Below are 41,815 nucleotides of genomic sequence, written 5' to 3' on the forward strand. Positions count from 1 at the left end.
TGGTCCACGTGGCCGATCGTGCCCACGTTCACGTGGGGCTTGGTACGCTCGAATTTTCCTTTTGCCATTTTTCCGACTCCGAAAAAAATCTATATCAATACAACAGGATCTCGGCGCAACCAGATCCGGACGCACCTGAAAGTGGTGCCCATGGCGGGAATCGGACCCGCGACCTCTCCCTTACCAAGGGAGTGCTCTACCACTGAGCCACATGGGCAACTTGACGCCGCTTGCGCGACCTCAAAATTTCTATCTCAACAAACCAGAACAAACTAGCAGTGGAGCGGGAGACGGGAATCGAACCCGCGTCATTAGCTTGGAAGGCTAGGGTTCTACCATTGAACTACTCCCGCATCGGCCAACGACCTTTGCGCACTCAACACCACACCAAGGCGGAATCAAGCACCACTCTCAACACTACCACTCACTGGTGGAGGGGACTGGATTCGAACCAGTGTAGGCGTAAGCCAACAGATTTACAGTCTGCCCCCTTTAGCCACTCGGGCACCCCTCCGGAGAATTTCGAATTATAGCACCAGTTTTTTGCAGTCCAGAAAAATTCCAGAAATTTGCACAGCCCCCCCCCATCAGCAGGACACACGGCGGCAAACATCACTGGCGCGGCTGGCGGGGATCGAACCCACGACCCTTGGCTTCGGAGGCCAATACTCTATCCACTGAGCTACAGCCGCTGGACTGAACCGGTACAGCCTTGAATTATCGCACGCAGCCGCTCCCAATTGGAAACAACCCAACAAACAACACAACACCACTGCCACCAGAACACCCCAAACCAGTCCACCACCCAGACACCATAAAACCGCTATCCAGCCACCCCAAGATCCGCAGCAACCGGCAGGGCCAAGCCCAACCCCACCAGGAACGCATCGGTACCGACCCGCCCCACACGCTCCAGATCAAACGCCCCGCCACCCAGAATCCAGTTGCGGATCAATCCATCGAACAAGGCATGCAACCCCACCGCAGCCTCCACCGGCGTCATCGGCAAAACCACGCGCTGCGCCTGGGCAGCCAACTCAAAGTCGCGCGCCAACTGGTTGGTAAAGCCATCCGAGGCCGCGATGTGCCGATCACGCACGCCAATCAGCTCTCCCACGTATTCGACCTTGTAGAGCGCAATCTCGAACACCCTGCGGGTTCGCTCGTCTGACGCCACCCCGTGCAACACCAGCGCCAGCACCGCACGCAGCCGCTCCACAGGATCCGGACAGGTGCTCCCCTCCAGCGCCCCAAACCCCTGCTCCAGCGGCAGCGTCACCCGGTCCATCATGGCGCCGAATAGATCCACCTTGTCCTTGAAGTGCCAGTAAATGGCCCCCCGGGTGGCACCCGCAGCCTGGGCAATGTCGCTCAGCGATGCCCGCGCCACCCCTTTTTCGCAAAAAACCCTCTCAGCCGCATCAATCAGGCTGTTGCGCGTAGCAATCGCATCTTCTTTGGTTCGACGCGCCATAACTTTGTGTCTCCTCTTTCGGGCACTCCATCCGCCAGCGGCATCACTCCGACATCCGCCCATGGTAATTATACATTCATGTTTGTATGTATAATTGAGCACTTGTTTTGTCGGGCTCTTGTTTTGGGTCGCCTGTGGCAGGCAACCCATCCCCTACAAACCCATTTCTTGACGCCGATCAAAAGGACTCTCATGCCCAAACTGCGTGACGCATCCGCCATCCCGCTCCTTTCCTTGGCCTACAGCCGCAAAACACTCACTCTTTTGGCGGTCAGTGCCGCTGCTGCGCTCCTGGTTGCCTGCGGCAAAGCCGATGGCCAGGCAGCTGCGGGTGGGCCGCAAATGCCTCCGGTGGAGGTCGGCGTGGTCACCGCAACGCCCGGCGATGTCGGGCTGGTGACGGAGCTGCCCGGCCGCGTCGAGGCCTCGCGCGTGGCACAGGTCCGTGCCCGCGCGGCCGGCATCCTGCAGCAGCGGCTGTTCAAGGAAGGCAGCGATGTCAAGGCAGGCCAGCCTCTGTTCCGCATTGACCCGGCGCCCTACGCCGCCGCAGCAGAAAGCGCCCGCGCCTCCCTCGCCAAGGCCCAGGCCAACCTCGCCCAGGCCAGCGCCCAGGTCGAGCGCTATCGCCCACTGGTGAGCGCGAACGCCATCAGCAAGCAAGACTTTGTGAACGCCGAAGCGGCGGAAAAGCAGGCACAGGCCGACGTGGCGGCCGCCAAGGCGGCGGTGCGCACGGCCGACATCAACCTGGGCTATGCCAGCGTGACCTCGCCCATTGCAGGCCGCATTGGCCGGGCGCTGGTAACCGAAGGCGCCCTGGTCGGGCAGGGCGAGGCCACCGCGTTGGCCGTGGTGCAACAGATCGACCCGGTGTACGTGAACTTCACCCAATCGGCCAGCGATGTCTTCCAGCTGCGCCGCGCGATGGAAAGCGGCCAGTTCAAACGCGCTGGCAACACCGAAGCCGCCAGCGTCAAACTGGTGCTCGGGGATGGAACGGAATACGCCCAGTCCGGCAAACTGCTGTTCACCGACCTGTCGGTCGATGCCACCACGGGCCAGGTCACACTGCGCGCCGAAGTGCCCAACCCCAAGGGCGAGCTGCTGCCCGGCCTGTACCTGCGGGTGCGCATCGAACAGGCGCAGGCCAGCAACGCCATCACCCTGCCCCAGCAGGCGGTCACCCGCACCCAGCAGGGCGACACGGTCAGCGTGGTGGGCGACGATGGCAAGGTGGCCGCGCGCACCGTCAAGATCAGCGCCGCGCAAAACAACCGCTGGGTCGTTCTTGACGGCCTCAAGGCGGGCGAAAAGGTAATGGTCGATGGCTTCCAGAAGCTGCAGATGCTGCCGCCCGGCACGCCGGTAAAACCCGTCCCATGGCAGGCACCTGGCGCGGCCGCAGCACCCGCCGCCCCGGCAGCGGCCCCCGCTTCCGCACCGGCCTCTGCCGCCAAGCCATAAGGGGCACCCCAGCATGGCCAAGTTTTTTATCGACCGCCCCATCTTTGCATGGGTGATCGCCCTGTTCATCATGGTGATGGGCGGCGTGGCGATCACGCAGTTGCCGATCGCCCAGTACCCGCCGGTGGCCCCGCCCGCCATCGTCATCAATGCCGCCTACCCCGGTGCCTCCGCGCAGACGCTGGAGGACAGCGTGCTATCCGTCATCGAACGCGAAATGAACGGCTCACCCGGCCTGATCTACATGGAGTCGGTGGCCCAGGCGGACGGCTCAGGCAGCATCACCCTGAGCTTCCAGCCCGGCACCAACGCCGACCTAGCGCAGGTGGATGTGCAGAACCGCCTGTCGCGTGCCACCCCCCGCCTGCCCTCGGCGGTGACCCAGCAGGGCGTGCGCGTGGACAAATCGCGCTCCAACTTCCTGCTGTTCACCATGCTGTCGTCTTCCAACCCAGCGACCGACACCGTGGCCCTGGGCGACTACGCCTCGCGCAACATCGTGCCCGAACTGCAGCGGCTGCAGGGCATTGGCCAGGCTCAGCTGTTTGGCACCGAGCGCGCCATGCGCATCTGGATCGACCCGGCCAAGATGATGAGCTTCAACCTCTCGACCGCCGAGATCACCGCTGCCATCCGCGCCCAGAACGCACAGGTGGCCAGCGGCACCATTGGCGACCTGCCCAACGTCGCAGGCCAGGGCATTGCTGCCACCGTGGTGGTCAATGGCCAGCTCAGCAGCGTGGAGCAGTTCGGCAACATCGTGCTGCGCGCCAACACCGATGGCTCCACCGTGCGCATCAAGGATGTGGCGCGCGTGGAGCTGGGCGGCCAGGCCTATGCCACGGCCGCACGCCTGAACGGCAAGCCCGCCGTGGGCATTGGCGTGCAGCTGTCGCCCAGTGGCAATGCGCTCGAAGCCGCCAAGGCTGTGCGCGCCAAGATGGATGAACTCTCGCGCTACTTCCCCGAGGGCATGGGCTGGAGCATTCCTTACGACAGCTCGCGCTTTGTGGACATCTCCATCAAGCAGGTCGCACAGACCCTGTTCGAGGCCGTGGCTCTGGTGTTTCTGGTGATGTTCCTGTTCCTGCAGAACTGGCGCTACACCATCATCCCCACCATCGTGGTACCGATTGCGCTGCTGGGCACGTTCGCCACGCTGCTCGCACTGGGCTTCTCAATCAACGTGCTGACGATGTTCGGCATGGTGCTGGTGATCGGCATCGTGGTGGACGACGCCATCGTGGTGGTGGAGAACGTCGAGCGCATCATGAGCGAAGAAGGCCTGTCGCCACTGGAGGCGACGCGCAAGGCCATGCGCCAGATCTCGGGCGCCATCATCGGCGTGACCGTGGTGCTGATCTCGGTGTTCGTGCCCCTGGCGTTCTTTGCGGGCTCCACCGGCAACATCTACCGCCAGTTCTCGGCCGTGATGGTGGCCTCCATCGGCTTCTCGGCCTTCATGGCGCTGTCGCTCACGCCTGCGCTGTGCGCCACGCTGCTCAAGCCCGTGGAAGCGGGCCACCACCACGAAAAGACCGGCTTCTTCGGCTGGTTCAACCGGGGCTTTTCACGCACCGCCAAGGGCTATGAAGGTTTTGTGGCCCGCATGCTCAAGCGCGCCGCGCGCTATCTGGTCATCTATGCCGCCATCGTAGGCGCCGTGGCCGTGGTCTACATGCGCCTGCCTACCTCGTTCCTCCCGAGCGAAGACCAGGGCAACATCATCGTCAACGTGCAACTGCCACCAGGGGCCACCCAGGAGCGCACGCTGGCCGTGATGGAGCAGGTCGAAGGCTTCATCCTCAAGCAGCCCGAAGTGCAAAGCATGGTCGGCGTGCTGGGCTTCAGCTTCTCTGGCCAGGGCCAGAATGCTGCACTGGCGTTTGTGACCCTCAAGGACTGGAGCGAACGCCATGGCCCAGGCCAATCGGCGCAGGATGTGGCCAACCGCGCCTTTGGTGGGCTGATGGGTATCCGCGATGCGTTCATCTTTCCATTGAGCCCGCCGCCCATCCCTGAACTTGGCAACGCCAGCGGCTTCACCTTCCGCCTCCAAGACCGTGGCGGCGCCGGGCACGCGGCCCTGGTGCAGGCGCGCAACCAGCTGCTGGGCATGGCCTCGCAAAGCAAGGTGCTCACGCAAGTGCGCCCGGACGGCCTGGAAGACGCGCCCCAGCTGCAGATCGACATCGACCGCGACAAAGCCAACGCGCTGGGTGTGCCGTTCGACGCGATCAACTCGGCGCTGTCCACCGCACTTGGCTCCAGCTACGTGAATGACTTCCCCAACCAGGGCCGTCTGCAACGGGTGGTGGTGCAGGCCGACGCACCGGCCCGCATGCAGCCGGACGATCTGCTCAAGATCAATGCCGCCAACAGCCAGGGCAAGCCCGTGCCGCTGTCGGCATTTGCCACCACCCGCTGGGTGAACGGCGCGCAGCAGACAGTGCGCTACAACGGTTATCCGGCCATGCGCATCTCGGGCGCACCTGCGCCCGGCTACAGCACCGGTGCCGCCATGGCCGAAATGGAGAAACTCGCCAAGCAGTTGCCCGCAGGCTTCGGCTTCGAATGGACCGGCCAGTCGCGCGAGGAAAAGCTCGCGGGCGCCCAGTCGCTGATCCTCTACAGCTTCGCCATCCTGGCCGTGTTCCTGTGCCTGGCAGCGCTGTATGAAAGCTGGTCCATCCCGCTGGCGGTGATCCTGGTCGTGCCCCTGGGCGTGCTGGGTGTGCTGCTGGCCACGCTGATGCGGGGCTATGCCAACGACGTGTACTTCCAGGTGGGCCTGATCACCATCATTGGTCTATCGGCGAAGAACGCCATTCTGATCATCGAATTTGCCAAAGACCTGCAGGCCCAGGGCAAGGGCGTGATCGAGTCGGCGCTGGCCGCCGCCCACCTGCGGTTCCGCCCCATCATCATGACCTCCATGGCCTTCGGGCTGGGCGTGCTGCCGCTGGCCATTGCCTCGGGCGCAGGCTCTGCCAGCCAGCGCGCCATCGGTACCGGCGTGCTGGGTGGCATGGTCACCGGCACGGTGCTGGCCGTGTTTTTTGTGCCCGTGTTCTTCGTGGTGGTGCGCAGCCTGTTCAAGGGCAGCGCACGCCAGGCAGAAATGAACCGCCGCCATGCAGAAGAAGCAGGAGTTGGAACCCATGATTGATCCCCGCAGCACCCCTCTCGCGCTCACGGCGGCAGCGGCTGCGCTGCTGCTCGCGGGCTGCTCGTACATCCCCACCTATGAGCGTCCCGCCGCGCCGGTGCCCACCACCTATGCCATGGCGCCTGCTGCTGCAGCGGGTGCCGCCCAGGGCCCGACCGCCACGGCGCCGTGGCAAGACTACTTTGCCGATCCCCGGCTGCAGCAACTGATAGAGACCGCGCTGGCCAACAACCGCGACCTGCGCGTGGCCATGCTCAACGTCGAACAGGCGCGCGCCACCTACCAGGTGCGCCGCGCCGACCAGTACCCGGGCGTGGGCCTGGCCGCCAATGCCAGCCGCGCGCCCGCCTCGGGCAGTGGCGACCTGACCAACTCGTTCAGCGTCGGGCTGGCCATCTCGGCCTGGGAGATCGACTTCTTCGGTCGCCTCGCCAGCCTCAAGGAACAGGCCCTGGCCCAATACCTCGCCACCGAAGAAGGCCGCAACGCCGCGCAGGTGAGCCTGGTGGCGGCGGTGGCCAACGGCTGGCTGGCGCTGCTGGCTGACGAGGAGCTGCTGGACCTGTCGCGCCAGACCCTGTCCTCGCGCGAAGAATCGGTGCGGCTGACCAAGATGCGGCTGGATGCCGGCGTGGCTTCGGAGCTGGACTTCCGCCAGGCCGAATCCCTCACCCAGGCTGCTCGCGCCACGCTGGCGCAGCAGCAGCGGCAGCGCGCACTCGACGAAAACGCCCTGGCCTTGCTGCTGGGCCAGCCTCTGCCCAGCGAAATCGCAGCCAGCCTGACCGGCAGCCGGCTCGTCAACGCACCCGCCATGGCCCCGCTGCCCGCAGGCCTGCCGTCGGAGCTGCTCACCCGCAGGCCCGACATCCGCCAGGCCGAGCAGCAACTGGTGGGCGCCAACGCCAACATTGGCGCCGCACGCGCCGCGTTTTTCCCGCGCATCTCGCTGACAGCGCAGGCGGGCACGGCCAGCGGCGAGCTGTCGGGGCTGTTCAAGAACGGATCCTGGGGCTTCACGATCGCGCCGTCGCTGCTGCTGCCGATCTTCGATGCGGGCCGCAACCAGGCCAACCTGGAAAGTGCACAGGCCAGCCGCAGCATTGCGGTCGCGCAGTATGAAAAAGCCATCCAGACCGCGTTCCGCGAAGTCTCGGACGCCCTTGCAGGGCAAGCCACCCTGGGCGAACAGGCCGTGGCCCAGCAGCGGCAGGCCGAGGCCGAAAGTGCGCGCCTGCAGCTGGCAGACCTGCGCTACCGCAATGGTGTGTCCAGCTACCTGGACCTGCTGGACGCCCAGCGCTCCCTGTTCACGGCCCAGCAGGCCGTGGTGCAGGTACGGCTGGCACAGCTGCAAAACCAGGTGGCGCTGTACAAGGCCCTGGGCGGCGGCGCCCCGGCGCCCGCGCAACCCAGCTCCTGAAGCGCTGCCCGTGCGCGTCCCTTGGCTCGAAGGCGGGTTGCGTGCGGGCGACACCGGCCCCCTCGGGCCGGGCGTGCAGCCGAAGTTCCCGGGGGCGTAGATATAATTTAAGGTTGATTTCATCAAAGCCCCCCGATAACCAGAGGACGTCATGAGCGACAACCACCACGAAGAAGCGCACACCGGCCCCATCAAGACCCCCAAGCAGCTGCTGCTGGCAGGTTTTTTCTCGTTCGTGATCCCGATCTTTGCCATCATCGGCCTGGTCCTTTATGTGACGTCTGCCGACAAGCCCGCTGCTGGCGCCGTCAACCCTGAGAAGGCCATCGCCGAGCGCATCCAGAAGGTGGGCATGGTGGAAGTGCGTGACGCAAACCGCCCCCTCAAAGGTGGCGAAGAAGTCTTCAAGGCCCAGTGCACCGCCTGCCACACGTCGGGTGCTGCGGGTGCCCCCAAGGTGGGTGATGCGGCTGCCTGGTCGGCCCGCATCAAGACCGGCTTCGAAACCCTGGTCCAGTCCGCACTGAAGGGCAAGGGCGCGATGGCCCCCCAAGGTGGTGGTGACTTCAACGATACCGAAATCGCCCGCGCTGTGGCCTACATGGCCAACGCCAGTGGCGGCAAGTTCGACGAACCCGCTGCCCCTGCGCCCGCCGGTGGCGATGCTGCTGCAGCGGCAGCAGCCCCCGCCGCTTCGCGCTGATCCGGCAACCCATCCCGGCCGTCGCTCAGCCACCGGTGTGGTGGCGAGCAGCTCCCAGCCGACTGTCAGCTACTCACAGAGCGGCGGTCAGGGGCCCCACAGGCGGTGATGGCTGGTGCCTCCCTCCAATCAAAAAGCCGACGCATGCGTCGGCTTTTTTGTGGGCGCGGCCCAGGGTCCCACCCCGGCGCTCACCGGCGTTCACCGGCTCTCACCCACCTCCAACCGCCCCGCACGCCACGCCTGCGGGCTGGGCACATAGCGGTACCGGGCTGGGAGGTCGCTGGCCAACACCTCCTGCAGCGGCCAGCGGCCAGACTCCACCGCATCGGCGGCCAGGGCCACATCCATGCTGTGCACCAGGCCCACGCCCAGGGCCGTGGCCAGGTACAGCCGCCCCTGCGCGTCCACCAGCGCATCGCTCCCTTCTGCCACCTGGCCCGTGTGGGACAGCAAGGTCAGATCGGGCTGAACACGCCAGATCCAGGGCGTTGCTTCCAGCTCCACATACACACGCTGGGGGCCGTTCTGGAAGAACCATCGCCCCTCGGCATCGGACTCGTAGTTGCGGGCGATGAAAGCAATGAGCTTGTCGTGCTCCAGCAACTGACCCCTGCTCTGCGGAAAGGGCCCTGCCGCCTGCGTGGCATCGTCGCGCAGGTACCAACGCCCCCGCGCGTCCAGCCCCAGCCAGCCATAGCAGTCCGGCACATTGGGCCATTTGGCCAGGGCCTGTTTGACGATGTCATCCATGGATCGATTGTCCTCCCTGGCAGCCCCCTGCCCCGGCCTGCTCGGCCAGCCAGCCGCCCACGGCCTCGGGCATGGCGCGCACATGGCCGGGCGGGCGCCCGCGCGGGAAGCCCACATGCCCGCCGTGCGCCGGTTGCCAGAGCGTGACGCAGCGGCCCACCTCGTGCGCCCCGGGCAGGCTCGCGGCGGGCACAAACGGGTCGTTGCGGGCGTTGACCACCAGTGCGGGGATGCGGATCTGGTGCAGCAGCGGTTTGGCCGAGGCGCGGAGCCAGTAATCCTCGGTGTTGCGGTAGCCATGCACCGGGGCGGTGAACACGTTGTCAAAGGCGTACAGGTCCCGCGCGGCCAGCAGCGCCTGGCGGTCGAACAGCCCCGGGTGCTGGGCCAGCTTCTGCAGCGCCTTGGGCACCAGGGTGCGCATGAACATGCGGGTGTAGACCTGCCGGTTGAAGCCGCGCCCGATGGCGTGCCCACCCGCTGCCAGATCGATGGGTGAACACACGGCGGCCACGGCGTCGGCGCTGCGCGCGGCGTCCGTGCCCACTTCAGCCGCCCAGCGCAGCAGCGCATTGCCGCCCAGCGACACCCCAGCCGCCATCAGCGGCCCGGTGTGGGCGGTGCGCAGCCGCTGCAGCATCCAGCCGATCTCGGCATGGTCGCCCGAGTGGTAGGCGCGCGGCGCGCGGTTGATCTCGCCGCTGCAGCCCCGGAAGTGCGGCAGCGCGCAGGCCCAGCCGCGCTGGCGCGCGAGGTCTGCAAAGGCCTCGCTGTAGTGGCTGCGCGAGGAGCCCTCCAGGCCGTGGAACACCACCAGCAACGGGCGCGGCACACGGCCGTCGATGCCGTCCTGCAGGAAGTCCACGTCCACAAAATCGCCGTCGGGCGTGTCCCAGCGCTCGCGGCGGTATTCGGGCCGGGGGCCCAGCACCCGGCGGGAATACAACGCAGGCCAGATGGTCTGGAGCTGCCCCCCGGGCAGCCAACGAGGCGCTACATATTTCATAGCTATCAGGGCAATACCATCGCGCGCAGAGGCACAAAAAAGCTCAAAATTTTTCCCTCTCCTGCGGGTCTCAGTGCAGCACGGGTCGCTGGGCCGCCACCACCTGCGCGTCGGGCGCTACGCCGGGGCTGGCATGGTGGGCCACCATACGCCAGCCTTCCGGGGTCTTGTGATAGACGTTGGTGGCCAGCACCACCGCCTGGTGCAGGCCATCGGGCAGCATCACCTCCACCTGTTCGGCCACGCTGTGCACCGCACTCGAAAGCGCCACCACCCGGTGCACCTGCACCGGCCGCGCGCGCACCGTGCCGTTCGCGAACATGGACTCGAAAGCCGCACGGATCGCCCCCGCGCCCAGCAGGCGTGGCCCGCCGGGGTGCACGCAGACGATGTCGTCCTCATCCGCCCAGCACGACATCAGCAGGTCGATGTCGCCGCGCTGCAGGGCTTCGTAGAACGCTGATTCGGTTTCATCCGACGAGCCACCCAGGGTGGCAGCTTTGGAGCGGGCGCGGGGCATGGTCGTTCCGGGTGATGGTGGAGATGGATCGGCAGAAGAGGCCACAGAGGCACAACAGGCCAGACGGCTATTGTGCGTTCAGCCCGCCTCCGGTAGGCAGCGCACGCTGCGATGACCAAGGGCTTTGGTGGGCCACGGCCGTGGTGTCGGTTCGCGATCTCCCGGGAATCTCATGGCAGTCGCCCAACGGGCTTGCCAGGCGAGTCTGCTGCGTTACGCGGCCCGGCTCCCCGTGCGGCCGGGTTTCTGGCACATTCGGCCCATTCTCCTTTTTTGGCAGGCCCCCATGATGATGACGATGCGACGTTTCCTTGCCCTTGGCACCCTGCTGCTGGCCACGCTGGCCCTGGGCGGCTGCGGCTACAACGACTTCCAACGGCTGGACGAACAGACCAAGGCCGCCTGGAGCGAGGTGCTCAACCAGTACCAGCGGCGCGCCGACCTGGTGCCCAACATCGTCGCCACCGTGAAGGGCGAGGCGAATTTTGAGCAGGAGACGCTGACCCGCGTGGTCGAGGCCCGTGCCAAGGCCACGGCCATCCAGGTCACGCCCGAAACCCTGAACAACCCCGAGGCGTTCATCAAATTCCAGCAGGCCCAGGGCGAGCTGTCGGGCGCGCTGTCGCGGCTGATGGTGGTGTCCGAGCGCTACCCCACCCTGCAGGCCAACCAGGGCTTTCGCGACCTGCGCGTGACGCTGGAGGGCACAGAAAACCGCATCACCGTGGCCCGCAACCGCTACATCCAGACGGTGCAGGAGTACAACGTGCTCGCGCGCAGCTTCCCCACCAACCTCACGGCCATGGCGTTCAGCTACGCCCCCAAGCCCAGCTTCACCGTGGCCAACGAGGCGCAGATCAGCGTGCCCCCCACGGTGGACTTTGGCGGCTCCAAAGCCAAGCCCTGATGCTCCTGGCTGCACCCCTGTTCACAGCAGAAATCTGAAGAAAATATGCTTCTTTCGCGCATTGGACGGGCGCTGACAGCTATATTATTTATAGCATTTACACCCTTTTGCGCATGGGCTCAGGGCGCGCTGCAACCCATCCCGCCGCTCACCGGCCACGTCATCGACCAGACGGGCACCCTGAGCGCGGCAGACACCCAGTCGCTCGAATCCCAGCTGGCCACGCTGGAGCAGACCCGGGGCGCGCAGGTGGTGGTGCTGATGGTGGCCAGCACGGCACCCGAAGACATTGCCGCCTATGCCAACCGCGTGGGCAACCAGTGGAAGATCGGGCGCCGGGGCGTGGGCGACGGCGTGCTGGTGCTGGTGGCCAAGAACGACCGCAAGATGCGCATCGAGGTGGCCAAGGCGCTGGAAGGGGCCATCCCCGACATCGCCGCCGCGCGCATCATCGACAGCGCGATGAAGCCGCGCTTTCAGCAGAACGACTACGCGGGCGGCCTGAGCGCAGCGGCCACACAACTCGCCGCGCGCATCGGCGCAGAAGCCCTGCCCCCGCCACCCGAAGCCGGGCACACGCCCCAGGGCACCAACGACCACAGCGTGTTTGACTGGACTGATTTCGCCATCTTCCTGTTCTTTGGCGTGATGGTGGCCGGCCCGCTGGCGCGCAGCTTTTTTGGCAGTGCGCTGGGTGGGCTGTTGGTGGGGGGTGGTGTGGGCGTGCTGGCGTTTGTGTTCACCGCCAGCCTGCTGCTGTCCATCGGGGCGGGCGTGATTGCGCTGCTCTACACCTGGATCTTCGGGGGCAGCAGCGCACCGGTGGCGCTGGGCCATGGGGGCGGGTCGTCCGGGAGCTGGGGGCATGGCAGCAGTGGTGGCGACTACAGCAGCAGCGACAGCGGAGGATTCAGCTCCGGCGGCGGTGGCGACTTTGGTGGCGGCGGCGCCTCGGGGGACTGGTGATGGGCAGCAGCAATGGCAGCAAACCTCTTTTGGGCACACTGCGCGCCCTGCGGCGCCTGGCGCAGCACCGCTGGACCGAAGCCGCCTCCCGCCGCGCCCTGTCGCCACAGGTCTTGCACCGCCTGGGCACGCACGTGAGCGCCAGCGAACAGCAGCACACGGGCCAAATCCGGGTCGTGGCCGAGGCCAGCCTGCCCTGGAGCTACCTGCACCGCCAGGCCAGCCCGCGCGAACGCGCCATCATGTTGTTCAGCAAGTACCGGGTGTGGGACACCGAGCACAACAACGGCGTGCTGATTTACCTGCTGATGCCCGAACATGCCATCGAAATCGTGGCGGACCGGGGCCTGGCACGGCATATCCCCCCTCAGGAATGGCAAGGACTGGTGCGGCAGATGTCCACCCATTTCCAGCAATTGCAGTACGAAGAGGGCCTGATCCAGGCCATTGATGCCGTCTCGCAGCGCCTCGCCCGGCATTTCCCCCGCCCGGGCGATACCCACCAGGCCAACGAACTTCCGGACACACCGGTGGGGCCGTCAAGGGCTTAGCACCTGGCGGCGCCAGCAAGCCAACAGCTCCGCCGATTGTTGCCACGCCGCGGGTGGCAGTACTCCCACCCGCAGTCCCAGGTCTGCCAATCCACTGGGTTGCGGTTCTGGCGTCCTGGGTTTGTCCCCGGGTTTCTCCTTACTGAGCCCGGAACATCCGCCGCTGAGGTCCATTTCTGCACTGCGCTCACCCCCAATGAGCACTGATTGTTTACAATACCAGAACAGTCAGTTCGCGACTCGGTGGTTTTTCTCTGAACACCATCGGCGTACAGTTCATCCCATCGATGAGCCGAACCCGCAAGGCGACTCACCGAACCCGGTTCAGGAATGGTTTTTTGACCCGGCTTTTTTGAGACGCTTCTTTAACTTCAAGGACTTATCCATCATGAACAACACCGCACGTTTCCTCTCCATCGCCGCTGTCGCTGCTTTCGCCTCTTTTGGCGCCCACGCTGACGAAGCCGATGCTTCGCAGTTCGCCACGAAGTTCGAAATCAACCGCACCCGCGCTGAAGTGCAAGCGGAAGCCGCCACCGTAGCCCAGACCCGCTCGATCGAACCCGCTGGTTCGCGTGTGGTGACCTACAAGAGCACCGCTGACCGCGCTGCTGTGCGTGCCCAGGCTGCTGACGCTGTGCGCACCGGCCAGATCGCTTACGGCGAGCGTGGTTGATTGGTCAGCGCCTGATTCGCTGAATCCACCGCTCTTGCTGTTTCGTATTGCCCAGTACATCCCTGTTTTTTGAATTTCACCGGAGTTTCACCATGAACAAGACCGCTCGCATCATCTCCATCGCCGCCGTGGCTGCTTTCTCTGCCTTTGGTGCCCACGCTGACGAAGCCGACAGCTCGCAATTTGCCCTGAAGTTCGACACGAACCGCACCCGCGCTGAAGTGGCTGCCGAAGCCGCTACCGTGGCACAGACGCGCAGCCAGGAGCCTGCTGGTTCGCGCGTGGTGACCTACAAGTCCACCGCTGACCGCGCTGCTGTGCGTGCCCAGGCTGCCGAAGCCCTGCGCACGGGTCAGATCCCTTCGGGCGAATTCAGCGCCATGTAATTCCAGCCGGCCTGTGCAGGCCGGTCGCGAAGTGCAAATGCCATAAAAAGGCCGGAGTCCCTTGCGGGGCTCCGGCCTTTTTTGCTTTGGCATGTTTTGCGCGGGCTTGCAGACCGCTGAAGACCGCAGACAGCTCCCTCAACAGAAACTACACGAGCAAGCAGTGGGGCCCCCTTCCCATGAAGCCCGTGTCGCGCCCTCCACCCGCCGCACAGGCATAAAAAAACCCGGCACAGCCGGGTTTCTTGTTCCAAGCGCAGGGGCTGGGTTATTTCTTCTGGCGGAACTTGCGCAGCGCCGCAATCTGGGCAGCCATCACGGCGAGTTCGGACTGTGCCTTGGCCAGGTCCAGCTCGCTCTTGGCGTTTTTGAGCGCTTCTTCGGCCGATGCCTTGGCCGCATTGGCCTTTTCATCGTCCAGGTCCTTGCCGCGGATGGCGGTGTCGGACAGCACGGTCACGCAGTTGGGCTGCACTTCCAGAATGCCACCGGCCACGAAAACAAACTCTTCGTCACCGTTGGCCATCTCGATGCGCACCGAGCCGGGCTTGATGCGCGTGATCAGCGGGGTGTGGCGGGGATAGATGCCCAGCTCGCCAGCCTCGCCAGGCAGCGCGACGAAACGTGCTTCACCGGAGAAGATGGACTCTTCGGCACTGACCACATCAACGTGGATGGTGTTCATCATTGCTCCTAGGAAAAGATGGGTTGCTTGATTGCAGAGGGCTGAGCCGCTGTGGGCCGCTCAGCCGCCGGGCAATCAGGCCACCTTCTTGGCCTTTTCGAAGGCTTCGTCGATGGTACCGACCATGTAGAACGCCTGCTCGGGCAGGTGATCGCACTCACCGTTCACGATCATCTTGAAACCACGGATGGTTTCGGCCAGAGGCACATACTTGCCTGGCGAGCCCGTGAACACTTCGGCCACGTGGAAAGGCTGCGACAGGAAACGCTGGATCTTGCGCGCGCGGGCCACGGCCAGCTTGTCTTCAGGAGCCAGTTCGTCCATGCCCAGAATGGCGATGATGTCGCGCAGTTCTTTGTAGCGCTGCAGCGTACCTTGCACCGCACGGGCCGTGGCGTAGTGGTCTTCGCCCACGACGTTCGGGTCCAGCTGGCGGCTGGTGGAGTCCAGTGGGTCCACGGCAGGGTAGATACCCAGCGAAGCGATGTCACGCGACAACACCACGGTGGAGTCCAAGTGAGCAAACGTCGTGGCAGGCGATGGGTCGGTCAAGTCATCCGCTGGCACATACACGGCCTGGATGGAGGTGATCGAGCCGACCTTGGTGGACGTAATACGTTCTTGCAGGCGGCCCATTTCTTCGGCCAGCGTAGGCTGGTAGCCCACGGCGGAAGGCATACGGCCCAGCAGAGCGGACACTTCGGTACCGGCCAGCGTGTAGCGGTAGATGTTGTCCACGAAGAACAGCACGTCACGGCCTTCGTCACGGAAGGACTCGGCGATGGTCAGACCGGTCAGCGCCACACGCAGACGGTTGCCTGGGGGCTCGTTCATCTGACCGTACACCATGGCAACCTTGGACTCTTCGAGCTTCTCCAGGTTCACCACGCCGGAATCGGCCATTTCATGGTAGAAGTCGTTCCCTTCACGGGTACGCTCGCCCACACCAGCGAACACCGACAGACCGCTGTGGGCCTTGGCGATGTTGTTGATGAGTTCCATCATGTTCACGGTCTTGCCCACACCGGCGCCGCCGAACAGCCCCACCTTGCCGCCCTTGGCGAACGGGCAGACCAAGTCGATCACCTTGATGCCGGTTTCCAGCAGCTCTTGCGAAGGCGACAGTTCGTCGTACGCAGGGGCCTTGCGGTGGATGGAGGCCGTCAGTTCCTGGCCCACGGGACCGCGCTCGTCGATGGGGTTGCCCAGCACGTCCATGATGCGGCCCAGAGTGGCCTTGCCCACGGGCACGGTGATGGCGTTGCCGGTGTTGGTGACCATCAGGCCACGACGCAAGCCGTCGGACGAGCCGAGGGCAATGGTACGCACCACGCCGTCACCCAGTTGCTGCTGCACTTCCAGCGTCAGGGCAGAACCCTCCAGCTTGAGGGCGTCATACACCTTGGGCATCTGGTCGCGCGGGAACTCAACGTCCACCACAGCGCCGATACATTGAACAATCTTGCCTTGCACTTGAGCCATTTTTCGCTCCAATTTAGATGTTGGTTGAGCTGCTTACACAGCAGCGGCGCCAGCCACGATTTCCGAAAGTTCTTTCGTGATCGCTGCCTGGCGCGTCTTGTTGTAGACCAGCTTCAACTCGCCAATGACGCTGCCTGCGTTGTCGGTGGCGGCCTTCATGGCCACCATGCGCGCCGACTGCTCGGACGCCATGTTTTCCGCAACGGCCTGGTAGATCAGGGATTCGACGTAGCGGACCAGCAGATCGTCGATCACGGTCTGGGCATCGGGTTCGTAGATGTAGTCCCAGCCATGCTCAGTCTTCTCGGCCTGCATCTGCTCGGACGACAGCGGGAGCAGCTGCTCCACGACCGACTCCTGGCGCATGGTGTTGATGAACTTGGTGTAGCTCAGGTACACCGCGTTGATCTTGCCTTCCGCGTACGCATCGAGCAGCACCTTCACGGGGCCGATCAGCTTGTCCAGATGAGGCGTGTCGCCCAAGCCCGTCACATGCGAAACCACCTTGGCACCGACGCGGTTCAGAAAACCCAGGCCCTTGTTGCCAATGGCCACGGCCTCCGTCGAAACACCAGCGCCTTGCAACTCACGCAGCTTGGTCGTCACGGCGCGCAACACGTTGGTGTTCATGCCGCCGCACAGGCCCTTGTCGGTCGTCACCACGATCACGCCCGCTACCTTGGCATCGTTCACCTTCATGAACGGGTGCACGTATTCGGGATTGGCCTTGCCGAGGTTGGCTGCAATGTTGCGGATCTTCTCGCTGTAGGGACGGGCAGCGCGCATCCGGTCCTGCGCCTTGCGCATTTTGGATGCAGCCACCATCTCCATGGCCTTGGTGATCTTCTTGGTGTTCTCCACCGATTTGATCTTGCCGCGTATTTCCTTGCCTGCTGCCATGATGGCTCCTCGTCCGGTTTAAGCGAACGACTTCTTGAACGCGCCGATGGCAGCGGTCAATTCGGCTTCTGCGTCCTTGTCCATGGCCTTGGCCTGTTCCAGCTTGGCCAGCAGTGCGGCGTGGCTGGTCTTCAGGAACTGGTGCAGGCCGTGTTCGAAGTCGAGAACCTTCTTGACGTCGATGTCGTCCATGAAGCCCTTGTTCACAGCAAACAGCGTCGCACCCATCAGCGAGATGGACAGGGGGCTGTACTGTGCCTGCTTGAGCAGTTCGGTCACGCGGGCACCGCGGTCCAGCTGCTTGCGGGTGGCTTCGTCCAGGTCGGAAGCGAACTGCGCGAACGCAGCCAGCTCACGGTACTGGGCCAGGTCGGTACGGATACCGCCGGACAGGTTCTTCACCAGCTTGGTCTGGGCAGCACCACCGACGCGGGACACCGAGATACCGGCGTTGATAGCGGGGCGGATACCAGCGTTGAACAGCGAGGTTTCCAGGAAGATCTGGCCGTCGGTGATCGAGATCACGTTGGTAGGCACGAAGGCGGACACGTCGCCAGCTTGCGTTTCGATGATCGGCAGTGCGGTCAGCGAACCGGTCTTGCCCTTGACTTCACCCTTGGTGAAGGCTTCGACGTAGTCGGCGTTCACGCGGGCTGCGCGTTCGAGCAGGCGGCTGTGGAGATAGAACACGTCGCCAGGGTAGGCTTCGCGGCCTGGTGGACGGCGCAGCAGCAGCGACACTTGGCGGTAGGCCACGGCTTGCTTGGACAGATCGTCATAAACAATCAGGGCGTCCTGGCCGCGGTCGCGGAAGTACTCGCCCATCGTGCAGCCGGAGTAGGCCGACACGTACTGCATGGCAGCCGATTCAGAAGCCGATGCGGCCACCACGATCGTGTATTCCATGGCACCGGCTTGTTCCAGCGCGCGCACCACGTTCTTGATCGACGAAGCCTTCTGGCCGATGGCGACGTAGATACAAGTCACGCCCTGGCCCTTCTGGGCGATGATGGCGTCGATGGCAACGGCCGTCTTGCCGGTCTGGCGGTCACCGATGATCAGCTCGCGCTGGCCACGGCCCACGGGCACCATGGAGTCGATGGACTTCAGGCCGGTCTGCAGGGGTTGGTCCACCGATTTACGGGCGATCACGCCCGGTGCGACCTTTTCGATCACGTCGGTGAGCTTGGCATTGATGGGGCCCTTGCCGTCGATCGGCTGACCCAGGGCGTTCACCACGCGGCCGACCAGTTCGGGGCCCACGGGCACTTCCAGAATGCGTCCCGTGCACTTGACGGTGTCGCCTTCGGAGATGTGCTCGTACTCGCCCAGAATCACGGCGCCGACGGAGTCGCGCTCGAGGTTCAGAGCCAGGCCGAAGGAAGGCTGACCGTCCTTGGTGGCGGGAAACTCAAGCATTTCACCAGCCATCACGTCCGACAGGCCGTGAACGCGCACGATACCGTCGGACACGGACACCACGGTACCCTGGTTGCGGATATCGCTGCTGGCGGCCAGACCTTCGATGCGGCTCTTGATGAGTTCAGAAATTTCTGCGGGATTGAGTTGCATGACTCTTTCCTTCTTTCTTTGGTTCGCTGTCCTCGCCGCGCTTACGCGGTGAGGGCCGCTTTCATTTGTTCAAGACGGGCCTTGACCGAAGTGTCCAGCACCTCGTCACCCACCACTACGCGAATGCCACCGATCAGGGACTCGTCCAGCTGAGCGGTGAGGTTGAGCTTGCGGCCAAAGCGCTTTTCCAGCGCAGTGCCGACATCGGCCAGTGCGGCAGCGTCCATCGGAAAGGCGCTGTGCACCACAGCATCCGACGAGCCGCTGCGGCCATTCACGAGGGCACGAAACTGTGCAGCGACTTCCGGCAGCGCGGCGAGGCGCCCGTTGTCGATGACCGTGCGCAAGAAGTTCTTGGCCGTGTCAGGCAGAGCCGAACGCGCAACACCCGTGAAGACGGCAAACACCTGGTCTGCCGTCACCTTGGGGTTGTCCGCCAGCTGGCGCAACTGGGGGTTGGCGGCAATGGCCGCCAGTTCATCGACCCAGTCAGCAGTGCTGGCCAGGTCCATGCCCGCACCCGCAGTAGCGGCCTTGAACAGGGCTTCGGCGTAAGGGCGGGCAATGGTGGCGAGTTCAGCCATGTGTGTCCCCTTACAGCTCGGTCTTCAGGCGGTTGAGCAGGTCGGCGTGAACGCCGGCATTGACTTCCTTGCGGAGAATCTGCTCTGCACCCTTGACGGCCAGCGCTGCGACCTGCTCACGCAGGGCTTCGCGGGCTTGCACCGTTTGCTGCTCGGCTTCGGCACGGGCGGAAGCAACAATCTTGTTGCCTTCTTCCGTGGCGCGTGCCTTGGCTTCTTCGATGATGGCCTGGGCACGTCGGTCGGCGTCCGCAAGACGCGAGGCCGTTTCGTTGCGCACCTGCGCCAGTTCCTTCTCGACCTTCTGATTGGCAGCGGTCAATTCGGACTTGGCACGGTCGGCAGCAGCGAGGCCTTCGGCGATTTTCTGGGCTCGTTCATCCAACGCCTTCGCGATCGGGGGCCACACGAATTTCATCGTGAACCACACCAGGATCAGGAAGACGATGGCCTGAATGAACAGGGTCGCGTTGATACTCACGGCAACACCTTTCTAGAGTGGCGTTGAGTGGGAATTACTTGGGCAGGTTGGCCAAGAACGTGGAAGCGAAGGGGTTGGCGAAGGCGAACAGCAGAGCGATAGCAACACCGATCAGGAACGCAGCGTCGATCAGGCCGGCCAAGATGAACATCTTGGTTTGCAGTTCGTTGATCAGTTCAGGCTGACGTGCCGACGATTCGAGGAACTTGCCACCCATCAGTGCGATACCGATGGAAGCGCCGATAGCGCCCAGACCAACGATCAGACCACAAGCCAGAGCGACGAGACCGAGAATGTTTTCCATGATGACTCCTGAGTTAAAAAAGAAAAGTTGAAAAGGAAAGAGAAACGAAAGGGAACCGTTTAGTGCGCGTTGTGCGCCTGACCGAGGTAGATCAGCGCAAGCATCATGAAGATGAACGCTTGCAGCGAGATCACCAAAATGTGGAACAGCGTCCAGATGGTGCCAGCGATGACGTGGCCCACAGGCAGCAGCACACCCGACAGCGACAGTGCAGCTGCGCCACCCATCAGGGCGATCAGCATGAACACCAGTTCACCGGCGTACATGTTGCCGAACAACCGCATGCCATGCGATACGGTGTTGGCCACATATTCAATGATCTGCATCAGCACATTTACCACCGCCAGAATCAGGGCGAAGATGGGGTTCTTGCTGGTGCCGAAAGGAGCAGAAACGAGTTCGTGAGCCCAGCCGCCAGCGCCCTTGATTTTGACGCTGTACCAGAAGCGCAGAATCAGGATGGCGAATGCCAGGCCCAGGGTGGTCGAAAGGTCGGCCGTAGGCACAACACGCAGGTAGGCATGGTGCGGGTCGTGACCGGCAGCACCGTAGATCTTGGCCCAGATGGCGGGCAGCAGGTCCACAGGCAGCATGTCCATGAAGTTCATCAGAAAGATCCAGACGAACACCGTGAGACCCAGGGGGGCGATGAACTTACGGCTTTCAGCGTTGTGGATGTTGGCCTTGGCCTGGTTGTCCACCATCTCGACCAGCATTTCCACGGCTGCCTGGAAGCGGCCGGGCACGCCGGAGGTCGCCTTGCGGGCAGCGGACCACAAAATCAAAAGAGTGAGGACACCCAGAACCAGACCCACAATGATCGAGTCGTAGTTGATGACGGTGAAATCAACAATCTTGGTCTGGTTGACGTTCTGAAGATGCTGCAGGTGGTGAACGATGTATTCACTTGCAGTCGGAGCGTGCGCTTCTGCGGCCATCGGACAACTCTCTTGTAACTATCAATCGGTTTTTCGGACACCAGACCGCACCAACAGTGCCGCCCAGTACGTTTTCATTGTGATCACCATGCCAACCAGCAAGGCCATCCAGCTCAAGTCCGGCACGAGCCGGGGTGCCGCTGCAAGCAGCGCCACCGTCAACACGATCTTGGCGATTTCCCAACCAAAGAACCCCAGCATGGCTGCACGCGGATCGGACGACGCCTTGCGGCGAAACACCCCCCGTGCAAACAAGCCCGCCGGAACCACCACCGCCACGGCGCCGTAGGCTGCAGACCAACCCACCGACGCCCGGCCTGTCAGAACCCAGGCCACCAGGGCCACCAGCATTCCAACCAGTGCCTGACCTGCCACCACCTTCCACACCGAGATGGGAGGATTGCGACTGCGCCACTGCTCCGCCTCTTGGGCTGTCAGGGGCTTGAAGTCAGATTCTTCAGCCTCAGCTTCAGTCTCAGGAGCGATTGTTTTCATTGTTGAATGACGCCCGCGTTACAGACTGCAACTTTCACAAAGCCTCTAATTATAAGTAAAAACCCATGGCAGTCGGCAAAAACCCGCAAACCGGGTGCGTGACCCGCGCGCCAGCGTGCGCCGTTGTGGTGACAGGCCAACGGGTTCAACGAGGCAAAACGGCCCATCCTGCACCGGATTGGCGCACGCAAAAGCTGCGGCTCGCGCCATGCCACCGGGCCTCTGGCGCACAATGGCGCAGCGCCATCAGCTATTGAAACCGAAGCAAAGACCCAAGGGCTTTTCACCATGACACCCACCACTCCGCCGCCCGCCAATGGCCTTGCCGAGCAGGCCACCGACCCACGCAAAGACTCGCTCATCGAATACCCCTCCCGGTTCCCTATCAAGGTCATGGGCGCCAAGGTGGACGGCTTTGTGAACGCGGTCACCGAGCTGGCGCGCCAGTTCGACCCCACCTTCGACGCCAGCACCATTGAACTGCGCGATAGCCGCGCGGGCAATTACCTCGGAGTAACCATCACCATCACCGCAACCAGCCGGGAACAACTCGACAACCTGTACCGAGCACTGTCCTCGCACCCGCTGGTCAAGGTCGTCCTGTAGGCCCGTGTCTACAACCACGCCCCCGAAGCCGGAGCCTGTGCGCCCCCACCCCCAGATCCTTGGCCGGGTGGACTACGCCACCACCGTGCAGGCCATGCAGGACTACACGGCCACGCGTGCGCCCGACACCCCCGACGCCCTGTGGTTGTGCGAGCATGCGCCGCTCTATACACAGGGGCTGGCTGGCAAGAGCGACCATGTCCTGGCCCCCGGCAGCATTCCCGTGGTGGCGACCAACCGGGGCGGACAGGTCACCTTCCACGGCCCGGGCCAGGTGGTTGCCTACCCGCTGATCGACCTGCAGCGCGCTGGCTACTTCGTCAAAGAGTATGTCTACCGCGTGGAAGAGGCCGTGATACGAACGCTGGCTCATTTTGGCGTCACGGGCCACCGCGTGGGTGGCGCACCTGGCATCTATGTGCGCCTTCACGACCCCCACAGCCACGCCATGCTGCCCCAGCGCCCCCAAAAACACACCGGCGCCGGCGCCCCTCCAGCCCCCGACTTCGACGGCCTGGGCAAGATCGCCGCCTTGGGCATCAAGGTCAGCCGGCATTGCACCTACCACGGCGTGGCGCTCAATGTGGCCATGGACCTGGAACCCTACTCGCGCATCAACCCTTGCGGTTACGCAGGTTTGCAAACAGTGGACCTTTCTACAATCGGGGTCCACACCACCTGGGAAGAAGCCGCGCAGGTGCTGGGCCAGCAGCTCAGCATCCGGTTGGCGCCCTGAACTCTGCCTACAGCCATGAGCACCCCTGAAGTCGTCCGCGAAGCGCAATCCACCGAAGCCTACAACCCGCTGGCCAAACAAAAGGCTGCGGCCAAGCTGTCGCGCATTCCAATCAAGGTGGAGCAAGGCGAAGTGCTGAAGAAGCCCGACTGGATCCGCGTGAAGGCAGGCAGCCCCACCACGCGCTTCTACGAAATCAAGGAGATCCTGCGCGAACACAAGCTGCACACGGTGTGCGAAGAAGCCTCCTGCCCCAACATCGGCGAGTGCTTCGGCAAGGGCACTGCCACCTTCATGATCATGGGCGACAAATGCACGCGCCGCTGCCCGTTCTGCGACGTGGGCCACGGCCGCCCCGACCCGCTGGACAAGGACGAGCCCCTGAACTTGGCCAAGACGATTGCCGCACTCAAGCTCAAGTATGTGGTGATCACCAGCGTGGACCGCGACGACCTGCGCGACGGCGGCAGCGGCCACTTTGTGGAATGCATCCAGAACATCCGCGCGCTGTCGCCCACCACCCAGATCGAGATCCTGGTGCCCGACTTTCGCGGCCGCGACGACCGTGCGCTCGAAATCCTCAAGGCCGCGCCGCCCGATGTGATGAACCACAACCTGGAAACCGCGCCCCGCCTGTACAAGGAAGCGCGCCCAGGCTCTGACTACCAGTTCAGCCTGAATTTGCTGAAAAAGTTCAAGGCCCTGCACCCCAACGTCCCCACCAAGAGCGGCATCATGGTGGGCCTGGGCGAAACGGACGAAGAAATCCTGCAGGTGATGCGCGACATGCGCGCACACAACATCGACATGCTGACCATCGGCCAGTACCTGTCCCCCAGCAACAGCCACCTGCCCGTGCGCCGCTACGTGCACCCCGACACGTTCAAGATGTTCGAGGAAGAAGCCTACAAGATGGGTTTCAGCCACGCCGCCGTCGGCGCCATGGTACGCAGCAGCTACCACGCGGACCAGCAGGCGCACGCAGCCGGGGTCTGAGCCCCGGCACACACCCACCGTCTGCGGCGGAGCGATACCATGCATGCCCCAAACCAGCTCTCCCTGCGCCGCTACGGCGCCTCGCCCGGCAGCCACCGCCACGACCACTTCCAGGTCCTGCTGGGGCTGTCCGGCGCCCTGGAGCTGGAGGTGGAAGGGCGCGGCGTGCGGGTGGCCGCCGGCGGGGGCTGTGTCATTGCCCCGGGGGACCGGCACGATTTCGAGTCCGCCGGGGGCAGCCTGTGCCTGGTGCTCGACAGCGCCCACCCGGCCTGGGCGGCACTCTCGTGCCCGCCAGCGGCGACGGCCCCGCCCGCCCAGGCGCTGCCCTTGGCGCACTACCTGGCCAGCGCGCTGCAGCAGGGCCGCCCGCTGGCGCTGGCCCACGGCCCTGCCTTGCTGCGCGAGGCCTGGCTGGCCGATGGGTGCGGATCTGCCGCACGCGCACACACTGCCCCGGCCCCCACCCGCCGCCCCATCGACTGGCTTGCGCTGCAGCAATGGGCGGCGCGGCAGTGGCACACCGAGTTGACCGTGGCCGATCTGGCGGCGCAGGTGCACCTGAGCCCCAGCCAGTTTGCCGCCCGTTGCCGGGACGACCAGGGCATGGGCCCCATGGCCTGGCTGCGCAGCCAGCGCTTGGCGCACGCGCGGCTGCTGCGTGGCACGGGCATGGCGGTGGCTGAAGTGGCGCGGCGCACGGGCTACCGTTCGCCCTCGGCCCTGACGGCCGCACTGCGCCGGACGCACCAGGCTTGAACAACAGGCTCTGGTGCCGGACAACCCCTGGCGCGCGACGATCTATCGCCATTGCGCGACGACCGGCGCGCTTAAGCTCGGCCCATGCAAGCCAACCTCTACGCCCTGGGCGCCATCGCGCTGTGGGCCTCCCTCGCCTCGCTGGGCGTGTCGCTCACCCATGTTCCGCCGTTCCTGCTCACGGGCATTGCGCTCATCATCGGCAGCGTGCCCGCCTGGCCGTTTGTGCTGCGCGATCCGTCGCAGTGGCGCATTCCGCTGCGCACGCTGGCGCTGGGGGTGTACGGCCTGTTCGCTTACCACTTCCTGCTGTTCATCGCGCTGCGCCATGCGCCGCCGGTCGAGGCCAACCTGGTCAACTACCTCTGGCCGCTGTTCATTGTGGTGCTCTCGCCCGTGGTGTTGCCTGGCGTGGCGCTGCGCCTGCCCCATGTGCTGGCGGCGCTGCTGGGGTTTGTGGGGGCGGCCATTGCGATCGCCGGTGGCCGGGAGCTGAGCGGCACCCTGGCCTGGGGCTACCTGCCCGCGCTGGCAGCCGCCCTCATCTGGGCCACCTATTCGCTGCTGACCAAGCGCGTGGCCGCCTTCCCGACCACGGCCATCGGACTGTTCGGGCTGGTCTCGGGCGTGCTCTCGCTGCTGTGCCATGTGGCGCTGGAACCCGCCGCCAGCCTGCAGCCGCGCGACTGGGCGCTGCTGGCCGTGCTGGGCCTGGGGCCGCTGGGAGCGTCGTTTTTCATGTGGGACAAGGCGCTCAAGCTGGGCGACGCGCGGCACATCGGCATCCTGAGCTACATCACACCTCTGGCCTCCACCGCGTTGCTGATCGTGGTGAGCGGGCGCCAGTTCAGCGCCAGCATTGCGCTGGCGACGGTGATGATCATTGGCGCGGCCATCCTGGGCATGCGGGCCCGCTGAAATACAAGCCAAATTGGCCGTTACCGCGCGTCCACCATGGCTTGATAGCTATCAGTTTTGAGTATTTCTGCGCACCCGCAGAAACAGCCAGCCGGTGATGGACAGGTTCAGCAGGTTCCAGCCAATGCCGTTCACAAACGCGGCGTGGTAGCTGCCGGTGATGTCGAAGATCCAGCCCGACAGCCAGCCGCCCAGCGCCATGCCCACCAGCGTGGCCATGATCACGGCGCCCACGCGCACGCTGGCCTGCGCGGGCGCAAAGTGCTCGCGCACGATGATGGCGTAGGTCGGCACGATGCCGCCCTGGAACAGGCCGAACAACGCCGAGATGAAGTACAGCGGCACCAGTCCGTCGTAAGGCAGGAACAGCAGCAGCGCCACCCCCTGCAACGCCGAGCCCAGCAGCAGGGTACGGACGCCGCCGATGCGGTCGCAGATGAGCCCGAAGACCAGGCGGCTCACGATGCCGCAGGCCAGCATGAGCGACAGCATCTGCGCGCCCTGGGCGGCGCCAAACCCCAGGTCGGTGCAGTAGGCAACGATGTGCACCTGGGGCATGGCCATGGCCACGCAGCAGGCCACGCCCGCCACACACAGCAGCGCCATCGCCGCGCCCGGCGCCAGGCCAAAAGGGCGGGAACGGTCCACGGGCACGGTGCTGGCGCCTGCCGCTGCAGCCTGGATGGCGGGCGGTCGCTGGCGCATGCGCAGCGACAGGGCCAGCATGCCCAGGCCGCAGACCAAGCCCAGCGCCATGTACGTGGGCCGCCAGCCGATGGTGTCGATGCCGTACTGGACGATGGGCGGCCAAAGGGCGCCTGCCACGTAGTTGCCGCTGGCACACACCGCCACCGCAATGCCGCGCCGCCGGTTCCACCACAGGGCCGTGTCGGCCAGCAGCGGCGCAAACGTGGCCGAACTGCCGATGAAGCCCATCACCGCATGCGCGATGCCAAACGCCCAGATGCTGCCCGAGAACGCCGCGCCCACAAAGCCACCCAGCACGGCCAGCGCCCCCAGCCACAGCACGGGCGCGAGGCCGTGGCGGTCGGCCAGCCTGCCGGTGAGCAAGCCACCCAGCCCCAGACAGACCATCATCAGCGTGTACGGCAGCGAGGCGCTGGCGCGGCCGACGCCGAACTCGGCCTGCACGGCCGGGAGCACCACCGACACCACGTACATGCTGCTGTTGCCCAGCACCACCAGGCCCAGCGTGGCCAGCAGGCGCTGCAGGGCCTGGCGCGAGTCGATGAGGGAGGCGTCGGCAGCGGGCACAGAAATACGAGTCAAATCGGCCCTTTGCGCCTGATCAGCTTGCCTTGATTGCTATCAATTTTGATTTATCTTAAGAAGCCAGCAGCGTGGCGGGCTCTTCACCGCCAATCACCTGCTGCGCCCAGGGGGCCAGCTTGCGGGTGTCGGCGCGCAGCACCTCCTGCTTGATGGCCAGTATCTGCGCAGGGTGCATGGAAAAGCTGCGCAGGCCCAGGCCCAGCAGCAGGCGCGTCATGGTCACGTCGCCCGCCGTTTCGCCGCACACACACACGCTCTTGCCCTGGCGCTCGCCCTCGGCGATCACATCGCCCACCAGGCGCAGCACGGCGGGGTGCAGCGGGTCGTACAGGTGGGCCACGGCTTCGTCGGCGCGGTCGATGGCCAACGTGTACTGGATCAGGTCGTTGGTGCCGATCGAGAGAAAGTCGAAATACTTGAGGAAGGTGCGCACCATGAGCGCGGCGGCGGGCACCTCGATCATGGCGCCCAGCTGCACGGGGCCGTAGGGCTCGCCACGCGCGTCCAGCTCGGCGCGGGCCAGATCGACCTGCGCCAGCGTCTGCTGGATCTCGTGCGTGTGCGCGAGCATGGGGAACAGCAGGTTCACCTTGCCATGCGCGGCCGCGCGCAGCACGGCGCGCAGCTGGGTGCGGAACATGGCGGGGTCGGCCAGGCTCCAGCGGATGGCGCGCAGGCCCAGCGCGGGGTTCAGGTAGTTGTCCTTGTGGGCCTTGTTGTCCAGGGGTTTGTCGGCGCCCACGTCGATGGTGCGGATGGTGACGGGCAGGCCCTGCATGCCGTCGATGGCCTCGCAGTAGGCGCGGTACTGCTCGTCCTCGCCGGGCAGGTTGCCGCTTTTGCCCATGAACAGAAATTCGCTGCGGAACAGGCCCACGCCCACGGCGCCTGCACGCACGGCGGCGGCCGCGTCGCCGGGTTGCTCGATGTTGGCCAGCAGCTCGATCTTGTGGCCGTCGATGGTGATGGCAGGCGTATGCCTCAGGCGCGCCAGGCGTTCGCGCTCCAGCTCGACCTGGCGCTGGCGAAAACCGTATTCGGCCAGGATGATGGGCGAAGGATCGACGATGACCACGCCCGCATCGCCGTCGATGATGACCCAGTCGTCCTGCCGCACCAGCTGGCTGGCGGCGCGCGCGCCCACCACGGCAGGGATGTCCATGCTGCGCGCGACGATGGCGGTGTGCGATGTCTTGCCGCCCACGTCGGTCACAAAGCCCGCAAACACGCTTTGCTTGAACTGCAGCATGTCGGCGGGGGAGAGGTCGTGCGCCACCAGCACCAGGGGCACATCCACCGTGTCGTCCAGCAACAGGTCTTGCTGCGTCTTGCGGCGCGGGCTGCTGGCGGGTGGCGCCACGGGGCTGGCCACGCCCTTCATGTGGCGCAGGATGCGCTCCACCACCTGCTCCAGGTCGGCCTTGCGCTCGCGCAGGTACTCGTCCTCCATCTCGTCGAACTGGCGCGCAATCACTTCCAGCTGCGTGGTCAAAGCCCACTCGGCGTTGTACAGCCGCTCGGTGATCCAGTGCTTGACGCCGCCCGTGAGGGCCTCGTCCTGCAGCAGCATCAGGTGCACATCGAGCAGCGCGGTCAGCTCGTGCGGCGCGTCGGCGGGCATGTCGGTCTGCAGGCGCTGCAGTTCCTCCACCACGGCGTTGCGGCCCTGGCGCACGCGCTCGATTTCGCCCTCGACCTGGGAGGGCTCGACAAAATAATGCGCCACATCCACGCGGCTCGATGCCACCAGCACGGCACGGCCGATGGCGATGCCGCGTGCGACGGCGAGACCGTGGACGGAGAAGGTCATGGTGGTGTGATCAAAGGTTCGACAGGTTCAGGACAAGGGCGAGGTGTGGGTAGGCTTATTCACCCTCGCCAAATTTGTCGGCGATGAGCGCCAGCAGGGCGTCCATGGCCTCTTGCTCGCGGTCGCCGCTGGTTTCCAGCTCCACCTCGGAGCCCAGGCCGGCGGCCAGCATCATCACGCCCATGATGCTCTTGGCGTTGATGCGGCGCTCGCCCTTGCTCATGAAAACGTCGCAGGGAAAGCTGCCGGCCAGCTTGGTGAGCTTGGCCGATGCGCGGGCGTGCAGGCCCAGTTTATTGCTGATGGTCGTACGGGTCTTGATCATGTCGGTGACGGCGGTTCTGGTTCTGTGGTGCGGAAATGGCCACCTGCATCACCCCCTGCGTGCCCCCCACCACCGCGCGGTTGACCACGGAGTCGAGGGGTTCGGCCCGGTAGCTCACGGCGCGCAGCAGCATGGGCAGGTTGACACCCGTCACCAGGCGCGAACGCACGCCATCGACCAGGCGCTGCGCCACGTTGCACGGCGTGGCGCCGAACACGTCGGTCAGCACCAGGGTGGAATCGGTGCCGAGCTGCTCCAGCAGGATGCGCGCCTGGGCCAGCGACTCTTCGGGCGGCTGGTTGGGCTGCACATCCAGCGCGGCCACGCTGCCTGCGCAGTCGGCAAACACGTGCAGGGCACATTCGCGCAGCGCGTGGGCCAGCGGGGCGTGGGCAATGATGAGGATTCTGGTGGGGCTCATGGTGGTGACCTACGCAATACAGGGCATCGACACATCGCGTGTCACAGGCTCGCGGAGAAGCACGCGGCCCGTTGTTGCATCGTCATGTGCGCAGGTCTTCATGGTGTGGGGGTTGGCAGCACATTATGGCGCCGCCCCCGCAGCACGAACCACGCATAGGCGCCCGCGTTGCACACCAGGTACACCGCCATGGCCGCCTGGAACGCAGGCACCGTGGCCAGCCCGGCCCCCGCAAACGCATCCACGGCCAGGCCAATGCCCCACTGCACCACAAACACGCCCACAAAAATCACCAGGTTGTAGGCCGACAGCGCCCGCCCCGCCAGCGCCTGCGGGAACGCCATGGCCACGGCGGGCTGCGACAGCGACACAAAGGTGCACGACACGCAGAACAGCGCCCAGGCGCCGCCCCCGGCCTGCGGCCCGGCCAGGATGATGCCCAGCAGCACCACCGAGCACAGCGGCAGCCCCCAGGCCATGAGCCGGTCGGCCCCAAAACCCTTGCGCAGCAGCCAGGGGTTGAGCATGCCCCAGGACCAGAAGGTGCAGAGCATGGACACATTGATCCAGAACAGCCCGGTGGCGGCCTCCAGCGCGGTGTAGCCCGCCACGCGCTGCATCCACGGCCCGGCCCACAGGGTCTGCATGGCCACCATGCCGCCGTAGCAGAAGAACCCCAGCGGCGCGAGACGCTGGAAGTAGGGGTGGCGCCACACCACGCCATAGCCCTGGGGCACGGCCTCTGCGGCGCTGGCATCTGCCTTCGCCTGCCCCGCCGGGCCCCAGCCCGGCACCCAGAGGGCAATCACCACCATCGACAGCGCAATCAGCACCGCCAGTCCCCAGAACAGCGGGCGCCAACCCACCAGCGGCAGGGCCCATTGCACCGGCAGCGTGGACGCCACCATGCCCAGCGAGCCGGTCATGAGCATCCACGAGTTGGCGCGCATCTGGGCCACGGGGTCCAGCCAGCGGCGGTAGCCTGTGAGCGGCGCCATCAGGCAGGCACTGACCCCCGCGCCGCACAGCACGCGCCCGGCCAGCAGGCCCGAAAACCCGGTGGCCGCCGAAAACACCAGGCTGCCCACCACGGCCACGCCCAGAAACCCCAGCGCGACCTTCTTGGGCCCATGGCGGTCCAGCCAGGTGCCCAGCGGCAGCTGCGTGGCCGAAAAGCCCAGGAAGTAGCCCCCGGCCAGCAGCCCCAGGTCACGCGCCTGCAGCGCAAACTCTGCCGCCAGCGTGGGCGCCAGCGTGGCCGTGACGGCCCGCACCAACGCCGACAGAAAGTAGGCAAACGCAAAGGCCAGGAAAACAATGACGGCCGAGCGCCGCGACAACAGGCCGGACGACACGCCACTCATGGCAGCGCCAGGCCGGCAAAAAACTGCTCAGCCACCTCCGGCCGGGGCTTCTGGCTGTAGACCACCGCGTGGAACAGCCGCACCTCGGGGCCTGCCGCACGCGCAAACCACACGGCCTGCGCCGTGACCGCCGCGCCATCGGCGCGCTGGCCCTGGGCCACCGTGCGCAGCGACTGCGGCAGCGGCAAGGCGCCGCGCGGTGTGTAGGGGGTGTCGGCCGCCGAAGCGGCCGCCTGTGGCCCCAGGCGCGCCAGCACCGCCGCGCGCCAGTGGGTGAGCGCCGTGCCCACCTGGGCCGGATCGGCCAGCGCCGCGTGCGACACGGCAAAGGTGGCGCCATCGGCATCGCAGCCCACCATGGCCAGCGCCACCGGCGCCCCGGCCAGTTCCACGGTGCGGGTGGCCTGGTCGGGCTTGCAGGGCAGCGTGATGGTGAGGCCCGCCTCGGGCAAGGCCACGGTGCGCCAGTTCAGCGCGGGACTGCAGCCCGCCAGCAGCAGGGCCAGCGCCCCGGTCAATGTCCAATGCATCGGCCCATTATCGACAGAGCGTCGGCAGAGCAGCCCGAACTTTTGTAGCCGGGCCGACTCGACCCCCTGGGCCAGCCCTCCGGCACAATGCCGTGTGGGCCTCGGAGCCTCGTTCTTTCTGGATGGTGAAATCATGGCGATCAAGCATTGGGCAGCAGGTGTGGCGGTGGCAGCGTTTGCGGCCGTGGGCGCGTACGTCTACCTGGACACAGGCCGCGCCGAAGCGCCCGCATCCACCTTTGTGCTGCTGGATGGCACCAGCAAATCCACCGCCGACCTGAAGGGCAAGGTCACCCTGGTGAACTTCTGGGCCACGAGCTGCACCACCTGCGTGGCCGAGATGCCCGAGATCGTCGCCACCTACAACAAGTACAACGCCAAGGGATTCGAGACCCTGGCCGTGGCCATGAGCTACGACCCGCCCAGCTATGTGGTCAACTTTGCCGAAACGCGCAAGCTGCCCTTCAAGGTGGCCATCGACAACACCGGCGCCGTGGCCAAGGCCTGGGGCGATGTGCGCCTCACGCCCTCGACCTTCATCGTCAACAAGCGCGGCGAGATCGTGAAAACCTACGTGGGCGCGCCCAACTTCCCCGAGCTGCACCAGCTCATCGAGAAGCTGCTGGCAGAGACCTGAGCCGGTGTGAGCCGGACGGCGGGGCTGCTCTGACGAACAAGGGGCTGATTTCCAAAGAAATCAGCCCCTTGCGCGCTATGGGATTGCCCCATCAGCTATTCATTCAATAGCAATCATCACTTCGCACGGTAGTTGTCGTGGCAGGCCTTGCAGGTGCCTGCGGCAGCGCCGAACGCGGTCTTGAGGTTATCGAGGTTGCCCGTCTTGGCAGCGGCGGCCAGCTTGACCGACTCGGCCTGCAGCTTGTCGGAATGTTCCTTGAACTTGGCCTGCTCGGTCCAGATCTCCGGCAGCGCCTTGGTGGGTGCGCCCTTGTCCGTGCCCGCGCCAAAACCGGCCCAGGGCAGCTTGGCCATTTCGGCCACCACGTCGGCGTTCTCCTGCGCGGCCTTGGCATCAAACGGCACGCGGCCATTGGCCATGGCGCCCAGGCGGCCGAAATGCTGGCCCATCACGAAGAGTGCGCTCTGGCGGTACTTGATGGCGTCCTCGGCCTTGGCAAACTGGGCCGAGGCGGGGGCCGACACGGTCAGCGTGGCGGCAGCAAGGGCAAATGCGGCAAGTGCTTTCATGGGAGATTTCCTTTGTCGTGGGGTGGGCTCCCACCTTGGGGCCCGGTGGCAGTATGCCGCTTTGGGCCTGTTTTCGCATGGCCGGGGCCCTTCCGGCCGCGCGTGGCCTCCTTCACAATGCGCCCATCCTGCCTTTTCCCTCGCTTTTGCTGCCATGACGCCACACACCGTACGGATCTGGGACCTTCCCACCCGCCTCTTCCACTGGGCCCTGGCCGCCTGTGTCATTGGCCTGGTCATCACCGCCAAGGTGGGCGGCAACGCCATGGAGTGGCACTTTCGCCTGGGCTACGCCGTGCTGGCACTGCTGGTCTTTCGAGTGGTCTGGGGGCTGATCGGCGGGCGCTGGTCGCGCTTCTCGGCCTTTTTGTACTCACCCGCCCGGCTCGTGCGCTACCTGCGCGGCAACGCCCACCCCGAGGACAACGCCGGGCACAGCCCGCTGGGTGCGCTGTCGGTGTTTGCGCTGCTCGCAGTGTTGGGCGCGCAGGTGGGCACGGGCCTACTGAGCGACGACGAAATCGCTTTTGCCGGGCCGCTCACCCGTTTTGTTTCCAACACCGTGGTGGGCCAGGCCACGGGCTACCACAAGGAGATTGGCCAGTATCTCGTGCTCGGCCTGGTCGCCCTGCATGTGCTGGCCGTGCTGTTCTACGTGTTGGTGCGCAAGCACACCCTGGTGCGCCCCATGTTGGGCGGCGACAAGGCCCTGCCCGTGCCCGCCACGCCCTCGCGCGACGATGCGCTGAGCCGCGCCCTGGCGCTGGTGGTGCTGGCCGGCAGCGCGGGGCTGGCCTGGTGGGTCTCGTCGCTGGCCATGGCGGCGGGGTTCTGACGGGCTCTAAGGACGACCTCGCTACACTGCGGCTTCCATCGTTTTGCCCCCTCGCGTTTTGGACAAGCCTTCCATCACCCTGCGAACCCCCAGCACCCCTGCCGAGCTGGACGCCGTGCGCGACATCTTCCGGGAATACGCCAGCACCCTGGGCGTGGACCTGTGTTTCCAGGGCTTTGACGCCGAACTCGCCCAGCTGCCGGGCGACTACGCCGAACCCCGCGGCGCCCTGCTGATCGCCGAGGTCGAAGGCGCCGTGGCAGGCTGCTGCGCCCTGCGCCCCCTGGATGCCGCCGACTACCCCAACGCCAGCGAAATGAAGCGCCTTTATGTGCGCAAGGCGTTTCGGGGTTTTGGCCTGGGGCGCGAGCTGGCCGAGGCCATGCTGGACCGCGCAAGGCAGGCGGGCTATGCCTGCGTGCTGCTCGACACCCTCGATGACATGGAATCCGCCCGCGCGCTGTACACCGATCTGGGGTTTGAGGAGATTCCGCCCTACTACCACAACCCCATTGCTGGGGCACATTACCTCAAGGTCGATATTTCTTGAGCTTTTTTGGGCCTTTGCGCCCATCCCATAAGCCCTGATAGCTATCATTTTGATAGTTCACATAGAATCGCAGCGGCCTGGTGCCAAGCATGTCGAGCCTGCACAGGTTCGGGCCGTGGGGCAGCCCCACGGTGTTCTCCTCATACGCGCACATTGGGGCGCGCGAACCAGCCGCCACCGGTGGCAAACAGTTCGCGCCCAACCCGCTGGTTGGTACTAGGCCAACCTCTTTCTGAACGCCGCGCCGTGACGCTGTCGGCCCCCATCCGCGCCCTGGCCAGGGCCTTGGCACTGGCCCTGCTGGCCGATGCAGACAGCCCCGATCGCCGCAGCCTGCGCGCACTGGTGGCCCGGGCCGGGCACTGCCTGGGCCATGCGGCCCCAGAGCCCGGCCCTTCGCCATTGCCCGAGGTGCTGTTGGAGCAACTGCGCCGCCTGTCCACGGTGTCCGCAGCCGAATGGGCCCGGCTGGAGCCCGAAGACCTCGCCAACTGGCTGTGCCGGGGTTTCTGGTGGCGCAAGGCCGGGGTGCGCAACGGCACTGCGCCCTGGCAGTTGCAAGATGGCGGGGACCTTGTTACTGAAGGTGACGACATCGGCTTTTGGGACCCGGAGGACAACGACGGAGACGCCCCCTCCGCCACGCCGTGGCACCTGCGGACGGACGCCCAGCTCGCCCAGAGCTTCCGCACCTGGGCGGCAAGCCCCCGCACGGGCAGGCCTTTGCACTGGCTGCTGCGCCCCGGCACGGCAGGTCCACCCCCCGCCTGGATGGGCAGTGCCCCGCAGTGCTCCGTCCCCATGCTGGCCACGGCACAAGATCTGTTCCAGCTGCTGGGCGTTCCCCTGGAGGATCTGCTGTGGCTGGCGCCCGACCATGGCCACTGGCGCGAACCCCAGGGCGGCTATGCCCTGCCCGCATCGCACTACCGCTACCGCCTGCTGCCCAAAACCAGCGGCGGCCTGCGGCTGCTGGAGGCCCCACGCCCACGCCTGGCAACCGCCCAGCGCCGCATTCTGGACCGCCTGCTGGCAGGCATCCCGGTCCACGAGGCCGCGCACGGCTTTGTGCGGGGCCGCAGTGTGGGCAGCCATGTGCAGGTGCACACCCGGCAGGCGGTGGTGGTTCGTTTTGATCTGGCCGATTTTTTCACCCACATCAACGCCACGCGTGTACGGGCGCTGTGGCGCGCGCTGGGGCATGGCCGCCCGGCGGCCGAGCTGCTCACGCGCCTGACCACCACGCGCACGCCTGCGCCTGTCCGCGAGCGCCTGTGGGAAGACAACGCACCGACCTCGGCGCAGACGATTGCGCAGCGCCGCTCCACCCACGCGCGCCTGGCGCAGCTCCATCTGCCCCAAGGGGCACCCACCTCACCCGCTCTGGCCAATCTGTGCGCGTTTGGGCTGGATTTGCGGCTGCATGCACTGGCGCAGCGCTTTGGCGCGCGCTACACACGGTATGCGGATGATCTGGTGTTTTCAGGCCCGCAGGACCTGCAGGGCCAGTTTGGCGCGCTGCGCGCCTGGGTTGGCGCCATCGTGCAGGACGAGGGTTTTGCACTGCGCGGTGACAAAACCCGGCTGATGCCCGCCCACCAGCGCCAGTCCGTCACGGGGCTGGTGGTCAATCAGCGCCCCAACTACAGCCGGGAGCAGTTCGACATCCTGAAGGCCCGGCTGCATCGGCTGGCGCGCCTGCCCGGGGTGGATGTGGGCGAGCGCGCGCGCCTGGAGGGAGAAATCCACTGGGCGGGCCAGTGGCTGGCACCGACGCGCAGAGAGAAGCTCCTGCGGCTGTTCGGTGCCATCCGATTCACGGACGCGGCTCAGGACAAGGGGTAACTCAGGCCTTCTGGGCTTGCTGCAGCAGCGTGTCCGCGTCGCTGACTTCGAACTTGCCAGGGCCCTCCACGTTGAGTGTGAGCACTTTGCCGTCGCGCACCAGCATCGAGTAGCGGTTGCTGCGCAGGCCCAGGCCCTTGCCCGTCAGATCCAGGGTGAGGCCGGTGGCCTTGGCGAAGGTTGCATCGCCGTCGCCCAGCATGCGCACCTTGCCATCGGTCTTCTGGTCGCGCGCCCAGGCGCCCATCACGAAGGCGTCGTTCACGCTCACGCACCAGATCTCGTCCACGCCAGCGGCCTTGAACTCGGCGGCCTTTTCAACGTAGCCGGGCACATGCTTGGCCGAGCAGGTGGGGGTAAAGGCGCCCGGCAGTGCAAACAGGGCAATCGTCTTGCCTGCCGTGGCCTTGTCCACCGGCACGGGGTTCGGGCCAATGCTGCAGCCTTCGCCCTCGACTTCGGAATATTCCATCAGGGTGGTTGCAGGCAGGGTGTCACCGACTTTGATCATTGTTATCTCCTTGGAGGTTGGTAGATGGGGGAAGGGGTCAACGGAGGACCCCGGGTGGGCCCGGGAATTTGCCGGGGCCATTCCAGAAAGGCGGCCCACAAAGCAAAACGACCCACATTGTGGGTCGTTTTGAAGGGCCTTGCAGACCGGGGGGTTGCCCCGGGCTTCAATGCAGCACTGCCTGTTACAGCAGACCGGCCTTTTGCACCAAGCGGGTGGCCACCCAGTTCTTGGTCTTGGAGAGCGGACGGCTCTCGGTGATTTCAATCGTGTCGCCCAGCTTGTACTCGTTGTTTTCGTCGTGCGCGTGGTACTTGCTCGACTTGGCAACGATCTTGCCGTAGAGCTCGTGCTTCACACGGCGCTCGATCAGCACGGTCACGGTCTTGTTACGCTTGTCGCTGACCACCTTGCCAACCAAGGTGCGCTTGAGGGATTTTTTAGCTTCCGTCATAGGGGCTCCTTACTTGGCGGCTTGCTTTTCAGCAAGGATGGTCTTGGCACGTGCGATATCACGGCGGGTGGTGCGCAGCGTGTTGGTGTTAGCCAATTGCTGCGTAGCCTTTTGCATGCGCAGGCCGAAGTGGGCCTTTTGCAGCGCCTTGATTTCGGCTTCGATGCCAGCAACGTCTTTTTGGCGCAGTTCAGTAGCTTTGGTCATTTTCATGGTCTCCTGAATTACGCGCCGAGGTGACGGCTGACGAACGTGGTGCGCAGCGGCAGCTTGGCAGCAGCCAAGCGGAACGCTTCGCGGGCCAGTTCTTCGGGCACACCAACGATTTCGAACACGATCTTGCCGGGCTGGATTTCGGCCACGTAGTACTCGGGGTTGCCCTTACCGTTACCCATACGCACTTCTGCGGGCTTGGTAGAGATTGGCTTGTCCGGGAACACGCGGATCCAGATACGGCCGCCACGCTTGACGTGACGGGAAATCGCACGGCGTGCAGCTTCGATCTGGCGGGCCGTCAGACGGCCACGATCGGTGCACTTCAGACCGAAATCACCGAAGGCAACGGAGGCACCCCGCGTTGCGACGCCAGTGTTACGGCCCTTTTGCTCTTTGCGATATTTACGGCGAGCAGGTTGCAGCATCTTTATTCTCCTTTACCGTCCGCTGCTGTAGCGGGCGCGGCGACCTTGCGTACGCGCTTAACGGCGGTGTTATCAGCGCCACCAGCTTCCGCTGGCTTGTCGCTGCCGTCGGCCGGAGCGGTGTTGCCACCGACAGGACGACGTGGGCCACGGCCTGCGCCTGGACGGTCGCCACCTGGGCGGCCATCACGGCGTGGGCCGCGTGGGCGGCGCTCTTCGTCTGGACGAGGCGTTTCCACAGCTGGCAGGTCGTTACGACCCAGCGTGTCACCCTTGTAAACCCAGACCTTGACGCCGATCACACCGTAGGTGGTCTTGGCTTCAGAGGTGCCGTAGTCGATGTCCGCACGCAGCGTGTGAAGTGGCACGCGGCCTTCACGGTACCACTCGCAGCGAGCGATTTCGATACCGTTCAGACGGCCGGACGACATGATCTTGATGCCCTGGGCACCCAGACGCATGGCGTTCTGCATGGCGCGCTTCATGGCGCGGCGGAACATGATGCGCTTTTCGAGCTGCTGCGTGATGCTGTCGGCGATCAGCTTGGCATCGATTTCGGGCTTGCGCACTTCTTCGATGTTCACTGCGACAGGCACGCCCAGGCGCGACGCGAGTTCCTTCTTCAGGTTCTCGATGTCTTCACCCTTCTTGCCGATCACCACACCAGGACGTGCCGAGTAAATGGTGATGCGGGCGTTCTTGGCGGGGCGCTCGATCAGGATGCGCGACACAGCCGCGTTCTTGAGCTTGGCCTTCAGGTACTCGCGCACCTTGATGTCTTCGGCCAGCATGCCTGCGAAGTCGCGGTTGCTGGCGTACCAACGGCTGGACCAGTTGCGGCTGACCGCAAGGCGGAAGCCGGTAGGATGGATTTTCTGTCCCATAGTCTTCCCGAGCCTTTAGTTGCCAACCGTCACGTACACATGGCACGTGGGCTTGCTGATGCGGTTGCCGCGGCCTTTGGCGCGCGCGGTGAAGCGCTTGAGCGTGGTGCCTTGTTCGACGTAGATGGTCTTGACCTTCAGTTCGTCGATGTCAGCGCCATCGTTGTGTTCGGCGTTGGCAATGGCCGACTCCAGAACCTTCTTGACGATGCCAGCAGCTTTTTTCTGCGTGAACGTCAGGATGTTCAGAGCCTGATCCACCTTCTTGCCGCGGATCAGATCGGCGACCAGACGGCCCTTATCGACCGACAGACGGACGCCCCGGAGGACTGCACGTGTTTCAGACATGGTCGTTCCTTACTTCTTCGCTTTTTTGTCAGCGGGGTGACCCTTGAAGGTGCGCGTCAGGGCGAATTCGCCCAGCTTGTGGCCCACCATCTGGTCGGTGACATAGACCGGCACGTGTTGCTTGCCGTTGTGCACGGCAATGGTCAGACCGATGAACTCGGGCAGAACCATGGAGCGACGCGACCAGGTCTTGACTGGTTTCTTGTCCTTGGTGGCAACGGCCTTTTCGACCTTGGCCAGCAAGTGATGGTCAACAAATGGACCCTTTTTGAGAGAGCGAGTCATCTGTTACCCCTTACTTCTTGCGACGCGACACGATCATGATCTGTGTGCGCTTGTTGTTACGGGTGCGATAACCCTTGGTCAGATTGCCCCAAGGATCGACTGCATGGCGGCCTTCGCCGGTGCGGCCTTCGCCACCACCGTGAGGGTGATCCACCGGGTTCATGGCCACGCCGCGAACCGTTGGGCGAATACCCATCCAGCGCTTCACACCGGCCTTGCCCAGTTGGCGCAGGCTGTGTTCTTCGTTGGCCACTTCGCCAATGGTGGCGCGGCATTCGATGTGGATCTTGCGCACTTCACCCGAGCGCATGCGCACTTGGGCGTAGGTGCCTTCGCGAGCCAGCAGGGTTGCCGAAGCACCAGCCGAGCGGGCGATCTGCGCACCGGCACCGGGCTTGAGCTCGATGCAGTGGATGGTCGAACCCACGGGGATGTTGCGGATAGGCAGCGTGTTGCCAGCGCGGATCGGAGCTTCCGAACCGGACAGCAGGGTTGCGCCCACTTCCAGGTTGCGGGGAGCGATGATGTAGCGGCGCTCGCCGTCGGCATAGCACACCAGAGCGATGTGGGCCGTACGGTTCGGGTCGTACTCGATGCGCTCAACCTTGGCCGGAATGCCGTCCTTGTTGCGCTTGAAGTCCACCACACGGTAGTGGTGCTTGTGACCACCGCCCTTGTGGCGGGTGGTGATGTGACCGTTGTTGTTGCGACCGGCCTTCTGGAACTGGGGTTCCAGCAGGGGGGCAAACGCTTCACCCTTGTACAGGTGGTCACGCGTGACCTTCACCACAGCACGTTGGCCGGGCGAAGTGGGTTTCATCTTGATAACGGCCATGATTAAGCAGCCTCCCCGGACAGGTTCAGCTCTTGACCTGGCTGCAGCGTGACGTATGCCTTGCGAACATTGTCGCGGCGGCCCACGGTCTTGCCGAAGCGCTTGGTCTTGCCTTTGGTGTTCACCACGGAAACGCCCTTGACCTCCACCTTGAACATCAATTCCACAGCGGCCTTGATTTCTGGCTTGGTAGCGTTCTGCAGCACCTTGAACGTCACAGCATTGGACTTTTCAGCAACCATGGTGGCCTTTTCGGACACGATGGGAGCGACCAGCACTTGCATCAGACGACCTTCGTCAAACTTGAGCGTGCTCATGCGAACATCTCCTTGAGTTTGTCGATTGCGCCCTTGGTGACGAGCACTTTCTTGAATCGGACCAGCGACACGGGATCGGCGTAACGGGGCTCAACAACGAGCACGTTCACCAGATTGCGGGAGGCCAGGTACAGGTTTTCGTCCACTTCGTCGGCAATCACCATCACCGATTGCAGGTTCATCGCCTTGAACTTGTCGGCCAGGACCTTGGTCTTGGGGGAGTCAAGCTTCAGCGAATCGACCACAGCCAGACGGCCTTCGCGGGCCAGCTGCGACAAGATGGCAGACATACCGGCGCGGTACATCTTCTTGTTGATCTTCTGCGTGAAATTTTCGTCAGGCATGTTCGGGAAAATCCGACCACCCCCACGCCACAGTGGCGAGGAAGTCATACCTGCACGTGCGTTACCCGTACCCTTTTGCTTGAAAGGCTTCTTGGTCGAGTGACGGACTTGCTCGCGGTCTTTTTGAGCGCGAGTGCCTTGGCGGGCGTTGGCCTGGTAGGCCACCACGATCTGGTGCACCAGATCTTCGTTGTATTCACGACCGAACACGGTTTCAGGAACATCCAGCTTGGATGCGCCTTGGCCTTGGTCATTCAGGAGTTCGAGCTGCATTAGTTCGCTCCTTTGGAGGCTTTGGCCTTGATCGCTGGACGCACCGTCACGAACCCACCCTTGGAGCCCGGAATAGCGCCCTTGATCAAGAGCAGTTGACGCGCTTCGTCGATGCGGATCACATCGAGGTTTTGCGTGGTCTTGGTGACGTCGCCGAGGTGGCCCGTCATGCGCTTGCCGGGGAACACGCGACCGGGGTCTTGTGCCATACCGATGGAGCCAGGCACGTTGTGCGAACGGCTGTTACCGTGCGACGCGCGCTGCGAGGCCATGTTGTGGCGCTTGATGGTACCGGCGTAGCCCTTACCGATCGAAGTACCTTGTACATCGACCTTCTGGCCCACGGCAAACACATCCGCCACGGGCACAGCAGCACCCGCGGCATACTTGCCAGCGGTTTCAGCGGTCACGCGGAATTCCTGGATGATTTCACCGGCTTCCACACCTGCCTTGGCAAGGTGGCCGGCTTCTGGCTTGGTCACGCGCGATGCTTTGCGCGAACCGAACGTGACCTGCAGGGCCACGTAGCCATCGTTCTCTTGGGTTTTGACCTGGGTAACGCGGTTGTTGGACACATCCACCACCGTGACAGGCACTGCGTCCCCATCATCGGTGAACAGACGCATCATGCCCACTTTGCGACCCAGCAACCCGAGGGAGTTGCTCAGACTCATTGGTTTTCTCCAAAACTCTCACCGCTGCGACTTCAATTGGCCTCAGCGTTTTGCTCAGCACTTGCGCGCCAGCGTGTGAAAGAAGGTTAATAAAACTCCACCTCAACCCAGCGACTTTGCAGGCGCGAGAAAGGTGAAGCCCTAAAGTATAACGCGGACTGCTTTTTCAAGCAAGTCCGCGTTACAAACCATCAGGCCGGCCCTCGCGGACCAGCCTTCCGGGATTACTGCAGCTTGATTTCGACGTCCACGCCAGCAGGCAGGTCGAGCTTCATCAGGGCATCAACGGTCTTGTCCGTTGGGTCCACGATGTCCATCAGACGCTGGTGCGTACGGATTTCCAGCTGGTCACGCGACGTCTTGTTGACGTGGGGCGAACGCAGGATGTCGAAACGCTTCATGCGCGTTGGCAGGGGCACGGGACCCTTGACGATGGCGCCGGTGCGCTTGGCGGTGTCAACGATCTCAGCAGCGGACTGGTCGATCAGCTTGTAGTCAAACGCCTTCAGGCGGATGCGGATTTTTTGCTTGGACATGGCAAGTTCCTTGTTCTGCTTATGAATTAAGCAATGATCTTGGCCACGACGCCAGCGCCCACCGTGCGGCCGCC

At 64.6% G+C, this 41,815-nt stretch carries 50 protein-coding genes, 4 tRNA genes and 1 pseudogene; 18 read left to right on the forward strand and 37 right to left on the reverse strand.

From position 1 onward, the window contains the following. The 6 genes and pseudogenes from CBY09_RS23425 to CBY09_RS02065 form a co-directional block, all read right to left on the reverse strand. Positions 1 to 68: pseudogene (locus CBY09_RS23425) on the reverse strand (GTP-binding protein); the annotation flags it as partial. 74 nt (positions 69 to 142) lie between these two features. Then, positions 143 to 217 (reverse strand) — tRNA-Thr (locus tag CBY09_RS02045). Positions 218 to 279: 62 nt separating this feature from the next. Then, positions 280 to 353, reverse strand: a tRNA-Gly gene (locus tag CBY09_RS02050). Between the two features lie 75 nt (positions 354 to 428). After that, positions 429 to 514 (reverse strand) — tRNA-Tyr (locus tag CBY09_RS02055). A 102-nt stretch (positions 515 to 616) separates the two neighbouring features. Continuing rightward, positions 617 to 692 (reverse strand) — tRNA-Arg (locus tag CBY09_RS02060). A 131-nt stretch (positions 693 to 823) separates the two neighbouring features. Beyond that, complete coding sequence (locus CBY09_RS02065; RefSeq protein ID WP_094285933.1) at positions 824 to 1,474, reverse strand: TetR family transcriptional regulator; 651 nt, start codon at positions 1,472 to 1,474, stop codon at positions 824 to 826. 192 nt (positions 1,475 to 1,666) lie between these two features. On the opposite strand from CBY09_RS02065, the gene CBY09_RS02070 reads away from it, so the two are divergent. The 4 genes from CBY09_RS02070 to CBY09_RS02085 all read left to right on the forward strand — a co-directional run bounded on the left by CBY09_RS02070 (position 1,667) and on the right by CBY09_RS02085 (position 8,236). Continuing rightward, positions 1,667 to 2,941: an efflux RND transporter periplasmic adaptor subunit gene (locus CBY09_RS02070; RefSeq protein WP_094285935.1), complete on the forward strand. Its 1,275-nt coding sequence runs from the start codon at positions 1,667 to 1,669 to the stop codon at positions 2,939 to 2,941. 13 nt (positions 2,942 to 2,954) lie between these two features. Further along, positions 2,955 to 6,110, forward strand: coding sequence for an efflux RND transporter permease subunit (locus CBY09_RS02075; protein WP_094285937.1), 3,156 nt, complete (start codon positions 2,955 to 2,957; stop codon positions 6,108 to 6,110). Then, complete coding sequence (locus tag CBY09_RS02080) at positions 6,103 to 7,533, forward strand: efflux transporter outer membrane subunit (protein ID WP_133066224.1); 1,431 nt, start codon at positions 6,103 to 6,105, stop codon at positions 7,531 to 7,533. The genes CBY09_RS02075 and CBY09_RS02080 overlap by 8 nt, the downstream gene beginning before the upstream one ends. A 151-nt stretch (positions 7,534 to 7,684) precedes the next feature. Continuing rightward, positions 7,685 to 8,236, forward strand: coding sequence for a c-type cytochrome (locus CBY09_RS02085; protein WP_094285941.1), 552 nt, complete (start codon positions 7,685 to 7,687; stop codon positions 8,234 to 8,236). Between the two features lie 201 nt (positions 8,237 to 8,437). On the opposite strand, the gene CBY09_RS02090 is transcribed toward CBY09_RS02085, so the two are convergent. The 3 genes from CBY09_RS02090 to CBY09_RS02100 all read right to left on the reverse strand — a co-directional run bounded on the left by CBY09_RS02090 (position 8,438) and on the right by CBY09_RS02100 (position 10,515). Beyond that, entirely contained in the window at positions 8,438 to 8,989 is a 552-nt protein-coding gene (locus tag CBY09_RS02090) for a DUF2946 family protein (RefSeq protein ID WP_094285943.1), read from the reverse strand. Continuing rightward, on the reverse strand, positions 8,982 to 9,995 hold the full coding sequence (locus tag CBY09_RS02095; RefSeq protein ID WP_094285945.1) for a YheT family hydrolase: 1,014 nt from the start codon (positions 9,993 to 9,995) through the stop codon (positions 8,982 to 8,984). The genes CBY09_RS02090 and CBY09_RS02095 overlap by 8 nt, the downstream gene beginning before the upstream one ends. Before the next feature lie 70 nt (positions 9,996 to 10,065). After that, the gene (locus CBY09_RS02100; RefSeq protein WP_094285947.1) at positions 10,066 to 10,515 is read right to left on the reverse strand and encodes a YybH family protein; all 450 of its coding nucleotides are present in this window, start codon (positions 10,513 to 10,515) and stop codon (positions 10,066 to 10,068) included. 292 nt (positions 10,516 to 10,807) lie between these two features. Between CBY09_RS02100 and CBY09_RS02105 the strand changes: the two genes are divergently transcribed. The 5 genes from CBY09_RS02105 to CBY09_RS02125 all read left to right on the forward strand — a co-directional run bounded on the left by CBY09_RS02105 (position 10,808) and on the right by CBY09_RS02125 (position 14,001). Continuing rightward, the gene (locus CBY09_RS02105) at positions 10,808 to 11,422 is read left to right on the forward strand and encodes a LemA family protein (protein WP_420807434.1); all 615 of its coding nucleotides are present in this window, start codon (positions 10,808 to 10,810) and stop codon (positions 11,420 to 11,422) included. Positions 11,423 to 11,467: 45 nt separating this feature from the next. Beyond that, entirely contained in the window at positions 11,468 to 12,388 is a 921-nt protein-coding gene (locus tag CBY09_RS02110; protein ID WP_094285949.1) for a TPM domain-containing protein, read from the forward strand. After that, positions 12,388 to 12,939 (forward strand): TPM domain-containing protein, encoded by a 552-nt coding sequence (locus CBY09_RS02115; RefSeq protein ID WP_094285951.1) that lies wholly within the window; start codon positions 12,388 to 12,390, stop codon positions 12,937 to 12,939. The genes CBY09_RS02110 and CBY09_RS02115 overlap by 1 nt, the downstream gene beginning before the upstream one ends. Positions 12,940 to 13,327: 388 nt before the next feature. Further along, on the forward strand, positions 13,328 to 13,615 hold the full coding sequence (locus tag CBY09_RS02120; RefSeq protein ID WP_094285953.1) for a DUF4148 domain-containing protein: 288 nt from the start codon (positions 13,328 to 13,330) through the stop codon (positions 13,613 to 13,615). Positions 13,616 to 13,707: 92 nt separating this feature from the next. Then, the gene (locus CBY09_RS02125) at positions 13,708 to 14,001 is read left to right on the forward strand and encodes a DUF4148 domain-containing protein (RefSeq protein ID WP_094285955.1); all 294 of its coding nucleotides are present in this window, start codon (positions 13,708 to 13,710) and stop codon (positions 13,999 to 14,001) included. A 268-nt stretch (positions 14,002 to 14,269) separates the two neighbouring features. On the opposite strand, the gene CBY09_RS02130 is transcribed toward CBY09_RS02125, so the two are convergent. The 9 genes from CBY09_RS02130 to CBY09_RS02170 form a co-directional block, all read right to left on the reverse strand. After that, positions 14,270 to 14,686, reverse strand: a complete 417-nt coding sequence (locus CBY09_RS02130) for a F0F1 ATP synthase subunit epsilon (RefSeq protein ID WP_063460851.1) — start codon at positions 14,684 to 14,686, stop codon at positions 14,270 to 14,272. A gap of 75 nt (positions 14,687 to 14,761) precedes the next feature. Then, complete coding sequence (gene atpD / locus CBY09_RS02135) at positions 14,762 to 16,168, reverse strand: F0F1 ATP synthase subunit beta (protein WP_094285957.1); 1,407 nt, start codon at positions 16,166 to 16,168, stop codon at positions 14,762 to 14,764. 33 nt (positions 16,169 to 16,201) lie between these two features. Next, positions 16,202 to 17,068: a F0F1 ATP synthase subunit gamma gene (gene atpG / locus CBY09_RS02140; RefSeq protein WP_094285959.1), complete on the reverse strand. Its 867-nt coding sequence runs from the start codon at positions 17,066 to 17,068 to the stop codon at positions 16,202 to 16,204. Between the two features lie 18 nt (positions 17,069 to 17,086). After that, entirely contained in the window at positions 17,087 to 18,640 is a 1,554-nt protein-coding gene (gene atpA, locus CBY09_RS02145) for a F0F1 ATP synthase subunit alpha (RefSeq protein ID WP_094285961.1), read from the reverse strand. A gap of 41 nt (positions 18,641 to 18,681) precedes the next feature. Next, the gene (locus tag CBY09_RS02150) at positions 18,682 to 19,224 is read right to left on the reverse strand and encodes a F0F1 ATP synthase subunit delta (RefSeq protein ID WP_094285963.1); all 543 of its coding nucleotides are present in this window, start codon (positions 19,222 to 19,224) and stop codon (positions 18,682 to 18,684) included. A 10-nt stretch (positions 19,225 to 19,234) separates the two neighbouring features. Further along, positions 19,235 to 19,705, reverse strand: a complete 471-nt coding sequence (locus CBY09_RS02155) for a F0F1 ATP synthase subunit B (protein ID WP_094285965.1) — start codon at positions 19,703 to 19,705, stop codon at positions 19,235 to 19,237. Between the two features lie 34 nt (positions 19,706 to 19,739). Further along, a complete protein-coding gene (gene atpE / locus CBY09_RS02160) occupies positions 19,740 to 20,009 on the reverse strand; it encodes a F0F1 ATP synthase subunit C (protein ID WP_007847749.1) in 270 nt (89 codons plus the stop codon). A 59-nt stretch (positions 20,010 to 20,068) separates the two neighbouring features. After that, complete coding sequence (gene atpB, locus CBY09_RS02165; protein ID WP_094285967.1) at positions 20,069 to 20,947, reverse strand: F0F1 ATP synthase subunit A; 879 nt, start codon at positions 20,945 to 20,947, stop codon at positions 20,069 to 20,071. A gap of 21 nt (positions 20,948 to 20,968) precedes the next feature. After that, a complete protein-coding gene (locus tag CBY09_RS02170) occupies positions 20,969 to 21,442 on the reverse strand; it encodes an ATP synthase subunit I (protein ID WP_094285969.1) in 474 nt (157 codons plus the stop codon). A gap of 288 nt (positions 21,443 to 21,730) precedes the next feature. On the opposite strand from CBY09_RS02170, the gene CBY09_RS02175 reads away from it, so the two are divergent. The 5 genes from CBY09_RS02175 (at position 21,731) to CBY09_RS02195 (ending at position 25,457) form a co-directional block, all read left to right on the forward strand. Further along, positions 21,731 to 22,048 carry a YbeD family protein gene (locus tag CBY09_RS02175; RefSeq protein WP_094285971.1) on the forward strand — a complete coding sequence of 106 codons (318 nt, stop codon included), beginning with the start codon at positions 21,731 to 21,733 and terminating at the stop codon, positions 22,046 to 22,048. A gap of 94 nt (positions 22,049 to 22,142) precedes the next feature. Beyond that, the gene (gene lipB, locus CBY09_RS02180; RefSeq protein WP_240515550.1) at positions 22,143 to 22,784 is read left to right on the forward strand and encodes a lipoyl(octanoyl) transferase LipB; all 642 of its coding nucleotides are present in this window, start codon (positions 22,143 to 22,145) and stop codon (positions 22,782 to 22,784) included. A gap of 15 nt (positions 22,785 to 22,799) precedes the next feature. Then, positions 22,800 to 23,780 carry a lipoyl synthase gene (lipA, locus tag CBY09_RS02185; RefSeq protein ID WP_094285973.1) on the forward strand — a complete coding sequence of 327 codons (981 nt, stop codon included), beginning with the start codon at positions 22,800 to 22,802 and terminating at the stop codon, positions 23,778 to 23,780. 39 nt (positions 23,781 to 23,819) lie between these two features. Further along, positions 23,820 to 24,539 (forward strand): AraC family transcriptional regulator, encoded by a 720-nt coding sequence (locus CBY09_RS02190; protein WP_094285975.1) that lies wholly within the window; start codon positions 23,820 to 23,822, stop codon positions 24,537 to 24,539. Between the two features lie 84 nt (positions 24,540 to 24,623). Next, positions 24,624 to 25,457 carry a DMT family transporter gene (locus CBY09_RS02195; RefSeq protein ID WP_094285977.1) on the forward strand — a complete coding sequence of 278 codons (834 nt, stop codon included), beginning with the start codon at positions 24,624 to 24,626 and terminating at the stop codon, positions 25,455 to 25,457. A 51-nt stretch (positions 25,458 to 25,508) separates the two neighbouring features. On the opposite strand, the gene CBY09_RS02200 is transcribed toward CBY09_RS02195, so the two are convergent. The 6 genes from CBY09_RS02200 to CBY09_RS02225 form a co-directional block, all read right to left on the reverse strand. Continuing rightward, on the reverse strand, positions 25,509 to 26,738 hold the full coding sequence (locus tag CBY09_RS02200) for an MFS transporter (protein ID WP_094286005.1): 1,230 nt from the start codon (positions 26,736 to 26,738) through the stop codon (positions 25,509 to 25,511). Between the two features lie 64 nt (positions 26,739 to 26,802). Then, on the reverse strand, positions 26,803 to 28,560 hold the full coding sequence (ptsP, locus tag CBY09_RS02205; RefSeq protein WP_094285979.1) for a phosphoenolpyruvate--protein phosphotransferase: 1,758 nt from the start codon (positions 28,558 to 28,560) through the stop codon (positions 26,803 to 26,805). A 55-nt stretch (positions 28,561 to 28,615) separates the two neighbouring features. Further along, entirely contained in the window at positions 28,616 to 28,885 is a 270-nt protein-coding gene (locus CBY09_RS02210; RefSeq protein WP_015012201.1) for an HPr family phosphocarrier protein, read from the reverse strand. Then, the gene (locus tag CBY09_RS02215; RefSeq protein WP_094285981.1) at positions 28,854 to 29,306 is read right to left on the reverse strand and encodes a PTS sugar transporter subunit IIA; all 453 of its coding nucleotides are present in this window, start codon (positions 29,304 to 29,306) and stop codon (positions 28,854 to 28,856) included. Before CBY09_RS02215 ends, CBY09_RS02210 begins: the two co-directional genes overlap by 32 nt. A 98-nt stretch (positions 29,307 to 29,404) precedes the next feature. Beyond that, positions 29,405 to 30,670 (reverse strand): MFS transporter, encoded by a 1,266-nt coding sequence (locus CBY09_RS02220; RefSeq protein WP_094285983.1) that lies wholly within the window; start codon positions 30,668 to 30,670, stop codon positions 29,405 to 29,407. Further along, a complete protein-coding gene (locus CBY09_RS02225; protein WP_094285985.1) occupies positions 30,667 to 31,200 on the reverse strand; it encodes a hypothetical protein in 534 nt (177 codons plus the stop codon). The genes CBY09_RS02220 and CBY09_RS02225 overlap by 4 nt, the downstream gene beginning before the upstream one ends. Before the next feature lie 133 nt (positions 31,201 to 31,333). On the opposite strand from CBY09_RS02225, the gene CBY09_RS02230 reads away from it, so the two are divergent. Beyond that, the gene (locus tag CBY09_RS02230) at positions 31,334 to 31,837 is read left to right on the forward strand and encodes a TlpA disulfide reductase family protein (protein WP_094285987.1); all 504 of its coding nucleotides are present in this window, start codon (positions 31,334 to 31,336) and stop codon (positions 31,835 to 31,837) included. Between the two features lie 116 nt (positions 31,838 to 31,953). On the opposite strand, the gene CBY09_RS02235 is transcribed toward CBY09_RS02230, so the two are convergent. Then, positions 31,954 to 32,409 (reverse strand): c-type cytochrome, encoded by a 456-nt coding sequence (locus CBY09_RS02235; RefSeq protein WP_063460167.1) that lies wholly within the window; start codon positions 32,407 to 32,409, stop codon positions 31,954 to 31,956. A gap of 154 nt (positions 32,410 to 32,563) precedes the next feature. Here CBY09_RS02235 and CBY09_RS02240 point away from each other — a divergent pair, with 154 nt between their 5' ends. From CBY09_RS02240 to CBY09_RS02250, 3 genes are all read left to right on the forward strand, one after another. Further along, positions 32,564 to 33,244 (forward strand): cytochrome b/b6 domain-containing protein, encoded by a 681-nt coding sequence (locus tag CBY09_RS02240; protein ID WP_094285989.1) that lies wholly within the window; start codon positions 32,564 to 32,566, stop codon positions 33,242 to 33,244. Between the two features lie 58 nt (positions 33,245 to 33,302). Further along, complete coding sequence (locus tag CBY09_RS02245; protein ID WP_094285991.1) at positions 33,303 to 33,794, forward strand: GNAT family N-acetyltransferase; 492 nt, start codon at positions 33,303 to 33,305, stop codon at positions 33,792 to 33,794. Between the two features lie 246 nt (positions 33,795 to 34,040). After that, positions 34,041 to 35,639, forward strand: coding sequence for a reverse transcriptase family protein (locus CBY09_RS02250; RefSeq protein ID WP_240515549.1), 1,599 nt, complete (start codon positions 34,041 to 34,043; stop codon positions 35,637 to 35,639). 1 nt (position 35,640) lies between these two features. Here CBY09_RS02250 and CBY09_RS02255 read toward each other — a convergent pair whose 3' ends face one another. The 12 genes from CBY09_RS02255 to rpsJ all read right to left on the reverse strand — a co-directional run bounded on the left by CBY09_RS02255 (position 35,641) and on the right by rpsJ (position 41,741). Next, entirely contained in the window at positions 35,641 to 36,150 is a 510-nt protein-coding gene (locus tag CBY09_RS02255; protein WP_094285993.1) for a peroxiredoxin, read from the reverse strand. Positions 36,151 to 36,334: 184 nt separating this feature from the next. Continuing rightward, positions 36,335 to 36,604: a 30S ribosomal protein S17 gene (gene rpsQ, locus CBY09_RS02260; protein WP_094285995.1), complete on the reverse strand. Its 270-nt coding sequence runs from the start codon at positions 36,602 to 36,604 to the stop codon at positions 36,335 to 36,337. A 9-nt stretch (positions 36,605 to 36,613) separates the two neighbouring features. Further along, entirely contained in the window at positions 36,614 to 36,811 is a 198-nt protein-coding gene (gene rpmC / locus CBY09_RS02265; RefSeq protein WP_094285997.1) for a 50S ribosomal protein L29, read from the reverse strand. 17 nt (positions 36,812 to 36,828) lie between these two features. Continuing rightward, complete coding sequence (gene rplP / locus CBY09_RS02270) at positions 36,829 to 37,245, reverse strand: 50S ribosomal protein L16 (RefSeq protein WP_015012190.1); 417 nt, start codon at positions 37,243 to 37,245, stop codon at positions 36,829 to 36,831. Positions 37,246 to 37,247: 2 nt separating this feature from the next. Then, complete coding sequence (rpsC, locus tag CBY09_RS02275; RefSeq protein WP_063460172.1) at positions 37,248 to 38,129, reverse strand: 30S ribosomal protein S3; 882 nt, start codon at positions 38,127 to 38,129, stop codon at positions 37,248 to 37,250. 15 nt (positions 38,130 to 38,144) lie between these two features. Then, a complete protein-coding gene (rplV, locus tag CBY09_RS02280) occupies positions 38,145 to 38,477 on the reverse strand; it encodes a 50S ribosomal protein L22 (RefSeq protein ID WP_005796970.1) in 333 nt (110 codons plus the stop codon). A 9-nt stretch (positions 38,478 to 38,486) separates the two neighbouring features. Continuing rightward, on the reverse strand, positions 38,487 to 38,762 hold the full coding sequence (gene rpsS / locus CBY09_RS02285) for a 30S ribosomal protein S19 (protein WP_010467177.1): 276 nt from the start codon (positions 38,760 to 38,762) through the stop codon (positions 38,487 to 38,489). 10 nt (positions 38,763 to 38,772) lie between these two features. Continuing rightward, a complete protein-coding gene (gene rplB / locus CBY09_RS02290; RefSeq protein ID WP_063460173.1) occupies positions 38,773 to 39,597 on the reverse strand; it encodes a 50S ribosomal protein L2 in 825 nt (274 codons plus the stop codon). 2 nt (positions 39,598 to 39,599) lie between these two features. After that, positions 39,600 to 39,914: a 50S ribosomal protein L23 gene (gene rplW, locus CBY09_RS02295; protein ID WP_007847815.1), complete on the reverse strand. Its 315-nt coding sequence runs from the start codon at positions 39,912 to 39,914 to the stop codon at positions 39,600 to 39,602. Continuing rightward, on the reverse strand, positions 39,911 to 40,531 hold the full coding sequence (rplD, locus tag CBY09_RS02300; RefSeq protein ID WP_008906425.1) for a 50S ribosomal protein L4: 621 nt from the start codon (positions 40,529 to 40,531) through the stop codon (positions 39,911 to 39,913). Before rplD ends, rplW begins: the two co-directional genes overlap by 4 nt. Beyond that, on the reverse strand, positions 40,531 to 41,205 hold the full coding sequence (gene rplC, locus CBY09_RS02305; protein ID WP_094285999.1) for a 50S ribosomal protein L3: 675 nt from the start codon (positions 41,203 to 41,205) through the stop codon (positions 40,531 to 40,533). Before rplC ends, rplD begins: the two co-directional genes overlap by 1 nt. A gap of 224 nt (positions 41,206 to 41,429) precedes the next feature. Further along, positions 41,430 to 41,741 carry a 30S ribosomal protein S10 gene (gene rpsJ / locus CBY09_RS02310; protein WP_005796953.1) on the reverse strand — a complete coding sequence of 104 codons (312 nt, stop codon included), beginning with the start codon at positions 41,739 to 41,741 and terminating at the stop codon, positions 41,430 to 41,432. Positions 41,742 to 41,815: the final 74 nt, after the last annotated feature.

Source organism: Acidovorax kalamii (assembly GCF_002245625.1).
Classification (GTDB): domain Bacteria; phylum Pseudomonadota; class Gammaproteobacteria; order Burkholderiales; family Burkholderiaceae_C; genus Acidovorax; species Acidovorax kalamii.

Coding starts and splice junctions, on each gene's coding strand:
- CBY09_RS02065 (WP_094285933.1), bottom strand. CDS start 1,474: ATGGCGCGTCGAACCAAAGAAGATGCGATTGCTACGCGCAACAGCCTG.
- CBY09_RS02070 (WP_094285935.1), top strand. CDS start 1,667: ATGCCCAAACTGCGTGACGCATCCGCCATCCCGCTCCTTTCCTTGGCC.
- CBY09_RS02075 (WP_094285937.1), top strand. CDS start 2,955: ATGGCCAAGTTTTTTATCGACCGCCCCATCTTTGCATGGGTGATCGCC.
- CBY09_RS02080 (WP_133066224.1), top strand. CDS start 6,103: ATGATTGATCCCCGCAGCACCCCTCTCGCGCTCACGGCGGCAGCGGCT.
- CBY09_RS02085 (WP_094285941.1), top strand. CDS start 7,685: ATGAGCGACAACCACCACGAAGAAGCGCACACCGGCCCCATCAAGACC.
- CBY09_RS02090 (WP_094285943.1), bottom strand. CDS start 8,989: ATGGATGACATCGTCAAACAGGCCCTGGCCAAATGGCCCAATGTGCCG.
- CBY09_RS02095 (WP_094285945.1), bottom strand. CDS start 9,995: ATGAAATATGTAGCGCCTCGTTGGCTGCCCGGGGGGCAGCTCCAGACC.
- CBY09_RS02100 (WP_094285947.1), bottom strand. CDS start 10,515: ATGCCCCGCGCCCGCTCCAAAGCTGCCACCCTGGGTGGCTCGTCGGAT.
- CBY09_RS02105 (WP_420807434.1), top strand. CDS start 10,808: ATGACGATGCGACGTTTCCTTGCCCTTGGCACCCTGCTGCTGGCCACG.
- CBY09_RS02110 (WP_094285949.1), top strand. CDS start 11,468: ATGCTTCTTTCGCGCATTGGACGGGCGCTGACAGCTATATTATTTATA.
- CBY09_RS02115 (WP_094285951.1), top strand. CDS start 12,388: ATGGGCAGCAGCAATGGCAGCAAACCTCTTTTGGGCACACTGCGCGCC.
- CBY09_RS02120 (WP_094285953.1), top strand. CDS start 13,328: ATGAACAACACCGCACGTTTCCTCTCCATCGCCGCTGTCGCTGCTTTC.
- CBY09_RS02125 (WP_094285955.1), top strand. CDS start 13,708: ATGAACAAGACCGCTCGCATCATCTCCATCGCCGCCGTGGCTGCTTTC.
- CBY09_RS02130 (WP_063460851.1), bottom strand. CDS start 14,686: ATGAACACCATCCACGTTGATGTGGTCAGTGCCGAAGAGTCCATCTTC.
- atpD (WP_094285957.1), bottom strand. CDS start 16,168: ATGGCTCAAGTGCAAGGCAAGATTGTTCAATGTATCGGCGCTGTGGTG.
- atpG (WP_094285959.1), bottom strand. CDS start 17,068: ATGGCAGCAGGCAAGGAAATACGCGGCAAGATCAAATCGGTGGAGAAC.
- atpA (WP_094285961.1), bottom strand. CDS start 18,640: ATGCAACTCAATCCCGCAGAAATTTCTGAACTCATCAAGAGCCGCATC.
- CBY09_RS02150 (WP_094285963.1), bottom strand. CDS start 19,224: ATGGCTGAACTCGCCACCATTGCCCGCCCTTACGCCGAAGCCCTGTTC.
- atpE (WP_007847749.1), bottom strand. CDS start 20,009: ATGGAAAACATTCTCGGTCTCGTCGCTCTGGCTTGTGGTCTGATCGTT.
- atpB (WP_094285967.1), bottom strand. CDS start 20,947: ATGGCCGCAGAAGCGCACGCTCCGACTGCAAGTGAATACATCGTTCAC.
- CBY09_RS02170 (WP_094285969.1), bottom strand. CDS start 21,442: ATGAAAACAATCGCTCCTGAGACTGAAGCTGAGGCTGAAGAATCTGAC.
- CBY09_RS02175 (WP_094285971.1), top strand. CDS start 21,731: ATGACACCCACCACTCCGCCGCCCGCCAATGGCCTTGCCGAGCAGGCC.
- lipB (WP_240515550.1), top strand. CDS start 22,143: ATGCAGGACTACACGGCCACGCGTGCGCCCGACACCCCCGACGCCCTG.
- lipA (WP_094285973.1), top strand. CDS start 22,800: ATGAGCACCCCTGAAGTCGTCCGCGAAGCGCAATCCACCGAAGCCTAC.
- CBY09_RS02190 (WP_094285975.1), top strand. CDS start 23,820: ATGCATGCCCCAAACCAGCTCTCCCTGCGCCGCTACGGCGCCTCGCCC.
- CBY09_RS02195 (WP_094285977.1), top strand. CDS start 24,624: ATGCAAGCCAACCTCTACGCCCTGGGCGCCATCGCGCTGTGGGCCTCC.
- ptsP (WP_094285979.1), bottom strand. CDS start 28,560: ATGACCTTCTCCGTCCACGGTCTCGCCGTCGCACGCGGCATCGCCATC.
- CBY09_RS02210 (WP_015012201.1), bottom strand. CDS start 28,885: ATGATCAAGACCCGTACGACCATCAGCAATAAACTGGGCCTGCACGCC.
- CBY09_RS02215 (WP_094285981.1), bottom strand. CDS start 29,306: ATGAGCCCCACCAGAATCCTCATCATTGCCCACGCCCCGCTGGCCCAC.
- CBY09_RS02220 (WP_094285983.1), bottom strand. CDS start 30,670: ATGAGTGGCGTGTCGTCCGGCCTGTTGTCGCGGCGCTCGGCCGTCATT.
- CBY09_RS02225 (WP_094285985.1), bottom strand. CDS start 31,200: ATGCATTGGACATTGACCGGGGCGCTGGCCCTGCTGCTGGCGGGCTGC.
- CBY09_RS02230 (WP_094285987.1), top strand. CDS start 31,334: ATGGCGATCAAGCATTGGGCAGCAGGTGTGGCGGTGGCAGCGTTTGCG.
- CBY09_RS02235 (WP_063460167.1), bottom strand. CDS start 32,409: ATGAAAGCACTTGCCGCATTTGCCCTTGCTGCCGCCACGCTGACCGTG.
- CBY09_RS02240 (WP_094285989.1), top strand. CDS start 32,564: ATGACGCCACACACCGTACGGATCTGGGACCTTCCCACCCGCCTCTTC.
- CBY09_RS02255 (WP_094285993.1), bottom strand. CDS start 36,150: ATGATCAAAGTCGGTGACACCCTGCCTGCAACCACCCTGATGGAATAT.
- rpsQ (WP_094285995.1), bottom strand. CDS start 36,604: ATGACGGAAGCTAAAAAATCCCTCAAGCGCACCTTGGTTGGCAAGGTG.
- rpmC (WP_094285997.1), bottom strand. CDS start 36,811: ATGACCAAAGCTACTGAACTGCGCCAAAAAGACGTTGCTGGCATCGAA.
- rplP (WP_015012190.1), bottom strand. CDS start 37,245: ATGCTGCAACCTGCTCGCCGTAAATATCGCAAAGAGCAAAAGGGCCGT.
- rpsC (WP_063460172.1), bottom strand. CDS start 38,129: ATGGGACAGAAAATCCATCCTACCGGCTTCCGCCTTGCGGTCAGCCGC.
- rplV (WP_005796970.1), bottom strand. CDS start 38,477: ATGTCTGAAACACGTGCAGTCCTCCGGGGCGTCCGTCTGTCGGTCGAT.
- rpsS (WP_010467177.1), bottom strand. CDS start 38,762: ATGACTCGCTCTCTCAAAAAGGGTCCATTTGTTGACCATCACTTGCTG.
- rplB (WP_063460173.1), bottom strand. CDS start 39,597: ATGGCCGTTATCAAGATGAAACCCACTTCGCCCGGCCAACGTGCTGTG.
- rplW (WP_007847815.1), bottom strand. CDS start 39,914: ATGAGCACGCTCAAGTTTGACGAAGGTCGTCTGATGCAAGTGCTGGTC.
- rplD (WP_008906425.1), bottom strand. CDS start 40,531: ATGCAGCTCGAACTCCTGAATGACCAAGGCCAAGGCGCATCCAAGCTG.
- rplC (WP_094285999.1), bottom strand. CDS start 41,205: ATGAGTCTGAGCAACTCCCTCGGGTTGCTGGGTCGCAAAGTGGGCATG.
- rpsJ (WP_005796953.1), bottom strand. CDS start 41,741: ATGTCCAAGCAAAAAATCCGCATCCGCCTGAAGGCGTTTGACTACAAG.